Source organism: Streptomyces sp. CRCS-T-1, assembly GCF_024442335.1.
GTDB classification, from domain to species: domain Bacteria; phylum Actinomycetota; class Actinomycetes; order Streptomycetales; family Streptomycetaceae; genus Streptomyces; species Streptomyces koelreuteriae.
In genome coordinates this window covers 7662977-7720647 of record NZ_CP101651.1, presented here as the reverse complement: position 1 = coordinate 7720647, position 57671 = coordinate 7662977, and the positions used below count along the sequence as shown (strand labels likewise).

General features: G+C 70.9%; 47 protein-coding genes and 1 pseudogene (2 of these 48 running past the window's edge). 23 read left to right on the top strand and 25 right to left on the bottom strand.

The annotated features are described in order from the left end of the window. From NNW99_RS34955 to NNW99_RS34920, 8 genes are all read right to left on the bottom strand, one after another. A protein-coding gene (locus NNW99_RS34955) for a DUF4157 domain-containing protein (protein ID WP_215123167.1) crosses the window boundary here: on the bottom strand, positions 1–3501 show its 5' portion. The gene continues 3366 nt to the left of window position 1, outside the view; only the first 3501 of its 6867 coding nucleotides appear in the window; the start codon lies at positions 3499–3501; its stop codon lies off the left edge, out of view. After that, complete coding sequence (locus NNW99_RS34950; RefSeq protein WP_251058011.1) at positions 3498–3881, bottom strand: hypothetical protein; 384 nt, start codon at positions 3879–3881, stop codon at positions 3498–3500. The genes NNW99_RS34955 and NNW99_RS34950 overlap by 4 nt, the downstream gene beginning before the upstream one ends. Beyond that, a complete protein-coding gene (locus tag NNW99_RS34945; RefSeq protein WP_215123166.1) occupies positions 3872–5848 on the bottom strand; it encodes an ATP-binding protein in 1977 nt (658 codons plus the stop codon). The genes NNW99_RS34950 and NNW99_RS34945 overlap by 10 nt, the downstream gene beginning before the upstream one ends. 32 nt (positions 5849–5880) lie before the next feature. Then, positions 5881–6777 (bottom strand): DUF4255 domain-containing protein, encoded by an 897-nt coding sequence (locus NNW99_RS34940; RefSeq protein WP_215123165.1) that lies wholly within the window; start codon positions 6775–6777, stop codon positions 5881–5883. Positions 6778–6850: 73 nt separating this feature from the next. Beyond that, positions 6851–7606, bottom strand: coding sequence for a hypothetical protein (locus tag NNW99_RS34935; RefSeq protein ID WP_215123164.1), 756 nt, complete (start codon positions 7604–7606; stop codon positions 6851–6853). Beyond that, positions 7599–8330 carry a hypothetical protein gene (locus NNW99_RS34930; protein WP_215123163.1) on the bottom strand — a complete coding sequence of 244 codons (732 nt, stop codon included), beginning with the start codon at positions 8328–8330 and terminating at the stop codon, positions 7599–7601. Before NNW99_RS34930 ends, NNW99_RS34935 begins: the two co-directional genes overlap by 8 nt. A gap of 150 nt (positions 8331–8480) precedes the next feature. Beyond that, complete coding sequence (locus NNW99_RS34925; RefSeq protein WP_184562456.1) at positions 8481–9005, bottom strand: phage tail protein; 525 nt, start codon at positions 9003–9005, stop codon at positions 8481–8483. 33 nt (positions 9006–9038) lie between these two features. Beyond that, a complete protein-coding gene (locus NNW99_RS34920; RefSeq protein ID WP_215123162.1) occupies positions 9039–10904 on the bottom strand; it encodes a phage tail sheath subtilisin-like domain-containing protein in 1866 nt (621 codons plus the stop codon). Between the two features lie 708 nt (positions 10905–11612). On the opposite strand from NNW99_RS34920, the gene NNW99_RS34915 reads away from it, so the two are divergent. Then, the gene (locus NNW99_RS34915; RefSeq protein ID WP_215124556.1) at positions 11613–12101 is read left to right on the top strand and encodes a hypothetical protein; all 489 of its coding nucleotides are present in this window, start codon (positions 11613–11615) and stop codon (positions 12099–12101) included. On the opposite strand, the gene NNW99_RS34910 is transcribed toward NNW99_RS34915, so the two are convergent. After that, on the bottom strand, positions 12067–12492 hold the full coding sequence (locus NNW99_RS34910) for a hypothetical protein (protein ID WP_251058010.1): 426 nt from the start codon (positions 12490–12492) through the stop codon (positions 12067–12069). The genes NNW99_RS34915 and NNW99_RS34910 overlap by 35 nt on opposite strands. A gap of 267 nt (positions 12493–12759) precedes the next feature. Here NNW99_RS34910 and NNW99_RS34905 point away from each other — a divergent pair, with 267 nt between their 5' ends. Both NNW99_RS34905 and adh read left to right on the top strand, forming a co-directional pair. Further along, the gene (locus NNW99_RS34905) at positions 12760–14001 is read left to right on the top strand and encodes a transcriptional regulator (protein WP_215123161.1); all 1242 of its coding nucleotides are present in this window, start codon (positions 12760–12762) and stop codon (positions 13999–14001) included. Between the two features lie 105 nt (positions 14002–14106). Continuing rightward, positions 14107–15624: an aldehyde dehydrogenase gene (gene adh, locus NNW99_RS34900; RefSeq protein WP_215123160.1), complete on the top strand. Its 1518-nt coding sequence runs from the start codon at positions 14107–14109 to the stop codon at positions 15622–15624. 583 nt (positions 15625–16207) lie between these two features. On the opposite strand, the gene NNW99_RS34895 is transcribed toward adh, so the two are convergent. From NNW99_RS34895 to NNW99_RS34865, 7 genes are all read right to left on the bottom strand, one after another. Next, a complete protein-coding gene (locus NNW99_RS34895) occupies positions 16208–18229 on the bottom strand; it encodes a serine protease (RefSeq protein ID WP_215123159.1) in 2022 nt (673 codons plus the stop codon). Positions 18230–18309: 80 nt separating this feature from the next. Further along, a complete protein-coding gene (locus NNW99_RS34890) occupies positions 18310–18699 on the bottom strand; it encodes a hypothetical protein (protein ID WP_215123158.1) in 390 nt (129 codons plus the stop codon). Between the two features lie 65 nt (positions 18700–18764). After that, the gene (locus NNW99_RS34885) at positions 18765–18965 is read right to left on the bottom strand and encodes a hypothetical protein (RefSeq protein WP_215123157.1); all 201 of its coding nucleotides are present in this window, start codon (positions 18963–18965) and stop codon (positions 18765–18767) included. Positions 18966–19006: 41 nt separating this feature from the next. After that, a complete protein-coding gene (locus tag NNW99_RS34880) occupies positions 19007–19219 on the bottom strand; it encodes a hypothetical protein (RefSeq protein WP_215123156.1) in 213 nt (70 codons plus the stop codon). Between the two features lie 83 nt (positions 19220–19302). Further along, positions 19303–19494 (bottom strand): hypothetical protein, encoded by a 192-nt coding sequence (locus NNW99_RS34875; RefSeq protein ID WP_215123155.1) that lies wholly within the window; start codon positions 19492–19494, stop codon positions 19303–19305. A gap of 62 nt (positions 19495–19556) precedes the next feature. Beyond that, a complete protein-coding gene (locus NNW99_RS34870) occupies positions 19557–19739 on the bottom strand; it encodes a hypothetical protein (protein ID WP_215123154.1) in 183 nt (60 codons plus the stop codon). Between the two features lie 33 nt (positions 19740–19772). Then, the gene (locus tag NNW99_RS34865) at positions 19773–22253 is read right to left on the bottom strand and encodes a S8 family serine peptidase (protein ID WP_251058009.1); all 2481 of its coding nucleotides are present in this window, start codon (positions 22251–22253) and stop codon (positions 19773–19775) included. A gap of 287 nt (positions 22254–22540) precedes the next feature. Between NNW99_RS34865 and NNW99_RS34860 the strand changes: the two genes are divergently transcribed. From NNW99_RS34860 to NNW99_RS34850, 3 genes and pseudogenes are all read left to right on the top strand, one after another. Next, positions 22541–23248, top strand: coding sequence for a BTAD domain-containing putative transcriptional regulator (locus tag NNW99_RS34860; RefSeq protein ID WP_215123152.1), 708 nt, complete (start codon positions 22541–22543; stop codon positions 23246–23248). A 386-nt stretch (positions 23249–23634) separates the two neighbouring features. Further along, positions 23635–23757: pseudogene (locus NNW99_RS34855) on the top strand (helix-turn-helix domain-containing protein); the annotation flags it as partial. 160 nt (positions 23758–23917) lie between these two features. Then, positions 23918–24913, top strand: coding sequence for an immunity 49 family protein (locus NNW99_RS34850; RefSeq protein ID WP_215123151.1), 996 nt, complete (start codon positions 23918–23920; stop codon positions 24911–24913). Between the two features lie 126 nt (positions 24914–25039). Here NNW99_RS34850 and NNW99_RS34845 read toward each other — a convergent pair whose 3' ends face one another. Continuing rightward, positions 25040–25948 (bottom strand): hypothetical protein, encoded by a 909-nt coding sequence (locus NNW99_RS34845; RefSeq protein ID WP_215123150.1) that lies wholly within the window; start codon positions 25946–25948, stop codon positions 25040–25042. 325 nt (positions 25949–26273) lie between these two features. On the opposite strand from NNW99_RS34845, the gene NNW99_RS34840 reads away from it, so the two are divergent. Continuing rightward, on the top strand, positions 26274–26765 hold the full coding sequence (locus NNW99_RS34840; protein WP_215123149.1) for a DUF2975 domain-containing protein: 492 nt from the start codon (positions 26274–26276) through the stop codon (positions 26763–26765). A gap of 259 nt (positions 26766–27024) precedes the next feature. Here the strand turns inward: NNW99_RS34840 and NNW99_RS34835 are convergent, their stop codons facing one another. The 3 genes from NNW99_RS34835 to NNW99_RS34825 form a co-directional block, all read right to left on the bottom strand. Continuing rightward, the gene (locus tag NNW99_RS34835) at positions 27025–28743 is read right to left on the bottom strand and encodes an acyl-CoA dehydrogenase family protein (RefSeq protein ID WP_215123148.1); all 1719 of its coding nucleotides are present in this window, start codon (positions 28741–28743) and stop codon (positions 27025–27027) included. A gap of 80 nt (positions 28744–28823) precedes the next feature. After that, complete coding sequence (locus NNW99_RS34830; RefSeq protein WP_215123147.1) at positions 28824–29390, bottom strand: PadR family transcriptional regulator; 567 nt, start codon at positions 29388–29390, stop codon at positions 28824–28826. A gap of 135 nt (positions 29391–29525) precedes the next feature. Beyond that, positions 29526–30110 carry a DinB family protein gene (locus NNW99_RS34825; protein WP_215123146.1) on the bottom strand — a complete coding sequence of 195 codons (585 nt, stop codon included), beginning with the start codon at positions 30108–30110 and terminating at the stop codon, positions 29526–29528. 112 nt (positions 30111–30222) lie between these two features. Here NNW99_RS34825 and NNW99_RS34820 point away from each other — a divergent pair, with 112 nt between their 5' ends. The 3 genes from NNW99_RS34820 to NNW99_RS34810 all read left to right on the top strand — a co-directional run bounded on the left by NNW99_RS34820 (position 30223) and on the right by NNW99_RS34810 (position 33289). Beyond that, a complete protein-coding gene (locus tag NNW99_RS34820; protein ID WP_215123145.1) occupies positions 30223–30576 on the top strand; it encodes a hypothetical protein in 354 nt (117 codons plus the stop codon). 147 nt (positions 30577–30723) lie between these two features. After that, on the top strand, positions 30724–31944 hold the full coding sequence (locus NNW99_RS34815; RefSeq protein WP_215123144.1) for a metallophosphoesterase: 1221 nt from the start codon (positions 30724–30726) through the stop codon (positions 31942–31944). Between the two features lie 319 nt (positions 31945–32263). After that, positions 32264–33289, top strand: a complete 1026-nt coding sequence (locus tag NNW99_RS34810; protein WP_215123143.1) for a hypothetical protein — start codon at positions 32264–32266, stop codon at positions 33287–33289. Between the two features lie 842 nt (positions 33290–34131). On the opposite strand, the gene NNW99_RS34805 is transcribed toward NNW99_RS34810, so the two are convergent. Continuing rightward, on the bottom strand, positions 34132–39369 hold the full coding sequence (locus NNW99_RS34805; RefSeq protein ID WP_215123142.1) for a family 43 glycosylhydrolase: 5238 nt from the start codon (positions 39367–39369) through the stop codon (positions 34132–34134). 227 nt (positions 39370–39596) lie between these two features. Continuing rightward, on the bottom strand, positions 39597–40175 hold the full coding sequence (locus NNW99_RS34800; protein WP_215123141.1) for a TetR/AcrR family transcriptional regulator: 579 nt from the start codon (positions 40173–40175) through the stop codon (positions 39597–39599). Between the two features lie 70 nt (positions 40176–40245). Between NNW99_RS34800 and NNW99_RS34795 the strand changes: the two genes are divergently transcribed. Further along, positions 40246–40836, top strand: coding sequence for a dihydrofolate reductase family protein (locus NNW99_RS34795; RefSeq protein ID WP_215123140.1), 591 nt, complete (start codon positions 40246–40248; stop codon positions 40834–40836). A 51-nt stretch (positions 40837–40887) separates the two neighbouring features. Then, positions 40888–41451 (top strand): hypothetical protein, encoded by a 564-nt coding sequence (locus NNW99_RS34790; RefSeq protein WP_215123139.1) that lies wholly within the window; start codon positions 40888–40890, stop codon positions 41449–41451. Between the two features lie 96 nt (positions 41452–41547). On the opposite strand, the gene NNW99_RS34785 is transcribed toward NNW99_RS34790, so the two are convergent. The 3 genes from NNW99_RS34785 to NNW99_RS34775 are packed head-to-tail and all read right to left on the bottom strand — an operon-like array spanning position 41548 to position 45540. Continuing rightward, the gene (locus NNW99_RS34785; RefSeq protein WP_215123138.1) at positions 41548–42651 is read right to left on the bottom strand and encodes a hypothetical protein; all 1104 of its coding nucleotides are present in this window, start codon (positions 42649–42651) and stop codon (positions 41548–41550) included. Continuing rightward, entirely contained in the window at positions 42648–43949 is a 1302-nt protein-coding gene (locus NNW99_RS34780) for a hypothetical protein (RefSeq protein WP_255986545.1), read from the bottom strand. Before NNW99_RS34780 ends, NNW99_RS34785 begins: the two co-directional genes overlap by 4 nt. A gap of 4 nt (positions 43950–43953) precedes the next feature. Further along, positions 43954–45540, bottom strand: a complete 1587-nt coding sequence (locus NNW99_RS34775) for a protein kinase (RefSeq protein ID WP_215123136.1) — start codon at positions 45538–45540, stop codon at positions 43954–43956. A gap of 198 nt (positions 45541–45738) precedes the next feature. Between NNW99_RS34775 and NNW99_RS34770 the strand changes: the two genes are divergently transcribed. The 11 genes from NNW99_RS34770 to NNW99_RS34725 form a co-directional block, all read left to right on the top strand. Next, a complete protein-coding gene (locus NNW99_RS34770; protein WP_215123135.1) occupies positions 45739–46920 on the top strand; it encodes a hypothetical protein in 1182 nt (393 codons plus the stop codon). Between the two features lie 98 nt (positions 46921–47018). Next, on the top strand, positions 47019–48758 hold the full coding sequence (locus NNW99_RS34765) for a DapH/DapD/GlmU-related protein (protein ID WP_215123134.1): 1740 nt from the start codon (positions 47019–47021) through the stop codon (positions 48756–48758). Between the two features lie 47 nt (positions 48759–48805). Next, on the top strand, positions 48806–48901 hold the full coding sequence (locus NNW99_RS39235) for a putative leader peptide (RefSeq protein WP_370869179.1): 96 nt from the start codon (positions 48806–48808) through the stop codon (positions 48899–48901). A gap of 187 nt (positions 48902–49088) precedes the next feature. After that, positions 49089–50285 carry an acyl-CoA dehydrogenase family protein gene (locus NNW99_RS34760; protein WP_215123133.1) on the top strand — a complete coding sequence of 399 codons (1197 nt, stop codon included), beginning with the start codon at positions 49089–49091 and terminating at the stop codon, positions 50283–50285. Between the two features lie 47 nt (positions 50286–50332). Further along, the gene (locus NNW99_RS34755; RefSeq protein ID WP_215123132.1) at positions 50333–51964 is read left to right on the top strand and encodes an ABC transporter substrate-binding protein; all 1632 of its coding nucleotides are present in this window, start codon (positions 50333–50335) and stop codon (positions 51962–51964) included. After that, on the top strand, positions 51961–52914 hold the full coding sequence (locus NNW99_RS34750; RefSeq protein WP_215123131.1) for an ABC transporter permease: 954 nt from the start codon (positions 51961–51963) through the stop codon (positions 52912–52914). Before NNW99_RS34755 ends, NNW99_RS34750 begins: the two co-directional genes overlap by 4 nt. 2 nt (positions 52915–52916) lie before the next feature. Further along, positions 52917–53765: an ABC transporter permease gene (locus tag NNW99_RS34745; RefSeq protein WP_215123130.1), complete on the top strand. Its 849-nt coding sequence runs from the start codon at positions 52917–52919 to the stop codon at positions 53763–53765. Continuing rightward, a complete protein-coding gene (locus tag NNW99_RS34740) occupies positions 53765–55414 on the top strand; it encodes an ABC transporter ATP-binding protein (protein WP_215123129.1) in 1650 nt (549 codons plus the stop codon). Before NNW99_RS34745 ends, NNW99_RS34740 begins: the two co-directional genes overlap by 1 nt. Then, positions 55411–56781: an LLM class flavin-dependent oxidoreductase gene (locus tag NNW99_RS34735; protein WP_215123128.1), complete on the top strand. Its 1371-nt coding sequence runs from the start codon at positions 55411–55413 to the stop codon at positions 56779–56781. The genes NNW99_RS34740 and NNW99_RS34735 overlap by 4 nt, the downstream gene beginning before the upstream one ends. 57 nt (positions 56782–56838) lie before the next feature. Beyond that, positions 56839–57456 carry a TetR family transcriptional regulator gene (locus NNW99_RS34730; RefSeq protein ID WP_215123127.1) on the top strand — a complete coding sequence of 206 codons (618 nt, stop codon included), beginning with the start codon at positions 56839–56841 and terminating at the stop codon, positions 57454–57456. 41 nt (positions 57457–57497) lie between these two features. Beyond that, a protein-coding gene (locus NNW99_RS34725; RefSeq protein WP_215123126.1) for a zinc-binding dehydrogenase crosses the window boundary here: on the top strand, positions 57498–57671 show its 5' end (the start). 807 nt of this gene lie beyond the right edge of the window; 174 of the gene's 981 nt are visible here — the first part of the coding sequence; the start codon lies at positions 57498–57500; its stop codon lies beyond the right edge, outside the window.

The following is a 57671-nucleotide window of genomic DNA, read 5'->3' as shown; positions in this document are numbered from 1 at the left end:
GTCCTTGGCCTGCCGCTCCTGGCCCATCTTGTCCCGGCCCCGGGAGAAGCCCGCCTGGATCTGCGGGCCCCGGTCGTGCTCGGCGACCGCGGAGGCGGACTCGATCGGCACACCGCCGCCGGACACCGACCGCCCGCCGCCGCCCTTCGCGGACTTCTTCCCACCGGCCACCTTGCCGGTCAGGGTCTCCTTGGGCACATCGGGATAGATCTGGTCCTCGCCCATCGGGCGGGCCGCGTCGTCACGTCCCGACTGGTGCAGTTCGTTCTTCCGCTCGTCGAGCTTTCGGCCCTGGTCGTCGGTGCGCTGCGGGTCCGAGTCGTTCTCCAGCGGAAGCCTCGGGGCGTCGCCCACGCGGGCGTTCTTCAGCCCCTCGTCCTGGGTCGGCAGCCCGAGGATGGAGTCGATCAGGTCGTCGAGCGGGAGGATCTCCTTCAGCAGCTTGCCGAAGAGCTGGGCTCCGATGGTGACGGCGATGTCCCACCAGCTCGGCTCCGGCACGTTCGCGCCCGGGACGTCGCCTTCCGGCTTCTGCTCGCCCTTGATCTCGGGCGTCTTGCCCTGCGCCGCGTCCGTACGCGCGACCTTGGCGTTCGTGTACGTGCCCGGGGCCGCCGCACGGGGGCCGCCGGGGACCGTGCGCGGGGAGCCGGAGGGGCGCTGCATCTTCGGCGGCGCCTTGCGCAGGGAGGTGCGTTCCTTGTCCACCGAGCGGCCGACGGCACTGCCGACGCCCTTGAGCGTCTCCAGGGCCTGGTGCGGCTTGAGCCCCGCGGCCGTCGACAGACCGGACTCGGGGGTCGCGTTGGAGACGTCCGGGGGCGGGGTCTCCTTCTTGGCCTTGGCGCTGGCCTTGGACCCGCCGGATGCGGTGGGGCGGCCGCCGGAGCGGACGGGCGCGGGGGCCGGGGACTTGCGACCGCCGCCTCCGCTTCCACCGCCGCCCCGGCGGGACGCGGTCTTCGCGGCCTTTCGTGCCGCCTGGCGCTTGCTGCCCGTCGGGCGGGAGCGCGAGCCCGTGGAGCCGCCGGACGATCCGGCGGAGGTGGCCGCGGACTCCGCGGCCTTGGAGGTATTGGTCTTGGGCTGCGGCCCCGCGGCCATGGGCGACGGGCCGTTGCCCGGCGCCAGTTTCGGCGCACTCGCGGGTCCCGGTGTGGAGACCTTGTCCGGGCCGCCGGCCGGGCCGGGTGTGGTGGCCGGACCCGTGCCTTCGGAGGTCTCCTGCCCACCGGGGGACGTGTCGGGTGCGGGGGCCGTGGTCCCCTGGTCCCCGGCGGTGTCGCGTCCGCCGGTCGGCGTGCGCTCCTCGGCCTTGTCGGCCTGCTTGTCCTTGCCCTTGTCCGCTCCGGAGTCCGCCTCCTTCCCGCCACTGCGGTCCGGGGCACCGGCTTCCGGCTTCCGGGCGCTCTGGGCGGCCTCGCCCGCGCCGTCCTTCTCCGCCCCGGTACCCGACGGTGCGGCGGCACCCTGTGTACGAGCGTCCTCGCCCGACTTGGCCAACTGGTCGGGCGCGGCGGTCTCACCGGGCCCAGCAGCCGCACCGGTCGCCGCGGCGTCCGAGGCCCTGGCCTCCTCGTCACGCCGTGCGGCCTCGGCGTCCTCCTTGCGTTGGTCCGACTGCTTCCGGTCCCGGTCCGTCCCGGCGGTGTCGGCCGTCGAGGCCGCAGCGGGAGACGCCGTACCGAGGGCGCCGCCGGCTCCGGACGCATCGGGCTGCCGCGCGTCAGCCGTACCGCTCAGGAGGTCCTCGAAGGACCCGCTGCCTTCGTCGTCCTCGGAGCGCGCCGCGGTGTCCTGGGAGGTGGTGCCGGGCGTGGCCTCCTGGGGTGCCGCGTCCGGCGCCGGGGCTGCGGAGGCGGACGAGAGGCTGGGCAGCGGGGCCGTGCCCTTCCGCCGCTCCTCGACGAGGTTCGGGTTCTTCGCCGCGTCCGTGTATCCGACGAGGTCGGCATCGGGCACGGGCTGTGCGCCGGCCGCCCCGGCCGTGTCGTCGCCCGCCTCCCGATCCGTGTCGTCCTGCGCGGGTTCCGCGTCCAGGCCCAACGGCTCGTCGTCGCCGTCCTGTTCGTTCTCGGGGTCGCCCACCGCACGGGCCGCTGCGGTGTCCCCGCCGGTCCGGGACTTCTCGCCGGGCTCGGCGCCGCTGCGGTCGACGGTGCCCGGGGCGGGGGCCTGGCGGCGGGTCGCCTCGGACGTGCCCTCGTCCTCGCGCCGCTCCTGCTCGCCGGCCTGCTTCTCGGGCTCCTGGGCGGCCTCGTCCTCGGGTCCGCCCTCGTCCTGCTCGGCGTCGCGCTCGTCCTGCTTGTCCTGGTCCTGCTGGTCGCGTTCGGTGTCCGAGGCGTCCTTGCGTTCGTCGGCGGCGTCCTTCTCGGCGTCCCGGCCGGAGGCGTCCTTCTCCTCCTGCTGTTCCTGCGTGCGCTCCTGCTCGTCCTCGGAGCCCTCCTGCTGCCGCCCGGCCGCGCCCGCGCCGCCCTGGGCGTTCTCCCGGTCGGCGTCTTCGGAGGCGGATCCTCCGTCCCCCTTCTCGGCATCCTCTTCCCGGCCGTCCTCCGGTTGCCCACCGGGCTTGCCGGGCTTGCCGGGTTCGTTCGGCCGTACGTCCTGCTCGGGGGCGGGATCGGCCTCGGAGTCCTCGCGAGCCTGCCGCTCCTCCTCGACCTCATCCCCCGCACCGGGGACAGCCTCCGGAGCCGTCGCCGCGTCCATCGGCAGCGGCCCTGACCGTTCCGTCTCCTCCACGCCCTCCAGCAGCCGGTCGACGACGGGCACCGGCAGCCGCAGTTCCAGCCGGTCCAGGACGCTGTCCTGCACCTCGGGCGCCATCCGGGCCAGCTGGATCCGGACGCGGCCCGACCGGTCCTCCGGGTCGCCGCGCAGCGAACGCAGGAGGCCGTTGGCGATGCGGTCGACGAGGGTCGCGGGGTCGAGCTGCTCCGTGCGGCGGCGGTCGGCGTCGACGGTCGCGTAGCGGAGCCAGCCGGGGGTGGCCTGCGCCTGGTCGAGGTCGGGGGCTGTGTCCGGGCCTTGTTCCGGGTCCCGTACCAGGTCCTGTGCCGCCGACTCGGCCTCCCGTTCGATGGCCTGCTGGGGCAGGCTCACCGCGCCCAGGTCGCGGCCGGCGCGCAGGGTGCCGAGGCCGTGCGGGTTCTGGACGGTGTGCAGGAGTTCGTGGGCGAGCAGACGGCGGCCCTCGTCCGTGCCCGGCCGGTACGCACCCTCGCCGAAGAAGATGTCCTGGCCGACGGCGACCGCGTCCGCGCCGAGCAGGTCCGCGAGCTGCCCGGCGTCCCGGCCGGTGTGCAGGCGTACGCGACCGAGGTCGTGCCCGAGGCGCTCCTCCAGGTCCCGTCGTACGCCGGGGTCGAGCGGCTGACCGGCGCCGCTGACGATGTCCTTCGGCTCGGGGGCGCGGGACCTGGCCGCGCGCTCCTTGCGCTTGCGGCGGCGCTGCTCGGCTGACTGCTCGGAACGGCTGTCCTGGGTCGGGGAGTTGCTCATGACGTCACCTCGCCCCGGCCGCACAGGCCTTCGTGCACCGCGCGGGCCAGTTCCTGCCCGAGGCGCCGGGCGGACAGGCCGGCGGGCAGCGGGGGCAGGCCGGACAGGACGTCGGCCGTCCACGGACCGTCGGCGGGCATACCGCGCTCGCGGACCAGCCGGGTCAGCTCGTCCTCGAAGGCGGCCGAGACCCGGCCGGGGTCCGCGCGGAAGCCGTCGAGCACCAGCTCGCCTATCTCCAGGCGGATCTCGCGCGGCGCGGGTGCCCCACCGTCCCGCGAACCACCGGCCCGCGAAACGCCAGCCCACGAAGCACCGTCCCGCGAACCACTGGACGGCGTCGTACCCGTCTGCGACCCACCCGTCTGCCTCACACCCATCCGCGGACCTCCGTCGGCGTCAAGGAGCGTTCCAGCTTGAGGTATTCGGTGCGGGCCCCGGCGAGCATGTGCCGCATCTGGAGCGGCTCGCCCTCCTCCGCGGCGAGGAACGCGCCGGACAGGGCGATGTTGCGGATCGAGCCGCCCGCCACGGTCAGCTGCGCGAGCAGCCGCGGGTCGATGTCCTTCACCGGCGCCTGCGGCGGCAGCACGCGGCGCCAGATCTCGGCGCGTTCGTGCTCGGCGGGGAAGGGGAAGTCGACGACGAAGCGGATACGCCGCAGGAAGGCGTTGTCCAGGGCCTTCTTCATGTTGGTGGTGAGGATGGCGAGGCCGCGGTAGGCCTCCATCCGCATCAGCAGATAGCTGACCTCGAGGTTGGCGTACCGGTCGTGGCTGTCCTTGACCTCGCTGCGCTTGCCGAACAGGGCGTCGGCCTCGTCGAAGAGCAGGAGCGCGCCGCCGCGTTCGGCGGCGTCGAAGACGCGGCGGAGGTTCTTCTCGGTCTCGCCGATGTACTTGCTGACGACCTGCGAGAGGTCGATGACGAACAGGTCGAGGCCGAGTTCCCTCGCCATCACCTCGGCGGCCAGGGTCTTGCCCGTCCCGGAGCCGCCCGCGAAGAGCGCGGTGACACCCAGGCCCCGGCGCAGGGTCGCCGCGAAACCCCACTCCTGGTGGACCATGGCACGCTGCCGCACATGGGCGACGATCTCCCGCAGCACGCCGGTCTGCCGCTCGTGCAGCACGAGGTCTCTCCAGCCGGCCTGCGGTTCGATACGGCGGCCGAGTTCGTCCATGCCGACCCGGGCCTCGTCCATACCGGCGCGCCAGGCCAGACCGGCGGCGTCGAGCTCGTCCTCGTAGGGCAGTTCACGGCGTACGGTGGCGGCGGCGGACCGTACGACGTGCGGCGGAAGCTGGAACTGGGCGATCAGGGACCGCAGTTCGGTCCTCTCCAGGTCGGCGACGTCGCTGAACGCGTCCGTCCACAGGGCGAGTTGTTCCTCGTCGTCGAGGTGCGGCACGCCGACCCGGGTGCCGTGCGGGCGGTCCGTGCGGCGCGGGTCGGTGCTCGACACGACGACCGGCACGGCGGCCCCGGCCAGGAACGCCTCCGTGGCCGCCTGCTGCTCCCGGTCCGGCTCGCCGAACTCCAGGAGCAGCGCGGCGGGCAGCAGGATCGCCTCGCGCTGCCACAGCCGGGCGAACCGGTCGCGCTCGGCGGGGTCGACGGGGATGTCCTCCGCGCTCAGCGCGTACAGCCCGAGCCCGGCGCGCGCGGCGGCCGCGGCGGCGATGTCGGCGCGGCTGCGCAGGTCGCCGCCGACCAGTTCGACGAGCAGCGGCGCGTCGGGCCGGGCGCCGTCCGTCCAGCCGGCCGCGACCCGGCTCGCGGCGAGGTCGTACGACGGGGGCAGCCGGTCGGGCACCGGGGTGCGGCGCAGCCGGCCGTGCAGCCGGGCGTCCAGGTAGGGCGAGCCGAGCAGGAAGTGCAGGATGCGTTCGTCGAGCCGGAGCCGGGAGGTCGTCAGGCGCGAGGCGTCGTCCGGCTCCACGATCTGCCAGCGGCGCAGCGGCGACACGGGCGGCAGCGCGCTCCAGTGCGGTTCGTCGAGGGCGGCGAGGGCGAGCGAGAAGGTCGGGTACGCCCGCTCGGGATCACCACTCGCGGCGGCGCACCGGGCGCCGGTGGTGGGCTCCAGCTCCTGCGCGGCCGTGAGGAGGACGAGGTCCCGCTCGAACGCGGTGAGCTCGAAGCAGGCGACCAGGGCGTCGAGGGGGGCGGTGCCGGGGCCCTCGGCGGGCTCGGGCAGGGGTGCCCGGGCCTCCCGCCCCTCGGCCGTCCCGTCCGCGCCGCGCAGGGCATGGGCGTCGACTCGGGCCAGGACACGCCGGATCTCCGCCGTCAGTGTCGTGCCGTCGCCCGTCGCGGCGGCGACCGCGGCCGTTGCCCGCGTTCCCATGTCCTCACCCGCCCTCGTCGCTCCCATGTGCCTCAGTTCTCCGTGTCCTCACTGCCGTCGGCGTTCTTGGCCGGCGGCTGTGACCGTGCGGACTTCGCGGGCCTGGCGGCCGGCTTCTTCGCCGTCCTGGCCGGTTGGGCCGGCTTGCGGCCCCGGGCCGACTTGGCGGGCGGCTTCGTCTCGGCCCTCGCCACGGCCCCCGCCACGGCCTGCGTCGGCTCGTCGGCGGGTTCCGCGGCCTTCCCCGAGGGCCCGACCGGCTCATCCGCCTCCACCGCCACCGCCTCCTGGGACGTCACACCCGGAGCCGGAGCCCCCGCCGCCCCGAGCGGCAGCACCCGCACCTCCGGCCGCTCCACCGGCTTCGCCGGCACCGGCGTCTCACGCCCGTCGATGAGGACGAGGACCGCCTGGTAGACGACGGACAGCGTGTACGGCGTCTGGTGGAGCATCCCCCACAGCTTGGACGTCTCGTCGACGTCCATCGCCGTCGGCGTGAACCGCACCCGCTGCACCGCCTCGGCCAGGTCGCTCCCGTTCAAGTGCGGTCGCTGACCGGCGAGTTCGATGATGTCCCTGGGCAGTACGGGTATCTCGTGCAGCGTGCGCACCACCGAGCCGATCAGGCGCTGCCCGACCAGTTCCGCCTCCTCGCCGTACGCGCTGATCAGGTAGTGCAGGTCGAGCGCGGCGGCCGGACGCCGGACCAGGGTCCCGTCGGACGCCCGGGTCGGCAGGTCGTGGTTGCGCTGCGAGGTGTTGGGCGTGACCTGGTACAGGAACACGGTGATGGTCGGTTCGAGGGGCGGGTCGGCCGGCGGCTTGCGCGGCTCGACCTTCACCGCGATGTCGATGTCCGGCGGCAGGTTGGCCTCGATCAGCAGGGCGAGGGCCTGGGTGACGTGGGCGAGGGCAAGTGCGTTGCTCATGGCGTCGGTTCCTCGGTCCCTCTCCTGGTCCTGGTCCTTCTCGTCGTACGGCTGCCGTGCCGTCGCGGCTCACTCACTCGCGTCCCCTGGCCAGGTAGTCCGCCAGGCTGACCGCGGCCCGGGGCCGCTCGGCGTCCCGCGGCCGGGGCCTGCCGGCACCGTCCTGCGGCGTACCACCCGCGGTGACCTCCAGCCGCCCGATCCGCACCTGCACCACCTGCTCGGGCGGGCGCCCGGGGCGGCGGGCCGCCGCCTGCCGGACGGCGTCGCGTGCGGCCGCCGTGTCCGCCGCGCTGGGGAGCAGCGGGGCGGACACGGCGGCTGGGGAAGCGGCGTCCGCGCCAGGGGGGGTCGGGACGGACGCCGCGTTCGTGGGGGCCGCCCGCTCGGTACGGCCCCGGCCCGCCGCGCGGCGGGCGGTGTCGGGGACCGGCCGCAGCACGGGGCCCGTGGAGGTGACGGGCCGCAGCAGCGGCCCTTCGGACTCGGCCGGCCGTGCGGCCGGACGCGGTGCGGGCTCGTCGTGCGCCGGGGCCTGCTCGGTCCGTACGACCGTCCGCTCGCGTTCCGTACGGACGACCTCGCGGGCCGCCGGGCGCGTCCCGTCCGGCCGGGCGACGGCGGCCGGGGCGGCGACGGGCCACAGCGGCTCGGTGCCGTCCGGGTCGGGTGCGGCGGCCCGTACGGCCTCGACGCGTTCGAAGGGGCCGGCCAGCCGCGGCCGTACCCGCACCACGCCGGTGCGCCGCTCGGCGGGCGCCGCGTGCCGGGCGAGCAGCCGGTCGAGGAAGTCGGGCTCCGGCCGCCCTTGCGAGGTGGAGTCAGACATCCGCACACAGCTCCAGGTAGTAGCGGCGCCGCAGCGGGCTGAGCGCCAGGATCTCCGGCTCGCTCCAGCCGTAGGCGGTGGCGAGCAGATGGACGTCGAGCAGCAGGTCCCGGGCCCAGGCGTCCAGTTCGGTCCACAGGTAGGAGGCGATGTCCAGCTCGGCCCGGGTGGGCTCCTCGCATTCGGGGCAGGCGATGGCGAGCGTGACGTCGGCCCCCGGGTCGGCGGACTGCGCCGCCTCGGCGATCCGCCGCTGTACGGCGACGGGCAGTGTGTCCGCGGACACGGGCCGCCCGTCGTGTACGGCGGTGACCACACAGCGGGCGAGCAGCGCCCGGCGCGGGTCGGCATCCCGGGCCGCCGCCGTCAGGTCGGCGACGCCGGGCACCCGGAACTCGACCTCCCAGCCGTCCTCGGCGACCCGCACCAGCGGATCACCGCGGTCGGCCAGGGTGCGGGCGAACTCCCCGGCGTCCAGCTCGAACTCCATGTCCGCGCCACACGCCCGGCACTCCAGCCGCACCTGCATCCGCTCGCCGAACAAGGCCCGGCGCAGCGCGAACAGATCCGCCTCCCGCTCCCCGACCGGCAGCGAGAGCAGCGCCTGCTGATCCCCGCCCAGATCCGGCCGGGCAGCCCGGTGCAACAGCACCGCACGCCCGGCCGACGCCTGCCCGAGCCCGGACTCCCAGGTGGCCAGGACGTCGTCCGCCCGCGTGATCACCTTCTGTCCCCCCTTGCCAGTGTCCGAACAGTTCCCATGCACCCACGCGGCTCAGCAGCGCGCCCCAAAGGGGCGCGGGGAACTGCGCGACCAGCCCAGACGAACCCGCAGACGAACAACAACCCCATCGCGGCTCTCCCAGCGGAGCGCCTACGCCGGGTTGAGGAACGACGGCTCTTCCGGCTCCGCCACCTCGTAATCCCGCTCCCACCCCTCGCACTCCAGCTTCAGCGACTGGATGGCCACCGCGTTGGCGTTGGCGTCCAGTTCGCCGAGGACCTGGTACTCGCTGGGCCAGGTCCGGTACAGCTTGTGCGAGACGGCGACCTGGCCGGCCTCGTTGAGGACCTGGATGACGATGTCCTTGCGGAAGTCCGCGAGGGACACCTCCGAGCCGAGGCCCGCGCCGACCTGCCAGACCTTGTTGGCCCAGCGGTCGAACTCGGGGTCGTGCGTGACGCCGCGCTCCAGGGTGATGCCCTCGAACTCGGAGCGGCCCGGCGACTTGCGCGGGGACGAGGGGTCGCCGCCGTGGCGGTGCTTGACGACCTCGGTGGTCCGCTTCAGCGGACTGATCTTGCTGATGCCCGCGACCGTCCGACCGTCCCACAGGACCAGGAACTTGAAGTTCTTGTAGGGGTCGAAACGATGGGCGTTGACGGTGAACTCTGCCATCGAAATGTCCTCAGGGGTTCCTTGGAGCGTTCCTCAGAGCGCGAACTGGCCGGACGTCTGCTGGATCTTGACGATCACGAACTCGGCCGGGCGGACCGGCGCGATGCCGACCAGGACGTTGACGATGCCGTTCTCGATGTCCTCGTCGGTCGTGGTGTCGCTGTCGCACTTGACGAAGTAGGCCTCGCGCGGCGTGCCGCCCTTGAAGGCGCCCTGGCGGAAGAGCGTGTGCAGGTAGGAGGAGGCGTTGAGGCGGATCTGCTGCCACAGGTTCTCGTCGTTGGGCTCGAACACCACCCATTGCAGGCCCCGCTGGAGGCTCTCCTCGACATGCAGGGCGAGCCGCCGTACCGGCACGTACTTCCACTCGCTGTCGAGGGCGTCGGAGCCCTCCAGCGTGCGGGCGCCCCAGACGACCGGGCCGGTCACCGGGAAGGTCCGCAGGACGTTGACGCCGAGCGGGTTGAGCAGGCCGGTCTCGCGGTCGGTGAGGTTCACCGTGAGGGAGTGCACGCCCGCGAGGCGCGCCTCGGTGCCGGCCGGGGCCTTCCACACACCGCGCTCGGAGTCCGTACGGGCGATGACGCCCGCGACCGCGCCGGACGGCGGGAAGGAGCGCAGCCGGCCGGTGAGCGGGTCGGTGAGCTGGAGGTGCGGGAAGTACAGGCCCGCGTGGTTGCCGCGGACGGCGTCGAACGCGGCGAGCCCGGCTCGGGCGGTGTCCACGCTGACCCAGGTGCTCGGCGCGTCGACGAGCAGGAAGATCCGCCGCTCCTGGCAGAGCCGCTGGGCGGCCGAGACGACGGTGAGGGCGTCCTCGGCCTTCTCGTACGCCGCGAGTTCGGGCAGCACGAGGAGGTTGACGTCGGGGACGCCGCGCAGCGACTGGATGCCGGACTTGTCGGCCTCGGAGCCGATGAGGTCGCGCGGGCCGGGCGCCTCGCCGTCCTCGCCGCCCTCCAGCGGGAAGACGGGCGGGTTGACCGAGGCCTCCAGGCCGAGGTCGTTGGCGCACTCGCCGACGAAGCGGACGACGTCCTCGGGGTCGGTGGAGCCCGCGACGACCTGGACACGCCGGCCGAAGGCGGTGACCTCGGCACCGGCGAAGGCGTGCTTGCCCGGCGCGTCGGGCAGGGCGCGCAGCTTGCGCTCCAGCAGCAGCGCCAGCTCGGCCACGCCGGAGGGGGCCTCGCCGTCGCAGTCGGGGTCGTAGAGCGTGAACTCCCGCTCGACGTCGCCGATCTTGACGGTGAGGTCCACGGCGAGGTCGGGCAGTTCGTGCCCGAACGGCTTGGAGACGGTGCCGGACGGGTCGGGACGGCCCTCGCCGACGACCTCGACGCGGATCAGCCGGGAGCCGGCGTTGACGACGGTCTGCACATACCGGCCGTTGGAGGGGTCGGCGGACAGACCGGTGAAGCTCTCGCGGGCCTCGCCCTTGGCGTCGTGGACGCGCAGGTTGAAGGTCTCGTCGGGGCAGGGCGTGTCGTAGTCGACGGCGACGCGCAGGCCGTTGCCCCACACGCCGGGTTCCCTGGCGTGCACCTTGAGGACGTCGCACTCGCTGTGGCCCTCGGTGGACTCCAGCGCGACGCAGGCGGCCTGGCCGCTGCCGGCCTTGGCGACCCGGACGATCACGGCGACGGTGCCGCCGTTGCCGAAGAACTGGTGAACGGCGTAGCCGACGGCGCTCTGCGCGCTCAGCCCCCCGAAGCGGCGCTCGAACTCCGTGAAGCTGGTGACGCGCACCGGCTCGTTCAGCGGACCGCGGCGGGTGTGGCCCACGAAGGCGGTCACCGAAGTGGTCAGGGTCGAGATGGTGCGGGTGCTGCTGGGAAGCTCTTCGACGTAGACACCGGGATACGTCGGCTTGGCGGCGTTCACCGCGCTCATCGGCATTCCCCCTCCTATCTCTGTCTCGGGCACCGGATGACGGCACCAAGAGACGGTGAGGGAGGGACGTTCCGGCCGTGCGCGAGGAACTGCCCGCCGAGCGTCATCGGTGGGCACGCGCACCTCATCAGTTCCCCCGTCAGTACCCGCGCGGTTCGGTCGCACAGGTCAAGCAGCGCGCTTGTGACTCCTGATGCTCAAGTGCTCAATCCACCTTGGTGCGTTCGGAGTTGACCGAACAAGACGGGTTCTGGCCAGCACACTGGAAGGTTTTGTGAAGGCAAACTTCCCTGATTCGCACATCCCGCCCGCGCGCCCTCGTGGACTGGTCCACACCTCGCGCACAGCGGCCGCGAACACGGGGTGACGGGTGCGCCTGGGGACCGCGCATTTCCGGCGACGACGGCCCATCCGTCCGGCACGCTCCTCGAGTTCTCCCCGAGTCGTTCATCGGCCAGTGGCCGGTTTCGTATGGGCACCATGGACGCGCTCGGAGTTGATCGCGGTCTTACGTGACGCGTCGTCGAGTGCCCGCTTTCGACCGGGACATGCCCGACCCAAACGCCAGGCCACGCCACCCCTTCCGGCGCCTAGAAATATCTACGAGCATGACTGGGGCCGGATCGGCACCGCGGATCTCCCGGATTCCCGCGGGCCACCGGCCCGTGTCCCGTGTGCGTCCTGCGGGGCGCGCCGACTGTGCCTGGGGTGGCCATGCAGAGCGTCATGTGGAAGCAAGCCGTCGAGTGGCTCGCCGCGGCCGCCACGGACCCCCAGGAATGCAAGCGGGAGTGGGACTACGGCGCGGGCACGGTCCTCGTGGAGGCCGGGCGGTACTGGGACGTGCTGAGCGTTCCCGACCGGCTCGGGCTGCTCGCCCTGGACTACCTGTGGCGCGATCCGCTGAAGGTGCCCGGCCCCACCCTGGTGGACTGCACGGCCCGCAGAGTCGGCTTCTTCCTGCCGCCCGACCCCGTCAGCGAGTGGGTCGGGTTCGGGGTCCGGCACGTCGGCCGCGGTTCCTGGGTCGCGGTACCGCCGCCGTACCGGCCCGCCGGCCGCCTGGAGTGGCTCGTCCCACCGGACGGCACCGGCGCCCTGCACTCCCCCGGCACCCTCGAGTCCGCCCTCCACGAGGCCACGGGCACCCTCGCGGTCCTGGCACCGGTCAGCGCGGAGCCGGTGGCGCTTGAGGGTTGGTGAGGCGGGCGGTGGTGGGAGCGGCCGGGCGCAGACCGGATGAGGCGACCAGGCCTGTGTACCGGCCGGGGGTCGGATGTACCCCGGGAGGGACCACCGACCCGGTGGGCATGCCGACAACCGGATGCGCACCCGCCGGGACGACGACCGGACCCAGATGCGAGCCGGTGTTCCACGCGGGTACGGCGGTCCAGGTCTCGCTCTCCGTCGGCGCGGCGAAGGAGACCCACTGGCCGTCGCGGTGCTCCGGGGCCGTATGGCCCCTGGCCTCCCATTCGGCGACGAGGGCCGCGTAGATCGGCGGATGGCCCGAGTATCCGCTGGTGAGTTCGGCGTACGGCCGGGGCGCGGCGTCGTTCCCGAGCAGGCGCCGCGCCGTCGCAGTGCTGTCCATGCCAGGGCAACGCGACGCCGCGCGCCGGTGGTACGCGGCCGGGACCCCGTCCGTCGGGTCGAGTGAACCCGTCACCCGTACGGCGGCACCCGGGGTCCGGACAAACATCCAGTCAGGCGGTCGCCCGTTCAGAGCTGGGCACTTCCCGGCCAGTCGTACGCAACCCCGGCCCCGGTCCGCCGGTTTCCTCGACCGGGCCCGGCGCGTCCGGTAACACTGACCTCACGCCGAGAACCGGTACGACGGCTACGACGGCAGGGAGAGGCCATGTCACAGCGCCCTGACCTCCGGCAGCGCAGGACCGCGCTGGAGCACGAGTGGTCCCATTGGATACCGCGGCTGAGCGTCCCGGGCACGCGGCCGGGCGGCAGCGCGCAGTTGCGTCACGAGGTGACCGAGTCCTGGGCGCGTTCGCTCGGCAGTGTGGACCCCGGCCGGGACAGCGCCCCGGTCACCGAGGGCGGTCCGGTGCACCAGCGCTGGACGTCCTCCCCGCTGTACCGGCCGGTCTCCGGCCTCGCCGGCGAACTGCACAGCATCGCCGAGGACGCCGGTTTCGTCACGGCGGTCACCGACGAGTCCGGCACGATCCTGTGGACCTGCGGCGGCCCGACCATGCGCCGCAAGGCCGAGCGGGTCAACTTCGCGCCGGGCGGCCGGTGGGACGAGCAGGCCATGGGTACCAACGCCCTGTCCCTCGCGCTGCGCACCGGCCGCCCCAGCTCGGTCTTCTCGGCCGAGCACCTGGTGTCGGCCCTGCACGGCTGGGTCTGCTACTGCGCCCCCGTGCACGGCCCGGACGGCCGGGTCCTCGGCGTCCTGGACCTGTCCACCACCTGGGACCGCTCGCACCCCCTGGCCATGTCCACCGTACGGACACTGGTGTCCACCATCGAGGCCCGCCTCACAACGACGGAACACAACCGCCCCCAGGCGGCTCGGCTCCGGCTCACCTGCCTGGGCCCCGAACAGGCCCTCCAGGCCGTACCGGACGGTAGCCACCTCCCCCTTCGCCCGCGCCAATTGGAGATCCTCACCCTGCTCGCGCTCGAACCGGACGGCTTCTCCCCGGAGCGGCTGCGCGCCGCCCTGTACGGCGACCGGCCGGTCACCGCGTCCACCTTCAAGGCGGAGATCTCCCACCTGCGCCGCGCCCTCGGCGGCGGCATCGCCCCGCGCCGCTACGCCCTGACGATCCCGGTGTCCTGCGACGCCGCCGACGTCCTGCGCGCGCTGGAGCGGGGCGACACGGACACGGCCCTGAGCCGCTACGGCGGTCCCCTCCTGCCCCGTTCCCAGGCGCCCGGCATCGAGGAGTGGCGCACCCGCCTCGAAGTGGCCGTGCGCGAGGCCGTCCTGGCGAGCACCCGCCCGGACCATGCCCTGCGCTACGGCGAACGGGCCCCGTACGACGCGGAGATCCACGAGCACGCGCTGGGGCTGCTCGGCCCCAGGGACACGCGCCGGGCGATCGCGGCGGGCCGGCTGACCACGGCCCTGCGCGACTGACGCCGCCGCGCGAGGCCCGGCCCCTCGGCGCCAACCTCGCGCCAACCTCCCGAGAGCACCATGAAGGGCGTCATCTGTCACCGCCCTTCACCGAGGAGAGCCGCCATGGTGTACGCGCAGCCAGGAACGGACGGCAGCATCGTCAGCTTCGCCCGGCGCTACGACAACTTCATCGGCGGTGACTTCGTCGCCCCGGTCGAGGGCCGCTACTTCGAGAACCCGAGCCCGGTGACCGGCAAGGTCTTCTGCGAGGTGGCCCGCTCCTCCGCCGCCGACGTCGACCTCGCCCTGGACGCCGCGCACCGGGCGGCCGACAAATGGGGCCGCACGTCCACCGCGGAACGCGCGGGCATCCTCAACAGGTTCGCGGACCGCCTGGAAGAGCACCTGGAGAAGATCGCGGTCGCCGAGACCTGGGAGAACGGCAAGCCGGTCCGCGAGACCCTGGCCGCCGACATCCCGCTGGCCGTCGACCACTTCCGGTACTTCGCCGGTGTCGTCCGCGCCCAGGAGGGCAGCATCGCGGAGATCGACGCCGACACGGTCGCGTACCACTTCCACGAGCCGCTGGGCGTGGTCGGCCAGATCATCCCGTGGAACTTCCCGATCCTGATGGCCACATGGAAGCTGGCCCCCGCGCTGGCCGCGGGCAACTGCGTCGTCATCAAACCGGCCGAGCAGACCCCGGTCAGCCTGCTCTACGTCATGGAACTGATCGCCGACCTGCTGCCCCCGGGTGTGGTCAACGTCGTGAACGGCTTCGGTGTCGAGGCGGGCAAGCCGCTGGCCTCCAGCCCCCGCGTGGCGAAGGTGGCCTTCACCGGGGAGACGACGACCGGCCGTCTGATCATGCAGTACGCGAGCGAGAACATCATCCCTGTCACGCTGGAACTGGGCGGCAAGAGCCCGAACATCTTCCTGCCCGACGTCACGGCAGCGGACGACGACTTCCTGGACAAGGCCGTCGAGGGCTTCGTGATGTTCGCCCTCAACCAGGGCGAGGTCTGCACCTGTCCGTCCCGTGCCCTGATCCACTCCTCCATCTACGACGATTTCATGGCCCGTTGCGTCGAACGCACCCAGGCCATCGTCGGCGGCGACCCCCTGGACCCGGCCACCATGATCGGCGCGCAGGCCAGCAACGACCAGTACGAGAAGATCCTCTCCTACCTCGACATCGGCAGGAAGGAGGGCGCCGAGGTCGTCACGGGCGGCAACCCCCGCGCCGTCCCCGGCCTCGAGGGCGGCTACTACATCGAGCCGACCATCTTCCGCGGCACCAACGACATGCGCATCTTCCAGGAGGAGATCTTCGGCCCGGTCGTCTCGGTCACCACCTACGACTCCGTCGACGAGGCCCTCAAACTGGCCAACGACACCCTCTACGGCCTAGGCGCCGGCGTCTGGACCCGCGACGGCAACACGGCCTACCGCCTGGGCCGCGAGATCAAAGCGGGCCGCGTCTGGACCAACTGCTACCACGCGTACCCGGCCCACGCGGCGTTCGGCGGCTACAAGAAGTCGGGGATCGGCCGCGAGACCCACAAGATGATGCTGGACCACTACCAGCAGACCAAAAACCTGTTGGTGTCGTACTCGGCGAAGAAGCTGGGGTTCTTCTAAACACATGCGAAAAGGCGCCTGACCTGGGTCTTCACCCGCCAGGCGCCCTTCACTCAACCCGCTCTCGATCGAGCCCGACTTGCGCGCTAACTCCCATCCTTCGCCTGCCGGGTGTTGGCGATCCGACCGGCCGCACGGTGGCCCTCGTCCTCAGGACGGCGTGGCACCGGCCTGGCGCGCGGGCCCGATGCTCCAGGCGCTGCGGAGGTGAGCGGACCACGGCCCGACAGCCATTCTCCAGACCCTCCCCGAGAACGTGTGGGCACAGACAGCGCTGAAACGCGTCGCAGGACCAGTCGAGCGCTAATTTCGCGCCACGATCCGAGTCCTCGCGGGGCGTCATTTGCCCGCCTGGGAGGGGGCTCGTGACGCTGGCTGTGAGGTGCTCCGCGATCTCCAAGCCCGTTCTTGCGGTCGGTGCTCCTGGCGCAATGCCCAGTCCCCGGTGTGGTGTCGGGAGGGTGCGACGTCGGGGACGGTGGGTGGAGTGGGCTTGATCCGCCGACTGCGCCCCGCCATCCAGATCGGCACCGACCGACCGGAGCCCTGCCCGGTAATGACGTGCGCGTCGACCGGCCACCGGTCAGTGCAGGGCACGGCCGATGGGTCCCGCCACGCTCGCGTGGGCGAGGTACTCGGCGATGTTGTGCGCCTTGTCCTTGCCGTTGGCCACCTCCGGCTGCTCGACCCTGCCCCAGCGGCCGTCGCGCAGCGGACAGCCGATGGCGACCGCGTCCGCCGGGCACCAGGCGTTGAGCCACGTGCGTACGTTCCCCGGCCGGTGCGGACCGGCGGTAAGAAGCCGGTCGTTCACGGCGTCCATGCCCAGCGGGCTCCCCAGGGTCACCAGTACGGCCCGGTCGATCCCGGACGGCAGCCGGCTCATCAGATCGACGCCTACGACGGTGCCCAGGCTGTGCGTGACGAAGACCAGTTCGCCGCGGTCGGGCATGGTCGCGGACACGATGTCCAGCACTGCCTCCCGCACACGCGGCTCGCTGAGATACCTGGCCACGTCCCGGAAGACCGCGTCGATGGTCCGTTCGTCGAGATCCGATCTGGCCGCCACCCAGCCCAGCGCGCGCCGGAACGTACGGACCGCGCCGTCGAGGCCCTCCTCGGCCGCCATGGCGTCCTTCCTCTCGTAGTCGCCCTCGGGCATGCCGACCCTGGCCGCCGCGTCAAGGAGCATCTGCTCGTACGCCTTCGTCTCGGATCCCACGGAGTCCGGGGGCGACGGGACACCGCCGAGGGATTCCCTCGCGCCCATCAACTCGGCCATCAGATCGCCGTAGAACGGGCACCAGGCGTCGACCGGGTCGACCGAGCGCAGGCCCGCAGCCGCGAGGCCCTTGTTGAGGCCGCCGGTCCATTCTTGGCGGAGCGCCTCGGGGTCCTTGCCGTGCTGGCTCCTGCCGTGCAGGTACACCAGGTGACGGTGGCCGCCGAAGGCCCCGTCCCTGGCGCGCAAGCCGGTCGCGGCTCTGCGTTCGGCCGCGGTGAGGCCGGTGGGCCGTACGCTTTCGGGCTCCGCGGCCCCCTGTGGTTCGTGGCTGCCGAGCCCCGCCTCGGGACCCATCTCGGCGAGCAGAGCGCACTGCGTGGGCGTCGGTCGCGACGCCGCCACGTGCCGCAGGACGGAGCTGATGCGCACGCCCTCGTTGGCCACCCAGGAAAGGGCGGCCTCGCCGTCGCTGGGCTGCCACACCGCGCCGTCCTTGCGCAGCGGACGTCCGCTCGCGTCCGTATCCGGGACGCCCATGTGATGGAGGGCGACCACTTCCCACTGGTCGTTGAAGACCGGGGAGCCCGAGTTGCCCGGCTCCGTGTCCGTTCGGTAGTGCAGGAAGTCGTCCAGCCGTGTGATCAGCCTGTTGTCGCGCAGTGCGATCTCTTTCAGGCGGCCGTTGGGGTGGCCGATGACGTTCACCAGTTCGCCGACGACCAGCTTTCCGGTGCGGCCGCTGAGGCGGTTCCAGCCGAACACCTCACCGGGCGGTACGTCCCCGCCGACCGGGGTGAGCGCGACCAGGGCGTAGTCCAACGACTCGTGGGCGATGAACAGTTCGTCGGGAATGAGCTCCACCCGGACGATGTCGTCGGGGGCGTTGTCGATGCCGACTTGCGCGTCGAACTCGGCGAGGCAGGTCCGAGCGAAGTCGGCGCCCGGCAGCACATGGTGATTGGTCATCAGGAGCCGTGGGGACACCAGAAAACCCGTACCGAGCGGTAGTTCGCGACTGTCACGGCGCAGGGTGATCCGCGCGACCGTACGGGCCGCGCGGGCACCGCGGGGCAGGAAGTTCGCTGCCTGGAGGTCGTGGGCCAGGCCGATGATGCGCTCATGGGCCTGCGGGAGATCCAGGGGCTCGGCGTGGATGTGGGCGACGACAGCGGTGGTCGGAACGCCGCCACGGCTGAGGATGCGCTCGGCCCGGGCGGCCAGGGCCTGGGGAGTGTCGGGGAAGGGAACGCCCTTCGCCGTCCGCGCCTCGGCCTGCTCGCGTGCCTGCGCCGAATCGTGGTAGCGCCGGGCCGCGTCGGCGACTTGGCGGCGCTGTTCGACGCGGGACTGCTCGACTTCTGGCGTGTCTATCGTGGGCATGTCTTCCCACCTTCGTAAGGGGCGTTGGCAACGGCGCCGGGACTCCGGCGCCGTGCCTGCCGCCTGGATCACTTGGCCGCCTAGACCATGCCGACCCACGTGCAGGGGCCGTTGGGCGGGCAGCTCCAGCCGCGTGCGTCGCGGCCGGGCGAGGGGGCGGGGTCCGCCACGACGTGACCGGTCATGGACCTCGGCCCCGGCTCCTCCAGGAACTGGCCTGTGGTTCCTTCGGGTTGGTCAACGGGCTGATACGTCCCCGTCACCTGCAGATAGGGCTGATAGAGGTCCCACCTGCGCTCGATGGTCGCGCCCTGGATGGGCAGGTCGAGCCGAATGCCCGCAGCACCTGCGGCCTCGGCCCGGGTACGGGAGCGCTCGGCACGCTCCATGCCCTGAGCGGCACGTGGGGGTGCCGCTCCGCGTGGCGGCGGCGACTTCTTCCGGTTCTTCGGGTTGGGTTCCTTGTTCATCCTGATGTCCTTTCAGCCGCCGTCCCGGCGGTGGGCCGCCAGGCCGCGCCGCCGGGACACGGAACTCAGTCGAACAGGGAGCCGATCGCCGAGCCGGCCAGGCCGAGCAGGGGCAGGATGGGCAGGTTGGGCTCGACGCCGTCGGTGCCGTCCCGCCGCCCGTGGTCACCGGCGGAAGTCCGGTCGACAGCGGGCGTCTGGAATGGCGTCCGGAGGGCGGTGACCGGCCCGGGGCCAGGGCGCCGCAGTGTGATCTCTTCGTTCATGGCACTGTCCTTTCAGTGTTGTCCTGCCGGGTGGTCCTCGCCTACAGCACGGCGTCCAGGGCACCCCGAGCAGCCTTGCCGATGGAGTGCCACGGGATGTCGGAGAGGCTCCAGTCGGCCTCGACACCGTCGGCGTCGCTGCCGCGGCCGGCCGTGCCGACGGGGGTCCGGTCGATCGCGGGCGTCTGGTACGGCGTCCGCGGGGCGGTGGCCGGTGAGGGGGAGACCTCACGCCACTTGTCAGTCGCAGTCATGATGCTGTCCTTTTCGATCCGGATGCCGGTGAGTGGGGCGCGCGGCCCCGCTCACCGACGCGCAATGGCCCCTGTGTGAGGCCTCAGAGCAGGAAGTTTGCCGCCGTCTTCAGCAGGCCGCCGAAGTCGAAGTTGGCCTCGACTCCGCCCGAGTCGTCGCCGTCGGCGCCCCGGGTGACGGTGGGGTTGCGGTCGATCGCGGGAGTCTGGAACGGCGTCCGGAGTGCCGCGGGCCGGGTGGGCCTCTCCTCGCGGGTGAACGGCGTGTCGTTCATCGTTTTCTCCTCTCACCTGTGGGGTGGGCCGACGACAGATAGCCGCCGGTGGTCTGTCGTCGCTAGTCGCGTTGCAGGGCCCGGCACAGCTCGCGGCCGGAGCCGGTCAGGTCCCCACACATCGACTTGGCTGCTTCCGCGCCCCGGTCCTCGGCTCTGTCGGCCGGCGCCTCCCAGGGGTTGCGGTGAACCGCCGGGGTCTGGAGGGGAGCGTTGAGTTCGGGGCGAGTCGGGGTCTCGTACATGAGGTCTCCCTGGTCCGGTGTGTCGTAGAGCGGTCAGTAGCCGCCGATGAAGATGTGAGGCGGTGCGAGGCTGACCGGGAGCTCGTCGCTCACGTCGTAGGTGAACAGGACGGAGCGCTTCGCCCTTCGGTCGTTCTCCGGGTCGAAGAAGGTCATGACGACGTCTTGGCAGTCGGAACCGGGGCGGCAGAACGGGCTCTTGGAGACCTTGATGGTGTCCAGGGCGTACAGCGGTTCCTCTTCGGACCTGCCACGGCCCGGTACGTCCTTGGCCGCCATTCCTTCGGCCATTTCCCTACCGACGTCGAAGGCGTTGGTGCCGGCGAAGTTCAGCGCCCGGTCGGCGGAGCTCTGCCCGAGGTTGCGGAACTCCCAGTAGACCTTGTCGAGGAAGGTGCGGACCGACTTCTCCAGGTTTGCCGATTCCCCTTCGACCGACGGGGTGAGCTGCAGAGCCTGCATGACCGACTGGACGAAGACGTGCTCGTTCCAGGTGTAGAGACCGCGGCTCTTCACCTCGACCACAGGGACCACCTGGCCGGAGAACAGGCGTACTGTTCGCTCAGTCAGGACGCCCGGGATCGACACTCGCGAGACGTACGTTTCGCTCTTCCGGTCCTGGACCTGTCCGACGATGGCGTCCCGGAAGGTTCGGTAGACAGTGGACACCGGTGGGTACGACAGGGTGTCCACGATGTCCGCCAGTTGGTCCCTCTTGTCACTCGCGGCCGCGTTGGCGCTGTCTCGCACCGCGTCCGGCGTTGCACCGCGGTCCGTGATGATGGGCCGCGTCCAGTCCATCCCCACCGGCATCTCCGCCTCAAGCGCGTAGAGCGGTGTGGCGTCCATGTTCAGCGTCCAGGTGAGCTTGTCGCATGCCCACGGGTTCTTGGACAGGTAGGCGTGGAGCTGCCTGGGGTCGTAGACGTTCGGCTGGACCTCTTGCTCCGGGTGCTCGTCGGTGGCCGGCCTGAACTCGACCGGCATCTGCTGCCGGAAGCTGTCCCGGCGGGCCTCGGTCCGGTAGTCGAAGCCAATCGTGCCGATTGCGAAGATGAGCTGGCGTCCCTGACCACTCACGGGACCGCTCATGGTTGCCGCTGTCGCTCCCCTCGTACTCCCTCCGCAGGTGCCGCCGCAGTCGGAGCAGGAGGGACGTACGCCCTGCTCGACCGGGACGGGCGCAGGTGAGGCGGGCTGCGTCACCGGTGGTGCCGGAGGGACGTCGGCCGCGGGGACTGGCGGTGTCATCGGCTGGACGGCGGGCTGAACTCCGACCTGCGGCACCGCCTGCTGAAATGCCGGCGCCCCGACTTGTTGGGGCGCCTGCGGCATGGCCTGCTGAGATGCCGGCGCGGCCTGGGGGATGGCTGGGGCCGTCTGGGGAACCGACGGAGGAAGCGTGGGCGCCGGAGGCGGCTCGGCAGGCGGTGTGACCGTGGTGGCGGGAGGCGGGGCCGCGGCCGCGGACAGGCCCTCGGGCGTCTCCCCGGCGTGCGCGTGTACGGCGTTCGTGTCCATGGCGATGGCTCTTCCTTTCGGTTCGGCGTAGGTCGTCCGAGGCGTCGAGGGGCCGACGGTGATGCTGACGGGGTCGCCCCGCACCTCTTGGGGGACGACCGGGCCCCTCTCCCTGATGAGGTCGAAGGCGCGCGCGGCGGCGAGGTGGCCGCCGAGGAGTCGACGGCACTTGGGCGCGTCGTCCGGGGCGCACGGCGGGCGGCTCGCGGAGGTGAGAATGGCCCGGCCGGCGGCGAGCGGGTCCGGTTCACGCCCCTCGGCGATCTGCTGGGCCACGAGCAGTGCCGCGACCCCGGTGACCGCCGGGGTGGCGAAACTGCTGCCGGTCAGCGCGGCGACTCGGCCACCGGGAACCGCGCCCTCGATGTCCCGGCCGGGGGCGAGGACGCCGTTCGTCCGATAGGCGGGCCCCCAGTTGTTGATGTCCAGCGGCTCGCCGGCGGCGTCGGTCGCCCCGACGGCGAGCACGGACGGCGTGGCGGCAGGAGCCTGGAGGCAGTCGCAGCCGTCGTTGCCGACCGCCGCGACCACCAGCACCCCGTTCTCCGCGCACCGTCGAAGCGCCCGCTCCAGCATGGCCTCCGCCTTGCCGTCCGCACTGCGCTCGCCGCCGCTGATGTTGATGACGTGGGCCCCCGCCTCCACGGCCTGTTCGACCGCCCGGGCGAGGTCGAGCTGGGGCACCCGGGCCACACCGCCGTCCGGGGACTCCCGGAACACCGGGAGGACGAAACCGCGGCACCGCGGCAGAAGGCCTGCCACCGGAGATCCGGGCTGCCCGAACAGAAGGCTGGCCACGTGGGTGCCGTGCAACGACATAGGTCCGGAACCGGCGGCATCCGGCACCAGCGTGGCCAGCTGGGTGAGATCCGCTCCCGAGAAACACGGATGCGCAAAGTCGACGGGCCCGTCCAGCACGGCGACGCGGACCTCGGGCGTGCCCAGAAGCCCGGCTTGACCGGGAACCGCGCTGAGTACCGACCGGACGTCCATCCGCTCCTCCGTTCCGAGCGCTCGTGGTTCCTTGGGTTGCGAGTCAGGTTTCCCACAAAGATGTTCCGGGGATATTCGATGAAATATGCAAGATTTACAGATGAGGCATTTCTGGAGCGTTCACGGAGCGTTCATAATGCATTTCGGGTGCGCCGAGGAAATGTTTTTCGGGCGTTGGATCGGTGATTCTCGAAGCACCCTGTGCGGCGGGCACGCCTGGTCCGACGGGGTTACAGCGGTTGCAGCGGAAAAACGCGTCGAGCACAGTGTTAGCTGTGATGAACGCAATGCGTCTTCAAATCCTGGGCCCATTTGAATTAATCTGCGGCGGGCGTCCGGTCGCCGTCCCGGCGGGGGCTCAGCGTCTGCTCGCCCTGTTCGCCGTGCGCGGCGAAGGGATTCACAGACGCGCTGCCGCGGAGCAGCTCTGGCCGGAGTGCACCCCGCTGCGGGCCGCGGCCAACCTCAGGTCGGCCTTGTGCCAGAGCCGCAAGCTCGGCCCGAAGACCGTCGTGGTCAGCGAAGGCCACCGTCTTGCGCTGTCGCCGTGCATCTCCGTGGACCACTGGGAAGTCTGCGGGGCCGCCCGCCAGCTCCTGGAGCCCGAGGAAGGGCTGCAGGCCACGCCTGCCGATCTCGACCGGCTCGTCGAGGAACTCAGCCGGCCGCTGCTGCTCGGGTGGGACGACGAGTGGCTGATACTCGAACGCGAACGATGGGACCATATGCGTCTGTACGCGCTGGAGGCCCTGGCACAGCAATTCCTCGCCCTCGACAGGTTCCTGGCGGCGCACCAGGCGGCCCTCGCCGCCACGTCCGTCGACCCCTACCGCGAGACCGCCCACCGTATCGCCATCGAAGTGCACGCGGCAGAGGGCAATGTCGCCTGTGCGGTCAAGCACTACCTGGAATACCGCAGACTTCTGCAACGGGAACTGAGGGTCTCGCCGTCCCAGCGGATGGCCGAGCTGATCCGGGAACTGACGACCGCCTAGCGATGGAATGGGTCGCGGCCTGGGACCCACCACCGCGCACGACCGGCGAGTTGCTGGTACGCATGCCCGGACGCGACGGGCTGTCGGCCGACAGCGCTTCTCGGATTCTCGTATGCGCCTTCCCCGAAGTCCGCCAAGAGGTCAGGAGCAGGCGCGCGCGACCGCACTGCCGAACGGTTAACCCGAACCCTCGCCGAGCAGTTGGGCATCGGGTCCGCTATACATCTTCCGCCATGTCCGTGTCACGAGCTCCAGGGACACTCGCGCGCCACAGGGCTCCGACTTGGGCCTGCGGGCCCGCCCTGGACCAGCTGGGCGCCCAGACGGCTTCTACGACACGTGCCCTGGTATCGCGGCCCACTCGCTAGCTGTATTGATCACGAGCGTTGTTGACCGTTCACGGCAGGCGACTGCTGATCGAGCGGGTCCGCTCCGGTCCGGCTGTAGCACATGTCGCCGCGGAGATGGGCATCTCCCGTCCCACGGCCCACAAGTGGCTACGCCGCTGGTAAAAGGGCGCCTGAACAGGTCTTTCACCCAGTCGGGCGCCTCGCGCCAAGCCCCTTCGACCGTTCCGGAATGGACGGCCGTCCGGCGCGCTCCAGTGCTGTCAGTGCCCGTTGATAGCGTGCTTCGTCCAGTCGTGGAGTTCATGAAGGGGCGGGGTACGTGCGCAATGTGACATGCCATCAGGTCGGTGAGCAGCGGTTGGCCGAGGCTCTCGACGACATCGACGGGCGGGCCTTCACGCGGTGGCACTCGCTGCGGTACGGCAGCATCTCGCCGTCGCTGATCCGGGCCATGGCTGACGAACTGCTCGACCATGTCGCCGCGCGAACGGTGACGGAGCCGGGGCTCGACGCTGCGGCCGGCACGGTCGCCGTCACCGCCGCGGAGTGCGTGCACGGAGTGCTGAGCATCATGTGCTTCCCCGAGGGGGATCAGGAACTCCGCTTCCCCCTCGTCGGGGAGCGGATCAGCACGGACCCGGACGACGACGAGTTCGGGGACGGGCCCATCACCTTCCGGGACGTGGTCAAGGAGGCGCCCACCGCGCGGACGTGGCTCGACATGTTCGAGATGTGTGTCGTCAGCGGGCATGTGTGGGACTGGGAGCGGGTCACCGGGCTGCTGCTGCGCGAGGACTACGCGCCCGCCATCCGTGACGGCGTGCCCTACAACCGGTACACCTCCGTCTCCGACCCCGCCGACCTCGCCGCCATGGACGCCCTGTGCCTCTATCTCACCGAGGCGGCCGGGCATCTGCCCCGCGACTGGCCTACGGTTCCGCTGCGCAAGCCGGACGCCGGGGAGCGCACGGAGGCCGCCCGGCGGCTCGACGAGGTCGGCGACGGGCTGAGCGCGGACCAGCGGCTGCTCCGCGTACTCCTCGACGACGACCAGCACGCCTTCGAGGACGCCCTCGTCGCCCGGCTGGTCGCGTACCGGGAGGGCGTCGAGGCCGATGCCGGTGATCCCGCACCCCGGTCCCTCCTCCCCCTCGGCACCCTGGCCCTGGCCTGCCTCGCCGTCCAGGTCCATGGGTGGGAACTCGGTGTCCGGTCCGGGTATCTGCCGTACGGTCTGCTGGGATCGCCGGACGCGCCGCGCCGGGCGGCGGAGGGGAACCGGAACAATTTGGGCTGCTGGGCAGCCGCCGAGTAGGCCACCCGGGATCCGAAAGACACGGCCTGGCTCGGCGTTGGCGTCGGGGCCGACCCGGCGGTCACATCTCCCTGTACGCCGGGGCGCCAGGCCATATCCCGCGCACAGCGGCAGGAGGCCGTTTCATCAGCCGAAGCCGCGGAGCGAGGTGAGGACGTACCCCAGCAGGACGAGGCAAGAACTGCCGACGGCGACGATCACCTGTGGAACGCTCGGCTGCATCCCCAGCATCATGGGGCTCCAACCCCAGAACACCAGCGTGGCCAGAGCGGTGCGCACGGTCTGGAAGGGCGCCGACCAGGCCACCTCCTGGAGGTCGTCGGCGTCGGGCAACAGGGTGAACAGCGAGGTCAGAGCCACACCGATGAGCGCGACGACGATGAAGGCGATCAGCGAGCCCGCGCCCGACTCGTCGTCCTGAAAGGCGTTCCAGCGGTTCTCGGCGAGCGTGGCCAAGTCCTTGCTCTCGTTGATGTAGCCGCCGAGACCGGGGTCCGACCGAGCCCACAGAACATCGACCTCGGCGCCTTCGCCGGGCTTCTCGTACGTGTAAGCCCCTCGCACGGCCAGCCGCTGCGCACCGCCGGGCACGGAGACCAGGAGACGGGACACGTATCCCTTCACGACCCCGTCGCTCAACTCCTGTCGTGTCGACTGCCGTTCCACGACCGTCGCGGTGCTCACCGTCGCGCCGGCATCACGCAGGTCGTCGAGTTCGCCGCCCGCGTTGGAGGAGGTCAGGAGGACGACGGCGAACAAGGCGGAGGAGAACGCGGCGATGGCCCAGAGAGCGCCGGTGCGAAGCTTGACCCAGAGCTCGTCCGTGAACTCGTCGGCCTTGGGCGCGCCGCGCAGCACCCACAGCGCCACCACCCGCACCACCGCACACCCCATCGCGACGGCACCCCACACGAAGGGTTCGCGCCAGGGCCGGGCCATGGCTGTGGCGCCCAGCAGCCACATGCAGGCGACAGCGGCCGCGACCCACGCCGCGAGCGAGCACAGCCGTACGAGCCATATGAGCGTCGAACGCACAGATCCTCCCGATGACACGTGAAGCGACCTGACTACAGCGCGCGCATCGGCGTGCCCAGGTACACGACCAAGTGAGCAGCCCCCTGCGGACCCCCAGATCATCATCTGATCGGACCAGGGCCGGTGTCCGGTACACCAGGCGCGCCACATCGCTCGGATCTGGTGCGAGTGCTCCTCGTCGGCGAGGGCCCAGCCCCCCCCAGGCCGAGGGGCCCTCAGCTACGCAGCAGCCCGTCTTCTTCCCCGGGTCCCCCGCCGCCCCAGCCCTTGCTTCATCTATCGAAATTCGATAGATTCCCATCGTGACTCGATGGGAGGTTCGGCCGTGGGAAAGCTGACAGTGAGTGCGCTGCGCGCCGTGCTCGCGGTGGTGCTCGCCGGTACCGTGTTCGTACAGGCATTGATGGTGTGGGCATTGGTCAGCGGGAACGACCCGGAGGACGGGTCGCTCCCCCTGACCCCTCTGCGCGTGATCACCATCCTGGGCATGGTGTCGGTCCAGGTCGCCCTGGTCTGCGTATGGCGGCTGGTGACGATGGTGCGGCGCCGAACCGTGTTCTCCCACGCCGCCTTCCGGTACGTGGACCTCGTGATCGGCGCGATCGTGACGGCTGCCCTCGTGTGGTTCGCGGTCACGATCCTCAATGCGCCGGGCCAGCGTGACGACCCGGGCGTCACCGTCATCATGGGCGGGGTGGGCGTGGCCATCCTCGGGGTCGCGCTCATCGTGCTCGTGCTGCGGATGCTGCTCGCCCAGGCCGTCGCGCGCGACGCCGAAGCGGCGCAGATGCGGGACGAGCTGGACGAGGTGATCTGACGTCGATCGGGATCGCCAATCGGCAGGAGTTCCCGGGAAAGACTCAGCTCCGTGTGCTCCGGCGATGCCCTTGTCAGCTCCCGAACGCTTCACCATGGCCCCGTACTCGGCGAAGAAGCTGGGCGTCTTCCAGGGCCTGAAGTCGGGTTGCCTTGAGGCATGTGCGCCCCAGGCAACCCGACGCAGCCACGGTACGAGCGTTACCGCTCGCGGGGCCCCTGGCCGTCACATGTCGACGGCGAGCCCTGTGGGCGGGCTGTCACGGCGCCATCTCGTACGCCCCGGACAGTGCCTCCACACGCTCCCAGACCCGCCCCGAACGCGCTTCGTCGACGACGGGACGCCGGACCGCACCGAGTGCCCAGCGCTGCTGATCCACCGTGGCGGAGTCCTTGCCGTGCAGTTCGACGGCGAAGGAGGAGAAGTCGCGGACGAGGACGGAGAACAGCTCGTCGAGCACATCCTCGTCCAGGTCCGTCAGGCGGGCCTGCTCCAGGATGAGCTGGCCGTGCACCACCAGGGCGAACAGTTGGCCGACGGCGAGCAGAAGGTCGAGGTCGCGGCTCTGCTCCTCGTCGGGGGCCGCGGTGGTGACGAACTCGCACAGGGCGTCGGCCTGCTCGCGGAAGCGGGCGACGTTCGGCACCTCGGCGTATGCGTCGTAGGCGGGGCGCCAGTCGTGGAAGCGTACGGAGCCGAGGCCGCGGGCGGGACCCTGTTCGAAGAGGAAGGTGTCGTCGGCCGCGTCGAGGCGGGTCGGTACGGGCGCGAACTCGGCGGGGTTCAGGAGGTGGTTGCGCATGAACTTGAGGATCAGCGCGAGGTTGACGTGGACCGTGCCCTCGAGCTTGGGCAGTCCCCGGATCTCGACGGCGGCCTGGGCGAAGTAGGTGTCCTTCTCGAAGCCCTTGGCGGCGATCACGTCCCACATCAGGTCGATGACCTTCTCGCCCTCCGTGGTCACCTTCATCTTCGTCATCGGGTTGAAGAGCAGGTAGCGGCGGTCGTCCGGCGAGGCGGAGCGGAAGTAGTCGACGGCGCGGTCGCTGAAGAGCTTCATGCCGACGAGGCGGACGTACGCGTCGGCCAACTCGCGGCGCACGTGCGGGAAGGCGGTGACGGGGCGGCCGTACAGGATGCGGTTCTGCGCGTGGGTGACCGCCTCGTACATCGCGTGCTCGCAGATGCCGATCGAGGCGGTGCAGAGGTTGAACTTGCCGACGTTGACGGTGTTGAGGGCGGCGTCGAAGGCGGCGCGGCCCGTGTGCAGGACGTCGTCCGGGCCCACCGGGTAGTCCTCGAGGCGGAATTCGCTGACGTACTTCGAGGAGTCGACGACGTTCTTCACGAGGTGGTACGCCGAGTGGCGGCTGTCGGCGGCGAAGAAGACGTAGCCGTCGGGGCCCTCGATGTCGGTGCGACGGCCGAAGACCGAGACGAGCCCGGCGGCGTTGCCGTTGCCGATGTAGTACTTGGAGCCCGTCGCCGTGAAGCCGCCGTTGCCGTCCGGCGTCAGCAGCATGTCGGTGGAGTAGATGTCGGCGCCATGGGTCTTCTCGGAGAGACCGAAGGCGAACACCTCGCCCTGGGTGAGGAGTTCCGCGGCGCGGGTGCGAGCCGCCGCGTTGTCGCTCTGCCAGACCGGTCCGAGACCGAGGATGGTCACCTGCCACGCGTACCAGTAGTCGAGACCGTAGAAGCCGAAGATCTCGTTGAGGGCGGCGATCCGGGCCGTGTCCCAGCGCTGGTCCTTGTCGCCGGCGGCGGACGCCGGGATGAGGAAGGTGGCGAACAGCCCTTCCTTGGCGGCGAACGCGAGGAAGTCGGCCAGCCAGGCGCGGGAACGGTAGTCCTCGATCAGCCGGCGCTTGCCGCGGTCCTCGAACCAGTCGACGGTGGCACGCAGCAACCTGCGGGTCTCGGCGTCGAACTGCGCCGGGTCGTACGTACGGGGGTTGAAGAGGAGGGGGTCGGCCATGAAGGTCCGCCTTCCGAGGGTTGAGGGTTGAGCGTGCGGGTCTGAAGGGCGCGGGGTCCGGGCGGCGTTGGCCGACCCGGTCAGGCGGGCGCGTGTGGCATGCCGAGCCGGCCGAGGGTGGCGAGTACGTCGTCGAGCCAGGCGATCGTCATCCGCTCGTACGCGATGCCGCCGCGCAGCACGACATGCTGCAGTTCCTGACCGGCGTCGAGCGGGGTGGGGGCTTCCGGGCCGGTGAAGTCGCGCAGTTCCCCGGTCACATAGTGCGCGAGCCGGTCGCTGTGCACCTGGCGGTGTCGTTCGACCTCACGGATCAGCACGGACGGGTCGTCGAAGGCCGCGCCTCGGATCTTCACTGCGAGTTCGTGCCGGATGCTCTCGGGTTCGATCGGTTCGTGCAGCCATTGAGAGAGGGCGGCGCGGCCGGGGCCTACGACGGAGTACTCCTTCTTGTCCGGTCGGCTCTGCTGCGACAGCGCACGGACGGCGAGCAGGCCCTCGCCCTCCATGCGCTTGAGAACGCGGTAGATCTGCTGGTGCGTGGCGGTCCAGAAGTATCCGATGGACCGCTCGAACCGCCGGGCCAGCTCATAGCCGGAGCCCGGCTTCTCCAGCAGGGAGACGAGGATCGCGTGCTCGAGAGCCATGCCCAGATCCTTCTATGCAACTCGTTGCATAGCCAAGGGGCGCTGCCCAGGTGAGACAGGGCTCACGCGGGGCGGCGGTGGATAGCTCTCACCCTGCCGTTTCCGCCTCTTGCCCACCCCCGACCGAGACGACCTCTAAGCCTTGGCCGGTGCGGCCGACCTGGCGGCCTGCTCGATCTTCGCGCAGTAGGCCGCACGGGCTTGTTCGTCGATCCCCGTCTCGTATTCGGCGCGCATCCCGGTCCGGCCGTCGAGGCCCTCGCGCAGGATGTCGGCGTGCCCGGTATGCCGGATGGACTCGCCGAGGACATGGACCAGGACGGCGAACAGGTTCGTGTTGAGATAAGGCTCCGGCCACCAGGGCACGTGGCCGGGGGCGTCGAGGGGAAGCGCGTTGATCGTCGCGTCCGAGTGCTCCCAGGTGCGCCGGTAGAACCCGATGATCTGATCGCGGGTCTCGCCCTCGGTCGCCCACAGGTCGCTGCCGTCGTGGTCCTGCCACCGGGGCAGCGGTTCCGGGGAAGGGCGGTCGAAGACCTCGCCGAAGTACCTGGCCTCGACGGTGGCCACGTGTTTGACCAGGCCGAGGAGGTTGGTCCCGGTCGCTGTCAAAGGCCGGCGGGCGTCGTATTCGGACAAGCCGTCGAGTTTCCAGAGCAGCGCCTCGCGGTCCCGCCGTAATCTCCCGTGCAGGTTGTCCTTCGCGAATTCATCGATCATGCGGCATGAGCCTGCCATGGGCCGCTCGTGGCCTCAAGATCCCGTACGTGGTACGCAGCGACCGGCGGAGCCGAGCTGTGGCTGACCGACAATGGCGTCGAGGGGAATGAGCATGGGCAACTGGGTCGTGATCGCGGAGTACTACAGCGACACGTACAGGACCGAGTTCATCTGTCGCGGGCAGGAAACGAAGGACCAGGCGCTGAACGCACTCCGTGCCGCACTCCACACGTATCTGCCGAGCAAGAACATCGTCGAGAAGCGGCGCCGCGTGTATCGCTTCGCCGACCAGGAGTCATACCTGGTGGTGATCAAAGGCAGGCTGACAGAGTGGGAGTGCACCCTGCGCATCGCGGAGCTGATCTCGGACTCGAACGACCCGGCCGTGGCCGAGCGGGCACAACCGGACGACGACGCGGCGGAGCCGGCCGACGGGCGGCAGGACCGGATCCCGCCCGGCTACTGAGCGGCGAACCCTGACGCTGTCCAGCGGTCTGGTTGCCCTGTGGACGCCTTCCTGCGGCGTGCCGCCGGACAGGGAACCGAGGTCCGGCCGGGCCGAGGGCGAACGGATACAGTTCGCGCGACGGCAGCTTGGTCAGAGAGGGAGAGCGTGGCCGACACCAGCAACACCCGACCCGCCGACAGCGAAGCGCGAGCACCGCGGCGGAGCCGACTGCAGCGCCTGATGCGCTACCTCCCCCTGATCGCCCCCGTCCTGCTGTGGGCCGTGCCCTGCGGGGTGCTCCTGTACGCAGGCCAGCACTGGCCGCTGCCCGTCACGCTGGTCGGCACCGCCCTGTTCGCCCTCGGCCTGGTCGGTATGCCGCTCGCGATGGCGCGTGGCCACGGCCGGCGCCAGCAGGACCGGGCGGCGATCGTCGGTGACACCCTGCTGGGCACGAGCTGGGTTCTGTTCACCTGGTCCGTTCTGCTCGGCGTCTTCCTGCGGCTCGCCTTGGCCGTGGCCGGCGTCGGCGAGGGTCAGGACCGGGCCCGCATCGTCACTTGGGCCGTCCTCGGCGTCACCGCTGTACTGCTCGCCTGGGGGTACGCCGAGGCCCGCCGCGTGCCACGCGTGCGCCGACTCGACGTGCAACTGCCACGGCTGGGTGCCGGGTTGGACGGCACCCGCGTCGTCCTCATCACCGACACGCACTACGGCCCACTCGATCGCGCCCGCTGGTCGGCCCGGGTGTGCGAGACCGTGAACACCCTGGAAGCCGACCTGGTCTGCCACACCGGCGACATCGCGGACGGCACGGCCGAACGCCGCCGCGCCCAGGCCGCCCCGCTCGGCACCGTGCGGGCCACCCGGGCCCGCGTCTACGTCACCGGCAACCACGAGTACTACAGCGAGGCCCAGGGCTGGGTCGACCTGATGGACGAGCTGGGCTGGGAGCCGCTGCGCAACCGCCATCTGCTGCTCGAACGCGGAGGCGACACCCTCGTGGTCGCGGGCGTGGACGACGTCACCGCCGAGTCCTCCGGCCTGGCAGGCCACGGCGCCCACCTCGACGGAGCCCTGAACGGCGCCGACCCCGACCACCCCGTCCTGCTCCTGGCCCACCAGCCCAAGTTCATCGACCGGGCAGCGGCCGTCGGTATCGACCTCCAGCTCTCCGGCCACACCCACGGCGGCCAGATCTGGCCCTTCCACCACCTGGTCCGCATCGACCAGCCCGCCCTCGCCGGCCTCAGCCACCACGGCCCCCGCACCCTCCTCTACACCAGCCGCGGCACCGGCTTCTGGGGCCCGCCCTTCCGCGTCTTCGCCCCCAGCGAGATCACCCTGCTCGTGCTCCGCTCCCCGCAGCTGCCCACCTCGTCGTAGCGCTGGGCGGGCCGACATATCCGCTGGGAGCAGTCCACAAGCCGAGGGGTGCGACGTCGACAGCTGACCAGGCCCGCACTCGACGACTTGGGCCACGGACCGCGACATGATCAAAATCGAATGCCGCATTCGTGCACGTGAGCGGCTCCGGTGAATGTCGAACTACCTAGAGCGGCAATAGATTCGCATAGCAACACCATTCGGACCATACTGGACTATGGGCTTCCGTTGGTGACACGCTCGCGCTTCGAGCCGAGCGGCCCATTCATCGGCATAGCGGTCGGGGGACTCTTTCGAATGTGATGCGAAAGGACCTGCCATGGAACTCGAATCTCTCCCGGATGACGTCGTCGCGGCGATCGAAGTACGGGATCATTGGAGGCGTGCCTCGGCCGGCGGTGGCCTGGAGTTCCTTGTCACCGACATCGCGCGATGGACGCCCGGCTCGACCGTGCGAGTCGCGTTTCTCGACGGAGACGAACAACTGCACGCGGATATCGCAGGAGCGACGTCACAGATCACCGACGCCTGCAACCTTGAACTCGACTTCGGCCATGACGAGGCGACAGGAACGTTCCGGCGATGGACCACGGCCGACACCGCCTTCGCCGCCGAGATCCGAGTCAGCTTCGACATGGGCGGCTACTTCTCCCTGGTCGGCACGGACAGCACTGATCGCACCATCGGCTCGACAGGTGGCCCAGTGGGGGGCAATCCCGGCCAGCGCAGCCTGAACCTCGGGCGCTACGCGGTGAACAGGCCGGCCCAGTGGGAGGGCACCGTGCGCCATGAGTTCCTGCACGCACTGGGATTCCACCACTCCCACCAGAACATGCGTGGCACCTGCGAGGACGAGTTCCGTTGGGACGATGAGGCCGGATATGTTCCCACACAGGATGGAGACGGTGTTTTCGTGGCGGACGCTCAAGGCCGACGCCCCGGCATCTACACCTACCTCGCGGGGGAGCCGAACCGATGGCCTCGTGCGAAGGTGGATCACAACCTTCGCACCGAGGACGACCCGGATGTCGTCGCCGGGCCTTTCGACTCACAGTCCGTGATGCTGTACCGGTTCCCGGCGTTCTTCTACAAGTCCAACCCGAGCAGTTGCGCGCCGGCCGGTACTGGACAGAACCTGTCGGACGGCGACAAGCGCGGGCTCAACCTGTTGTACCCGCACACCGCAGCGGAGTTGGCGGACCTCCAGTCCCGGGCCGACGCGGTCCTGCAGTCGATCGGGACCGGCACGGACGGGCTTCCCGGTACGGACGGGGACAACCTGGTGGGGGCGTATCGCAGCCGGGTCGATGCGCTGGTCACCGCACAGGCTGCGGGCGCCGACTGAACCGAGCAGGGAACGCCTCTCCAGTGCCACCACATACTCAACCGCCCGACGAAATCAGCGGGCTTGAGACCCGCCCCAAGCCCGCCGACCCGGCCCCATGGGAGCGACTGGGCACAAGATACTGCGGGTCGGGGGCGTCGCCTTCTGCCCCGACGGCCACAGCCACGCGTCGGCACCGCACTTCGACCGCTCTTCCGGGTCACGGCAAGAGTTTGCGTCCATCCACCGCCGTAGCGCGGATGAGTCGCTGGTCAATCGGCTGCCAATCGCCCGTGAGCGTGTCTGCGAGCAGCGGGTGTGACGGCACAGGCCCCGGGCCTCCGAAGAGATCCGGGGCCTTGCCACGGCAGTGTCCGCCGAGGAAATCTCTGCTGCTCCCTCACCGCGCTCATCGAGCGGCGTCATCTCGATGAGCCCCAACGCGGCCCGCACTCCGCTGTGGAAACGCAGGCTCTCCCACACTCCCTTGTCTGCCGGTAGACGAACTCAACACCCTCACCAAGCGGCCCCGCGGGCTCCACTCGGAGCGACGTGCCCGAGCCCAGCAGCACGTACAGGGCATGTCTGATCGTCCAGGCTCCCTCGTAGCGGTTCCCGAACTTGTCCGTCTCGCCACCCGGTCGCGGTGCCCCCCCCTGCCCGTCCGGCCCCGCCGAAGGGGCCGGGCGTACGCGGACGCTACCTCGTGTATGCCGGGCGCACCGAGGAACGCTGAGCCAGCCTCATTGAGCGGGGAGGGCTCGCTACACCCTCGAGCGCCCGTCGCACATCTTCTTGCCCGGGATCCCAGAACCGTTCTTCCAGCACCACAAGTCAGGCGCCGGAGCAGGCCCCGGCCCGACCTAGTGGCGTTGGTTTCCGATGGTGATGGTGCCCTTCGTCCTGGTGCCGGTCTGGTTGTCGTAGAGGACATCGCCCGTGGACTTCTTCCAGATCTTGATGTGGAAGGTGTCCGGGCCGTCGGTGGCGGTGAGGCGGAAGGTGTAGCCGGGCTTGCCACCCACTGTGCCGGTGCCCTGGTAGACGGCCTGGGAGTTGTTGACCACGAGCCAGTCGGAGCCGGTCGAGTGGAGGGTGAGTCGGGCGGGGCCGAAGGTGAAGGTGGCCTTGCCGGTGGGGGTGGCGGCGCCCTTGCGGTACTGGGCGCGCAGGGTGAAGGCGGCCTTTCCGGTCAGCCCCGGCTTGGCCGGGTAGGCGCCGGCCGGGGAGGTGAGCGTTCCGGTGCCGGTGGCGGGGCCGGCGGCGCGGTCGTGGACGATCAGCTCCGGAAGGGTGGTCGTGGCCGTGCCCTTGTCGTCGTCGGTGACGGTGATCACCGGGCGGTGGATGCCCGCGTCGTCGTAGACGTGGGTGGCGCGGCAGCCGGAGTCGGTGATCCTGCCGGTCGTCGGGCGGCTGCCGTCCTTCCAGTCGACGGTGCAGGTGTGGCGGTCGGCCGTGCCCGGGTCGTCGAAGGAGGCGGTGACGACGGCGGTCCTGCCGACCGGGAGGGGCGAGCCGGGGCCCTTGGCGGAGGTGAGGGTCGGGGCGGCGTTGGCGACCTTGACGGTCGCGGTGTCGGTGCCGCGTCCGCCGGTCAGGGTGACCCGGAAGGTGCCGTCGTCGGTGCAGGTGAGGGTCGTGCGGGCCGCCGTGGGGGTCTTGACGGTGCAGGGGGCGCCGTCCTGGACGGTCCACTCGGGGGTGCCCGCCCCGGTGACGGAGCCGGTGAGGGTGATCGGCTCTCCCTCGGTGCCGGTGGCGTCCGGCCCGGCGTGGACGACGGTGACCGGGTCGATGCCGCCGAGGGTCGGGACGACCTTCTCGATCAGGCCGTCGGAGTCGAACTCCAGCCTGTCGATGGTGGTTTCACGGTGGGTGCCGTCGCCGCCGGGGATGGCGAAGCGGTGGTAGGCGATGTACCAGTCGTCGGTGTTCGGGACATGGACGACGGAGTGGTGGCCCGGGCCCTTGATGCCGAGGGAGAGATCCTTCTCCAGGATCACGCCCTGCTTGGTCCACGGGCCGGTGGGCGAGGGGCCGGTCGCGTAGGCGACGCGGTAGTTCTCGTCCCGGGTGTCGTTCTCCGACCACATGAAGTAGTAGGTGCTCTTGCGCTTGATGACGAAGGTGCCCTCGTTGTAGCCGCTCGGGGTGATGTCCGTGACCTTCGAGGTGTCGAGGGAGGTCATGTCGTCGCCGAGCGGGACGACGTAGGCGCGGCCGTTGCCCCAGTAGAGGTACTTCTTGCCGTCGTCGTCGGTGAAGACCGCCGGGTCGATCATCTGGCCGCGGAAGTCACCGGCCTTCAGCAGCGGCTTGCCCAGGGCGTCCTTGAACGGTCCGGTGGGTGAGTCGGACACGGCGACGCCGATGTTGGCGTCGGCGCAGAAGTAGAAGTAGTACTTGCCGTCCTTCTCGGTCATCGTGGGCGCCCAGGCCCGGCTGTCCGCCCAGCTGACGTCCGGTCCCAGGTCGAGGATGACACCGTGGTCCTTCCAGTGGACCAGGTCCGTGGAGGAGTAGGCCTTGAACTGTGTGCCGCTCCAGCCCTCGAAGCCGTCGGTCGTCGGGTAGATGTAGAAGGTGTCGCCGAAGCGCTCGATGTCCGGGTCGGCGTTCAGACCCGGCAGGACCGGGGTCTTCATGATGAGCGCCGAGACCTTCCAGGTGCGCTTCTTGCCGTCCGCCCCGGTGACTTCGTACGTCACCGGCTTGGTGAAGTCACGCACGCTGCCGGAGGCGGGGCTGATCGTCGCGCCCTCGGCGAGTGTGAACTCCGGTGCCAGGGCGGTGAGATCGGTGCCCTTCTTCATCGGCAGGGTGATGGTGCCGCCCGCGTTGTCGACCATCGCGTCGACCTTGAGTTGCGGGTGCGTCACCTTGGCGATGCCCGCCGTGTTGCCGCTGAGCTTCATGACCTCGGTGCCGGTGAGGGCGCGGTCGTAGACGCGGAAGTCGTCGACCTCGCCGCCGAAGTAGGGGTCGGCCGCGTACAGGGAGCGGCCGATGTAGCCGCTGTAGTCCTTGGCCGCGCTGTACAGCTCGGAGGGCTTGATGGTGGTCGTCGTGCGGGCCGCTTCGATGCCGTCGGCGTAGAGGACCATCGCGCCGGTGGCGCCGTTCAGCGTAACCGTGACGTGCCGCCACTGGCCGGGCGTGAGCTGGGAGCCGGCCGTCAGCTTCGACTCCGCCGACCAACTCGCCTTGGTGATGGCCGAGTAGAGGCTGGAGCCGCCGTTGGACGGGGTGGCGAACAGGTACTTGTCGCTGTCGGGGCCGAGCCCGAACAGCCACTGGAAGCTGCTGCCGCCCTTCCACTTGGCGTACGTCGACACCGTCACGCTGTCGGCGTCCTTCAGCACCCCGCCCGGGATCTTCACGTACGGCGAGCTCGACGCGTCGCCGGACATCTTGAACGAGCCGCCCTCGACGCCGGTGCCGAAGTCGGGGGTGCGGACGTAGGTGCCGTGGTGGCCGTGCCCGCTGGAGTCGCGGGCGATGCTGCCGCCCGTCTCGTCGAAGTCGTAGTGCAGGAGCAGGTCGGCCGGGATGTCCGGTCCCTCCTCGGACACGGTGACGGCGGCCCGGACGGGGATCGCGGTGCCGTCGGGCAGGCTGCCCGTCACGGTGAAGGTGCCGGCCTGGGCGTACTTCGACGCCGGTACGTCCTCCCAGGTGACCGCGACCGGACGCTTGACGCCGTCGGCGTACTCGGCGATCACCGTGGCCGGCAGGACCGGGGCGTCGCCGACCCGGGTCTTGACCGACACGTCCTCGACGCTCTTCACGATCTGGTCGGGCTGGTAGGCGCGCAGCAGCCGGTCGTACTCGGCCTGGGTGACCGGCAGCACGGTGCCGTGGCGGGGCTTGGCGGGCAGGTCGTAGCCGGTGGAGGGGGTCCAGGTGCCGGAGTCGAGGTCGGTGGTCTCGAAGGGGATGTAGCCGCGGCCGCCGAACTCGTCGAGGAAGGCGTACCACTTCTCCTCGGTGTTGGACTTGAACACCAGCGGTCCCTCGGCGGCGTTCATGGCGCCCTTGCCGATGCCCTCGGCGACCGGGGTCCAGGACGGGTTCAGGATCGAGTCGCTCTTCTCCTGGAAGATGAACTTGCTGTTGGGGGTGGAGGAGGAGTTGTTCCGCTCGTCCTTGGACAGGCGGTAGTACGTGCCGTCGTGCCGGATCATCGTGGAGTCGATGACCGAGTAGCCGCGGTCGATCCAGACCTTGGGTTCGCTGAAGGTGTGGAAATCGCGGGTGGTGGCGTACATCATGCGGTTGTACGTGTCACCTGAGTGGTCGGCGTTGTCGTACAGCTTCGACGCCCAGAAGACGACGTACTCGCCGCGCTCGGCGTCGTAGAACGCCTCCGGCGCCCAGGTGTTGCCCGCGCTGTCGGGTGAGACCTTGACCAGGCGCTGGTTCGTCCAGTGCACCAGGTCGGTGGACTCCCAGACCATGATGGACTTGCTGCCGGTGCGCTGGGAGGCGTCCCAGTCGCCGTTGCCGTAGATCCTGAGGTCGGTGGCGATCTGGTAGAACTTGTCACCCTCCGGGGAGCGGATGATGAAGGGGTCGCGCAGGCCCTTCTCGCCGAGCGTGGAGGTGAGGACCGGCTTGCCGTCGTTCAGTTCACGCCAGTGCAGCGGGTCGTCGCCCTTGCTGAGGGCGGCGTAGAGCTGTTCGCCGTCCGAGGTGCCCTCGCCGGTGAAGTAGCTGAACATGTAGCCCTTGAGGGCCGCGTCCGCGGGCAGTTCGGGCACCTTGGCCGTCATGACGCGGGACGCCTTGGCGTCGCCCTTGGCGACGGTGGCGGTCAGTTCGACGGTGGTGGCGCCGTCGCCGTGCGCGGGGCGGTGGACCCCGCCGTCGGCGGAGACGACGTCCGGCTTCGCGGAGGACCAGGTGACGGACGTGCCGTACATGCCGCTCTTGGGCAGGGTGAGGTTGCCGCGTGCGTCGTCGAGATTGTGGACCGTGAGCGCCTCGGCGGCCTCGCGGGTGGCGGCGGCGTCGTCGAGCGCCGGCCGGACCGTGACGTCGAAGGGCTTGGTGCCGGTCACGGCGCCCTTCTTCAGGGTCGCCGTGAGCGTGGCCCGGCCGTCCGGTGAACCGGCCTCGGGGCGGGTCACCTTGCCGGTGCCGGACACCACGGACGGGTTGTCGCTGTCCCAGCTGATGACGGAGCCGCCGGCCGGGCCGGTCTTCGGCAGGTCCAGGTCGGAGGTGACGCCGCTGGTGTCGCCGAGGCTGAGGGCGTCCTTGTCGTCGGCGACGCCCTGGGTGGCGACGGGGAGGGAGAGCTGCTCGACCTCCGAGCCGTCCAGTGCCCGGTCGTACACACGGAAGTCGCGTATCCGGCCCTTGAAGAGCTTGTCGCCGTCGTAGACGGACTTGCCGATGTAGTTGGCCTTGGTGGTGCCGGAGCCGATGGCGCCGGGCGTGGTGGTGACCGAGGTGTTGCGGCCGACCTCGACGCCGTCCTCGTAGAGCACGCCCGTGGAGCCGGTCTGGGCGTAGGTGATGTGCTTCCACACTCCGCGGGTCAGGTTGTGGGAGTCGGAGGGCTTGGTGGTCTGCTCGGTCGACCAGTTGCCCGTGGCGAGGGAGGTGCGGAAGGAGTTGCCGGTGGTGAACAGGTAGCCGTTGCCGCTGCCCGCGCTGGTGTTGCCGAAGCCGTAGAGGAAGTAGGGCGTGCTCTGGGCGGTGTCGATCCGTACGTCCATGGAGACGGTGATCGCGTCCATGCCCTTCATGACGTCGTCCGGCACCTTGATGTAGGTGTCGGACCCGTTGAAGGCGAGCCCCTGACCGGACGCCGACCAGTCGGCGGTGCCGTTGACCGTGCCGTTCCGGCCGTTGCCGGAGGCGTCGGTCACGGTGCCGCCGGAGCCCGCGTCGAGCTTGTACCACAGGGCCAGGCCGTCGGTGATGTCCGCGGCTTCGGCCGCCGGGGCCGCGGGGGCCTCCGGTGTCGCCTGTGCGGAAGCGGTGGGTCCGGCGAGGGTGAGCAGCATCGACGCGGCGGTCAGTCCGGCGAGTTGGCCCGCCCGGCGTCTCGCGCGGCTGCGAAGTCGTACGAATCGTGCGACGTGCGTCATGTCGGGGTTCCCTGCTGAGGCATGGCTGATGACGGACAAGGCGGAACGCGGAGCCGACGGGGCGACGGCAAGCTCTTGCCGTGGGCCTGCCGTGTTACACGCAGGTGACGTGTGTGGCGAGAGTCTCAGGCGACGCCCAGGGCAGCGTCAATAGGTTTCGAACAATGTCCGACCAGCCGAACAAGCTGGCCGGCTCACCGCGCTCGGCCCGTCTGTCCCCCAGTCCCCTACTCCGCCGCCACGATGCGCTCCACCGCGGCCGCGACCAACTGCTCGCGCTCCGCCTCCGTGAAGACGTCCGGCAGGGTGAGCTGCTCGACGATCAGCCAGTTCAGCGTCAGCATGAGCAGCTTGACGGCGACGGCGTCGCCGGGGAGGCCGGACGCCTCGTGGTAGGCGATGTTGGCGTCGACGTCGGCGCGGACGCGCTCGGTGAGGACCTTGCGCAGTTCGGGGCGGCGGGTGGCCTCGAGGCGAAGCTCCAGCAGGGCGAGGTAGCCGGTGCGGAACGAGGCGATGCGGCCGACGAGTTCGCGCATCAGCTGGGCATAAGTCTCCCGGTCGCGGCCGGCCGCCCGCTGGCGGGCGATCGTGGCCTCGTCGGGCTGGAGCCGCTCGTACACGCGGGCGCCGGCCTGAGTGAACAGGTCGTCGCGGCTGGCGAAGTAGTTGGACGCCGTGCCGACGGGAACGGCGGCCTCGGCGTCCACGGCCCGGAAGGTCATACCGCGTGCGCCTTCCCGTGCCAGCACCTCGATCGCCGCGTCGACGAGGGCCGCGCGCCGTTGGTCGTTCCGTCTCACCATTGACACCACTCCATATGTAGTACTACGTTCACACCACTTCAATCAGAGTACTACGCATGGCGGGGGCTTTATGCGCAAGCTCGTGTATTACATCGCCGTCTCGCTCGACGGCCGTATCGCCGGCCCCGGCGGCGAGTTCGACTTCTTCCCGCAGGGGGACGAGCGGCAGGCAACCGCCTACTCGACCTGGGTCAACGCGCTGTACCCGGAGACCGTCCCGACCGCCTTTCGAGCCGCCGCCGGCGTCGCCGACGCGCCCCACCGGCGTTTCGACACCGTCGTCATGGGCCTCGGCACCTACCGGGTCTCCCTCGACAACGGGATCACCAGCCCGTACGCGCATCTGCGCCAGTACGTGGTGTCCAGCACCCTCGGGCCGCACACCGACCCGGCCGTCACCGTCGTGCCGGGCGACCCACTCGCCCTCGTCCGGGACCTCAAGGGCGAAGCGGGCACCGGACTGGACATCTGGCTCTGCGGGGGCGGCCGGCTCGCGGGCGCCCTGTTGCCCGAGATCGACGAGCTGCTCATCAAGACCTATCCGGTCGTCGCCGGTGCCGGAATCCCGGTGTTCGACGGCCCCTTCGACCCCACCGTCTTCGACACCGCCGAGCGCACCGCCTTCCCGAACGGGGTCACTCTGACCCGCCTCACGCGTTGAGGGGTCGGGGGCCCGCCGTCCCCAAGTCCGGGCGTCGATAAGCTGATCAGCATGGAGATCGAGGCGGCCGGAGGGCCAGTCAGGGTGGTGTGTCCGGGGTGCGGCGGTGCCGAGGTGCGGACGGTCGAGCAGGCGCGCGGCGGCAAGGGCGCGTTGCGTGACGACCTGCACGGACGGCTGGCGCCCGGACCGGACAAGACCGGCGACGGATGCATGCACTTCGCGGAGGGCATGGTGCTGACCGGTATCGGCATCGCCCTCGTCTTCATGGGCCTCCAGCAGGACAAGCCGCTGTACACGATCGGCGGTGCGCTGCTCGCCCTGGTCTGCTTCTTCGGGACCTTCGTGGTCGTGCGCGACGACAGGCGCGAGAAGGACGCCGCCGAGGCCGGAAACCCCCGTGCGGAGCGCCTGTGGCGGCCGGCGTACCACTGCTCCGACTGCTCCTCGGTGTTCTGCCCGGGCGGCACGCCGTGGCAGGGGGTCCTCACCCCGGAGCAGTTCAAGAAACTGGTGTGGACCGAGGCCGGGTACGCCGACCAGCTGCCGGCCGGGGACAAGGCGAAGGACGCGGAGCTACCGGCGGACGTCCGGGTGCCGCCGACGCCCGCGTGAGACACGCCCGACGGCAGCGGACCCAGGCCCTGGGCGATTCCGTCGCCCCCGCCCCACCCCCACGCTCTGGCCATGCGACCACTCCCTGCTGAGCGCCTACGACTTGGCGCTCCGCGGCGCGAGGGGCTCGGCAGCCGGTTCCGGGCGGGACAGGTCGGCCAGACTGAGCAGCAGATGAGCGGACTCCGGGTGGAAATAGTTGGAGTGCGCGCCCACGGGGTTGAGACGGCTGCTCCGGAAGAGCCAGCCGGCGTCGACGTTGACGAAGACGTGGTCCAGGGAGAGGCGAGGGTAGGGCGTGTCGGCCGGCAGCAGCCGCGTCCGCCACACATCGCTCGAAGCGATCCCGGGAGTTTCGCCGGTCAGCCGCATCCCCGAGTGCCCGATGCCGGGTGCGCCCTCTTTGCGCAGGTGCCAGTACCCGGTGGCCCTGTCATGGCGTGAGTGCGTGAAGACCAAGGGACCGCCGACGGGCGAGACATGGCCGAGCGGGCCGGGTCGCAACTGCTCGAACAACGCGTCGAAGGCCGATACGGGCGCCGCCATCTGGAAGACGGTCAGGGAGTCGACGGTGAACGGACGCGCGGGGTGCGTGGGGACGCTCCATCCCAGCTTTCCGCCGTCCGCGTTTCCCGCCGCCCAGGTGACCGCCTCACACAGAAAGCGGCCGCCGAAGGAGTGGCCGACCAGATGCAGGTACTGACCGTCCGCGGTCCGCAGGGTGGCGGACCGCGGATCGCCGCGGCGGCCGTCGAGATAGCCCAGGAGGTGCCCCAGCACATGGGAGGCGTATCCGCCGCCGACGCTCATCGCGTGGGCCCGGTCGCGGATCCTGTTGTAGCCGCTGCGCGACAGTGGCGAGGAAGAGGGCCAGCGCACTACGACGGTCCACGGCGCGTAGTCGTCACCGAGTCGGGGATAGAGCCTTCTCCGCACGGCACGCTGCTGGTGCATCAGGTGCAGCAGTCGCTGAGCGTTCCGCAGCGAGTTGGCCGGACTGGTCTGCCAGCCGTGGGCGTAGACGATGATGTCGGTGGCCCAATCGGGCGGCTTGAGCCGGTCGGCGAAATGATCGTGGAGCCCGTCGGCCCGTACGGGGTCGCCCTCGGGGGAAAGCAGCCATCCGTCCTTGTCGAGGTCGACGGTGACGAAGGCCGCCTCCGTGGCGGGATGCCCGAGCCGAGCGAAACGTCTTCTCATGCGGTGCTGGCCTCTTCCGTGGTCGCGGGCAGCCGGGTGTCGAGTCCGCAGCACAGGCTGTACGCCAGGGCGAGCGGGTTGCGGTAGGTCTTGGCGAACCAGTGGACGCAGTTCTGCGCCGCTTCACCGGCCCGTCGCCGTTCCACGACGTAGTGTTCGAGGAACTTCAGGGCGAATTCGGCGCCGAAATTCTGAGGCATGCTGATGTGCGGGGCCAGGACTCCTACCGCTCCGTGTTTGACGAAGACGGAAGCGAAGCGCAGGCTGCCGTCATTTCCCGGCGCACCGGACGAGCAGACGTTGAGCAGCACGAGAGGGTGGAAGATCACCGGGGAGTCCTGTGCGCTCTCGGTGAATTGCGATCGGTAGCCGTCGATATGGTCGGGATCGAGGGGTGCGGGGTCACTCAGTCGCAGGCTGTGCCAGGAGTGACCGCCCTGGAATTCGTAACCGCCGTGGCAGAAGAAGTACATGATGTCCTCGTCGAGGACCGGCTTCCTCAAGTCCTTCAACAACTGTGCGCGCGTGAAGCGCTCCGTGACCCGGGTCCGCCGCGCGAGGAGGTCCGCGAGGTCCTTGGCTTTGGGGACCTTTTCCATCAGGCTCTCGTTCGCATTGATGCTGCTCACATGCTCGGAACGAATTCCCTCGTACCAGTAGGCCATGTCGTAGGTGTCGGGTGATGTCGTCTCGATCTGATGGCGGTGTCCCAAGAACCTGTGGAACGCGTCGCCTTCACGGGGCGGATCCGCTGTCTCGGGACCGCTGGGCAGGGCGAGCATCTGCCAGGGTATGGCCACGTCCGAGTCGAAGCGGATGCGGAGGTCTTGGTGACGGAGGAGGGCCAGGAGCTGGTCCCGGAAGGACGCCACTCGCCCATGGCCTTCGAGGAGCCGGGTGAGAAAGCGAGCACCGTGCCAGGCCAGCTCAGCGACGTTTTCCTCCACTTCCCCGTCCGGCCGGCCGCTGAGGTCGGCCACATGCGTGTAGGGCGCCTCCCTCGTTCGTCGTTCCGTCGTGCTGGGCTCGTAGTCCACGAAGCGCTGCCACTCCGCGATCAACTGGGCGCACTGCGCCGTGAGGTCCGCCCGTCCCTTGGCCAGCTCCACCGTGTGCATTCCGGTGCGCGGCTCTTGGAGCTTCTTGCCCCACATGATGATCGTGGTCCGCTGCGCTCCGGGCGGGCAGCGCAGCACGACGACGAGGTCCTTGTGTTCGCTGACGGGCGGTTCGGGAAGGCGCCGATAGCCCTGGGACGCGTTCCGTCTCGCGGTGAGGGGGATGCGGTCGTCGTCCAAGGACTCACGGCTCCAGCGTGCGGGGGGTGACGGAACCGAGTGATCCGGACGCGTCGACCTCCATCGTCGCGTCCAGCTCTTGCAGCACCAGACCGTGGTGCCGGTCGTACACCGTCAGGCGCAGATGATGGTGCCCCGGTTCGTGGGCGGTGAAGCGGAAGGTCGCCCGCTCCACGGGCGCCACCCGGTATCCGACGGCGGGTGGCGTCACGGTCGCCGCCGTGTGGGCCTGCGCGAGGAGCACGAGTTCGGCGGGCCTGCCGACGGGCAGGTGCCAGGGGTGGCCCTCGGGTACGTCGAGGGTGAAGTCCAACCGCACGGGCCGTCCCACGGTGACTCCTCGCCGGTCGCGCACCGTCAGGCGCGGGGTGCACTCCGGAACCTGCGGCGGCGATGCCGCGAGCGCCGCCGGGGGTGACGGCGGAGAGGGGGCGGGGGGCAACGGACTTGGTGTGCCGCGGCGTCGGCGGCGCCACTCGACGTAGTAGGCCCAGACGTGTGTGGCGCCCTGTGCCCCGAGCGTCACGAGGGCGTAGGCGACGCCGATGACCACGCCCTGGAGCACGAAGCCCCACCAGCCGTGGGCCTGCGACTTCCCCGCGAGGTGGATGCCGAGCATGGTGGCCAGTACGGCGACGAGAACGGCTGCCACCAGCCGTGAGGTGACCCGGGCCCCCAGTTTGAGCAGGGCGTCCCGCACGCGCTGGCCGAACGGGCGGCGGAATCGGCTGGGTACGGCCCAGTGTCCGCTGGGCGGCGGTGCGTGGCTCTGTGCCAGGCGGCGCAGGGACACCACGGCGGGATCGGCGGAGCTGCGGGCGCCGGGGTGCGGTGCCAGCAGCATGCGGAGCAGGAGGGTGAGCTCACGTTCACCGCGGACGCGAGGCGGCCGGGAGTCCGGCAGCGCCCGCAGCGGGCTCGCGGCCAGAACGCGGCGGCCCACCGCGGGGCCGTGTGCCAGCTCGTACAGCGTCATCCCCAGAGCCCAGAGGTCCCCCGCCCGACTGGGGCGTGGCGGGACGTCGCGGCTCTTGGCCTGCTCTGGCGCCGTGTAGGGGGATCCTGGGCGCCAAGGGCGTACCCATGGGCCGCCGTCGCCGAGCGGATCGGTGGTCAGACCGTATCCCGCGAGCGCCGCGGTCTGGTCCGGGCGGAAGAAGACGTTACGCGGATCGAATTGGCCGTGGACAAGGCCGGAGCTGTGTAACTCCGCGAGGGATTCCGCCAGTTCGGCGCAGATGTGTACCGCTCCCGCCGGGCCGAATCTGCCCTGCTGGCGCAGGAGATGATGCAAGGAGAGGGGCTGCACGGGATCCATCACGATCCACAGGGACCCCGCGTGTTCCACGACGTCGTGCACGTTCAGCAGGTGCTGCCGCTCGGCCGTCGGCAGGACACGGACCTGGCGCTTGAGCTCTCCCGGCAGGCCGAACGACTCCTTGGTGGGCCTGCGGTCCCGCGCCGGGGCGGCGCGAGGCCGCAGCTCCTGCACGAACACCTCCGAGTCGGTTTCCTCGTCGAAGGCCCGCCAGTACCTGGTGTTGTCGTACTCCTCCCAGACTTCCTGGAGTTGGTATCGCTCCAGCAGCATGCACGTCCTCCGCCCCCCCTGGTGAACGGGCCGGCTCCATGAGACGGCCCGTTCAATGCGACAAAGAGTAGTCGCGCATCACTGTCTGTCGGGGCGCATTTACCAGACCGCCCGGCGCCTGGGTTCGGAAGGGCGAAACGACGTCGTGCAGGCCTGTGGCACGGCCATGCTGCTCCGAGCGATGAGAGCGGGGGGACCGTGCAGGGGATTCTGGTGGGGGCCGTACTGCTGGTGTGTCTGAGTACGCCGCTGATGGGAGGGACGCAGCAGCCACGGCTGAGGTCGAAGCGGCAGACGTCCGAGTACGCGGGCGGGGCGCCGCTGGCGGTGGGGGTCGGCTCCTGGGTGATGTGGGTGCTGATGTTTCCGGTGCTCCGCGTCGGCTTCACCAGCGACAGGAACACCTGGATATGTGTCGCGTTGCTAGTGCTGTGCGTACTGGTGGCCCGGCCGATGGTGCGGATGGTGGCGCCCGCGCGGCTCAAAGGGAGCAGGATCCTGATCGCGGCACGCGCGGTCGGCCTCTGCTGCGTGGTGGCGGGTGTCATGGCACCGCTGGAGACCCAGGTCGACAAGCAGGTCGTGGCCGGAGTGACCGTGGTCTACGCGACGACCGCAGCGGTACTGGGTCTGCTGCGGGCCGTGGACCACGGCTACTTCCCGCTGGTCCTGCTGCGGACGGCCATGTGGAGGGCGCTCCTGGCCGTCGTCACCGGGTACTGGATCCACCACACCGGCGGCACCCTCGCGCCCGACCCGGACGACGCCACCGCCGGGACGCTGCTGCTCGCGGTCCTGTGGTGGTCGCTGGTGGCGCTGTCCGCCGGCTGCGCGGTGGCCGCGGCCGTCCGTCTGGTGCGCTGGCTGAGGGCCGGGCCGCCGGCCCGGCCCGCGCCGCCCGGAGTGACGTCCTGGCCACCGGCCGTCGGCGATGTGTGGACGGCCGAGCTCACCCACGACGACAACACCTACAAGGAGCGTCCGGTGGTCGTGCTGGAGCGCACCCCGGGCTTCGTCCGCGTGCTCGGCATCACCAGCGTGAACAAGTCCGACCGGCCGCGCGGCTATCTGAAGCTCCGCCCGTCCGAGTGGGAGGGCGTACTGAAGAAGGACGGCTGGCTGAACCTGGAGATCGCGCACATCCCGTACTGCGACTTCCTCTGGCGGCGCGGGGAGTGCCCGGACCGGGTGTGGGACGTGCTGTGCAAGAAGGCCGACGTACGGGAGCGGTCCGCGAAGGCGGGACCGGCCCCGGGGTTCACCTTCCGGCACCGGCTGCGGTCGGCGATGAACGCCCATGTCGGCCGTGACGCGCGCACGGTCCGTGTCGACGCCGCCGGGAGCCGGGGGCGTCGGGTGTGGACGCGGGAGAGGGTCTGACCCGAACCGCCGCCGGGCGCCCTCTGCGCACAGCGGGGTTTTCGTCATCGGCGGGTCGGAGAACATGACCTTGCAGGACCCGAAGGGACACGAACCCCATGACGGACTCGAACGACCCCGCCGCACCCGCCCTGTTCGACTACTCGCCCTGGCACTACTGGAAACAGGCCACCGCCGACGACCGCGCCCGGCAGCACCGCTTCCAGCGGACGCTGTGCGAGGCGGGCGACGAGTACGGCATCGGCGAGGACTGCTACATCTCCCCGCTGGCCGCGGTCCAGAACGAGGGGCTCCGGCTCGGACCCCGCAGCTACATCGCGGCCGGCGCCTACCTGACCGGCACGCTGCGCACCGGACGTGACTGCACCGTCAACCCCTACGCCGTGGTCCGCGGCACCGTCGAACTCGGCGACGGTGTCCGCATCGGCGCCCACACCTCCCTGCTCGCCTTCAACCACGGCTACGAGGACCCCGACACCGAGGTGTTCCGGCAGCCGATGTCCTCCGAGGGCATCCGGATCGGCGACGACGTATGGATCGGCTCCCACGTCGTGGTGCTCGACGGGATCACCGTCGCCGACGGTGCCGTGATCGGAGCGGGCAGTGTGGTGACCAAGGACGTCCCGGCCAGGGCCGTCGTCGCCGGCAACCCCGCCCGTGTCCTGCGCTGGCGCGGAGCACCTCCCGCAGGACGCCAGGGGACACCGACGGACCTGGCCGGCCGGCTCACCGCGTTCGCGGACACCGCCCGCGCCCAGGCCGACGATGTCATCGCCCGTTGCTTCGTGCCCGGCCCCGACGGCGGCGGGCTCTTCGTCGACGCTCCCGGCGGTCCGCCCACCGTGCGCGCCCAGTGCGATGCCGTGGAGATCGCCGACCTGCTTCTCGGACGCGCCCCGCTCCCCCTGTCCGCGGACGAGCAGATCGCACGACTGCGGTCCTGGCAGGACCCCCACAGCGGCATCGTCGGCGCACTCGACGAGGACGGACGCCAACGCCCCGTAGGCGCGCTCCCCTTCAGCGAGGAGACCGGCTACCACTTCCTGTGCGTCGGCTACGCCCTCGACCTGCTGGGCAGCGAGTTCGCGCATCCCCTGCACAGCGTCGCCGCGCTGACCGCCGGTGACGTCGTCGAGCATCTGGAGGCCCTGCCCTGGGAGGAGAACCCCTGGTACTGCGGCGACTGGGCCGACACCCTGGGCACCGCCCTCATGTGGAACCGCCGTAGGGAAGTCCGCGAACAGCCCGGCGCGCTCGACGCCCTGTTCGGATGGCTGCTCACCCACGCCGACCCGCACACCGGCCTGTGGGGCACGCCCAGTGCCGCGGACGGCCTGATGCCGGTCGTCAACGGCTTCTACCGCGCGAGCCGCGGCACGTTCGCCCAGTACGGTCTGCCCGTGCCCTACCCCGAGCAGACCGTCGACTCCGTGCTCCGGCACGCCCGCGACGCGCGCTACACCCGCCGGGACAGGCAGACCGCCTGCAACATCCTGGACATCGCCCATCCCCTGTGGCTGACCCGCACCACCGGCTACCGCGCCGACGAAATCGTCACCCTGGCACGGCAACTGCTCGCCGACGCGCTGAAGCACTGGGTGGACGGTGAAGGGTTCGCCTTCCGCGCCCCGCACCCCACCACCACGGGCGAGCGGCAGAACCGACCCGGCTTGCAGGGCACCGAGATGTGGCTCGCCATCATCTGGTACCTCGCCGACCTGGCCGGTGTCTCCGACGCCCTCGGCTACCGGCCACGCGGCATCCACCGGCCCGAACCAGCGCTGATCGGCACCAACAGGCACACCCGTGCCGTGTCCCGTGGAAGGGAATCCCGATAGCCGCTTCGTCAAAGCCGTCTCGACCGCGAGAACAGCCGTCTGGTTCAATGTCGATCATGTTTGACCGGCAGATGCTCACACAGCGACGTCATGTCGATCTGTCGCGTGTCTCGAGTGCCGTCTGTCGCAGCGCCGCCGCGTAGGTCGCGCGTCACCTTCCTGATACTCCGGAACGCCCCCGACGACGCTTCGTCGGGGCCCGGCCGCGCACGCCTCCGCGCGTTCTCTCCCTCCCTTTTCGCCGCGGCTGTACGCCGTGCCGTCTTCCGCCCCGCCGCCGCGCGTCCGCCGACACGCGCGCCGCCCCGCCCCGCTCTCGGAGGCCTCTCCATGCCCTCTCGCGTCCCTCCGCACGCCCTCTCCGCGGCGCCGCCCGAGCTTCTCGACCGCATCCGCGCCGACGCCGCGTCACTGGAGGCAGCCCGCGAACTCCCCTACAAAAGCGTCGACTTGGTGCGCGACAGCGGACTCGGCGCGTTGCGCGTGCCTCGGGAGCACGGTGGTGCGGGCGGTACGGTCGTCGACCTCTTCCGGCTCGTCATCGATCTGGCCGAGGCCGACTCGAATGTGGCGCAGGCGTTGCGCCCGCACTTCGGTTTCGTGGAACTGCTCATCAGCCAGGGCACCGCGGACGAGCGTGCCCGCTGGTATCCGGTGGTCGTCGCCGGTGAGCTGTTCGGCAACGCCGCGTCGGAGCGCGGCACCGCGCACCCCGGCGAGATACGGACCCGTATCACCCGGGACGGCGGGGCGTTCCGAGTGGACGGCACGAAGTTCTACTCGACCGGGGCGCTCTTCGCCGACCACGTCGTCGTGATCGCGCTCGACGACGAGGACCGCCGTGTACGGGTCGTGCTGCCGCGCTCGCGCGAGGGCGTCGAGCTGGTCGACGACTGGGACGCGCTCGGCCAGCGCACCACCGCCTCCGGTACGACGCACCTGCGGCGCGTGGTCGCGTACGACGACGAGGTCGCGGTCGACGCGACCGGACGGCAGCGCCGGACCCATCTGGGCCCGTACTACCAGCTGTTCCTGGCCGCGGTGCACACCGGGATCGCCAAGGCGGCCCTGGCGGACGCGGTGACGTACGGCCGGGAGAAGGCCCGCGCCGTGCAACACGCGGGAGTCGAAGCGGCGGTTGACGATCCGCTGGTGCAGCTCGCCGTCGGCGACATCGCGGCCGGGGCGCTGGCGGCCGAGGCCGTGGTGCTGCACGCCGCCGCCGTGATCGACGCGGCGCTCGCGGTCCCCGCCGACGACGGCGTCACCGGCGCTCCGGACGCCCTGCACGCGGCGGCCGCCACGGTGGCACAGGCTCAGGTGACCGCCGCCCGCGCCGCGCTGAGCGCGGGTGAGCGCCTCTACGACGTCGGCGGCGCGTCGGCCACGCTGCGCGAGCACCATCTGGACCGGCACTGGCGCAACGCCCGCACCGTCGCCTCCCACAACCCGATCGCGCACAAGGCGCGGGTGTCGGGCGACTGGCTGCTCAACGGCACCCCTCCCCCGCTCAACGGCTTCTTCTGAACCCTCGGAGTCCCCCATGAGCTCCTTCTGACCCCCGGAGTCCCCTCGTGAAACCGCCCTCCCGTCTCCTCCTCGCCCTCCCGCTTCTGCTCCTGGCCACCGCCTGCGGCACCGGCGAAGCCACCACGTCCGTCACGGCGCGGCCCGCCCAGGGCGGCACCCTCACCTATGCCACGGACCGCGAACCCACCTGCCTGGACCCGCATGTGGCCGGCGACATGCCGCAGGCGTACGTCGCCCAGCAGGTCCTGGACTCGCTCGTCGCACTCGACGCCAAGGGCAGGGCCCGGCCGTGGCTGGCCACGTCCTGGGACATCGCGAAGGACGGCCGGACCTACACCTTCCACCTGCGCCGTGACGTCCGGTTCACCGACGGCACCCGTTTCGACGCGGCGGCCGTCAAAGCCAACTTCGACCACATGGTCGACCCCGACACCCAGTCCGGTACGGCGGGCGGCTATCTCGCTCCCTACCAGCGGACCGACGTGCTCGACGCGTTCACGGCACGCGTCCATCTGGACCGCCCGTACTCGCCGTTCCTGAACATGCTCGCGCAGGCGTTCCTCGGCATCCAGTCGCCGAAGGCCCTCGCCCGGAGCAAGGAGGCGAACTGCGCGGCGCCCGTCGGCACCGGCCCGTTCATCGTGCGGAAGTGGAACCGGCAGTCGGACGTCGTCCTGGTCCGCAATCCGCGCTACAACTCGCCGCCGCCGTACGCGAAGCATCGTGGACCGGCCTACGCGGACAAGGTGATCTGGCGGTTCATTCCGGAACCCGCGACACGGTTCGCGGCCGTGCAGTCGGGTCAGGTCGATGTGATCGACGCGCTGCCGCCGGAGGACCAGCGGACCGCCGAGCACGACGACCGGCTGAAGGTCGTCGTGCGCGACCGCCCGGGCAATCCGACGAATCTCGCCCTGAACACCTCCCGCGCGCCCTTCGACGACCTACGCGTCCGCAAGGCGTTCCTGTACTCGGCGGATGTCGCCGACGGCCTCAAGAGCGTGTTCTTCGGCCAGTACCGGCGGGCGGGCGGCCCGCTCAGCTATGTGACGCCGCACTACTCGGACGCGCACGAGAACGCCTGGCCCTACGACCCGCAGAAGGCCGACTCCCTGTTGGACCGGGCGGGTTGGCGCGAGCGCGACGGCGACGGCTACCGCGTCAAGAACGGCGTACGCCTCACCGCCGAGGTCCTCCTCAAGTCGGACATCACCCCGAACCAGCTGGCCCTGATGGAGCAGGTCCAGGCCACCGCCAAGGACGTCGGCTTCCAGCTCAAGCTGCTGCGCCTGGACGCCGCGAGCGTCAACACCCGTTACCAGGCGGGGAAGTACGACCTGCGCGACGGCTACTGGAACACCAACACACCCGACGTGCTGCACACCGTCTTCGGCAGCGAGTACGCCGCGAGGAACGGGATCCACTCCAACGCGACGTACGCGAAGGACCCCGCCCTCGACAAGCTGTTCCGCGCCGCTCAGGCGACCACGGACCCGGACGAGCAGCAGAGGCTCTACGGCGAGGCACAGCGGCTGATCTCCGCGGGCGCCTACCAGCTGACCCTGTACCCGCAGACGACCCGCCTCGCCGCGCATCACGGCTCGGTGCGCGGCGCCGCCCTCGAACCGGCCCTGTCCCTGCCCTACCTCTACGACGCCTGGGTGAGCTCCCGATGACGACACCTCCCTTGTACCGCCGGATCCTGGTCCGCGTGGCGGGCGCCGCGCTCGTCCTGTGGGCGGCGGCCACGGTCACGTTCCTCGCGCTGCATCTGGTGCCGGGCGACCCGGTGCTCGTGCTGCTCGGCGGCGGTTCCGGAGCCAATCCGACGCCGGAGACGATCGCCGCGACGCGTCACGCGTACGGCCTCGACCAGCCGCTGTACGTCCAGTACGCGCAGCACCTCGGGCGGCTGCTCACCGGAGACCTGGGCGTGTCCACCTCCTTGAAGGAGTCGGTGGGCACGGTCATCACCGAGCAACTGCCCTCGACGCTCCAACTCACCGCGCTGGCCCTGCTGTTCGCCTGGGCGATCGGCGCCGCGGTGGTCCTCCTGTCGACCGGCAAGGGGACCGTCGGGCGGGCCCTCGGCTCCGGGCTGGAGACGGTCGCCGCTGGCCTTCCGCACTTCTGGCTCGGGGTGGTGCTGCTGTACGTGTTCGCGTTCCGCCTGGGCTGGTTCCCCGTCGCGGGCGGCACCGGGTTCGTCGGCCTGATCCTGCCCGCGCTGACCCTGGCCGTGCCGCTCGCCGGATATCTCGGGCAGGTGACGCGCGTCGCGCTCCTCACCGCCCTCGACCAGCCGTTCGTCACGTCGGCGCGGCTGCGCGGCATGAGCGCGGGGGCCGTGCGCGCCCGGCGTGCGCTGCGCCATGCGCTGCTGCCGCCGCTCACCCTGTCCGGCTGGGCGGTCGGCGCGCTGTTCTCCAGCGAGGTCGTCGTGGAGGCCGTGTTCGCGCGCCAGGGTGTCGGCCGGGCGCTGCTGAACGCGGTGATCGCCCGTGACCTGCCGCTCGTCACCGGGATCGTGCTGCTCATCGCCACGGTGTACGTCCTCGTCAACCTCGCCGTCGACCTGCTGTACGCGGTGGTCGACCCGCGCGTCCGCACCCCCCGGGAGATCTGACCGTGACCGCCCTGACCACATCTCTGGCCCCGGCCCGTACCCGTACGCGGCTGCGGCCCGGTCTGTTCGCCGCCGGCCTCTTCCTGACCCTGGTGGTCGTCGCCGCGCTCGTCCCCGGCCTGCTCACCTCGTACGCCCCGGACGGCATCAAGCCCGCGGAGTTCTTCCGGTCCCCCTCCGCCGAGCACTGGTTCGGCACGGACCAGAACGGCCGCGACGTGTACACGCGCGTCGTGTACGGCGCCGGGCAGTCCCTCCTCATCGGCCTGGGCGCCACCGCGATCTCCCTGAGCCTCGGCATCGCGCTGGGTCTGGGCGCGGCGCTCGGCGGGCGCCGGGTGGACTTCGCCGTCGGCCGGGTCCTCGAAGTCCTCTTCGCCTTCCCGGGGCTGCTGCTCGCGCTGCTCTTCATCGCCGTGTTCGGCACGGGTGCGGTGACGGCGGCGATCGCGGTCGGGATCGGCGAGGCCGCGGGGTACGCGCGGCTCATCCGCTCCCAGGCGACCACCGTCGTACGCTCCGGCTACGTCGAGGCGGCGCGTGGCCTCGGGCACTCCCCCGCGCGCGTCGTGCGGCGGACCGTCCTGCCCAATGTGCTGCGGCCGCTGGCCGCCCTCGCGACTCTCGGCATCGGCCAGTCCGTGGTGTGGGCGTCGTCGCTGTCGTTCCTGGGCCTCGGCGCGCAGCCGCCGGCGGCGGAGTGGGGCGCGATGCTCGCGGACGGCCGGACCTTCCTCCAGTACGCCTGGTGGACGTCGTTCTTCCCGGGCCTGTTCATCGTCCTGACCACCTTGTCCACGACCGTTCTCGGCCGCCGTCTGCAGGCGTGGCTCGACGTGAGGAGCAGCTAATGACTTCCAACGCCCCTGACACCCATGACGCGTTGATATCCGCGCGGAATCTGACCGTCGGCTTCGGCGACCGCGAGGTCGTGCGCGGTGTCTCCCTCACCGTGCGGCGCGGCGAGACCGTCGCCCTGGTCGGCGAGTCCGGCTCCGGCAAGAGCGTCACGGCCCGCACGCTGGTCGGCCTGACCGGTGCCGGTGCGCGGGTGGCGGCGGACGGGCTGACCTGGCAGGGCGAGGACGTACGCGGATGGGGCGAGCGGCGGTGGCGCCGGGTGCGCGGCCGGGGCATCGGGTTCGTGCTCCAGGACGCGCTCGTCTCACTCGACCCGCTCCGTCCGGTCGGCAGGGAGATCGAGGACGCCCTGCGCCTGCACGGCTACGGCGACCGGGCCACCCGGCGGGCCCGCGTCCTCGAGGTGATGACGCAGGTCGGCATCCCGGACCCCGAACTGCGCGCCGGCCAGCGTCCGCACGAGCTGTCCGGCGGGCTGCGCCAGCGTGCGCTGATCGCCTCCGCCCTGGCGCTCGACCCGCCGCTGCTGATCGCGGACGAGCCGACGACGGCCCTGGACGCCACGATCCAGGCCCAGATCCTCGACCTGCTGGCCGCGGCCCGCAGCCGGGAGCGCGGTCTGCTGTTCATCACCCACGACCTGGGAGTCGTACGACGGCTCGCGGACCGGGTGGCGGTGATGCGCGGCGGCGAGATCGTCGAGGAGGGCGAGGCGGCCGCCGTACTGGAGGATCCGCGGCACCCGTACACGAGGACCCTGCTCGCCGCGGACCCCGCCCGCCACCCCAAGGGCACGCGCCTGACGCCGGGGCCCGCCCCCGCCCCACGCCGGACCGGCGAGCGCCCCGAGGGGACCGTGCTCGCGGCCGACGGGATCCACAAGGCCTTCGGCGGCCGGGACGCCGTGCACGACGTGTCGTTCGCGCTCGCGGCGGGCCGCACCCTGGGCATCGTGGGCGAGTCGGGTTCGGGCAAGTCGACGACGGCCCGGATCGCGCTCGGCCTGACCCGCCCCGACACGGGCACGGTCACCCTGCACGGCGAACCGTGGAGCGAGCTGCCCGAGCGGGAGCGGCGCCCGCGCCGGCACGGCATCCAGCTCGTGCACCAGGACGCGCTCTCCGCGTTCGACCCGCGCTGGACCGTGCGCCGCTCGCTGATCGACGCCGTACGGCTAAAGCGCCCCGGACACCCGGTGCCGACGCCCGACGAGGCCGCGCGCCGGGTGACCGAACTCGCCGCACAGGTCGGCCTCCCGGAGGACACCCTCGACCGGCATCCGCTGTCCCTCTCCGGAGGCCAGCGCCAACGTGCCGCGCTGGCACGGGCATTGGCACCACGCCCGGCCGTCCTGATCCTCGACGAACCGGTGTCCGCGCTCGACGTCTCCGTACAGGCCCAGGTCCTCGACCTGCTCGCCGAGCTGCAGGACTCCCTCGGCCTGGCCTATCTGTTCATCTCGCACGATCTCGGCGTCGTACGCCATGTCAGCGACGACGTCCTCGTGATGAAGGACGGCCGGGTCGTGGAGTCGGGCCCCGCCGAGGACCTGTTCTCCGCCCCTCAGCACCCCTACACCCGAGCCCTGCTGGACGCCGTGCACCCGCACCCCACCACCACCGCCGGAGCCACCCGATGACCGACGCCTCCGCGCCCCGCCGCCCGCTGCGCTTCAACGCCTTCGCCATGAACTGCGTCTCGCACATCAACCACGGCCAGTGGGTGCGCGACGACACGAGCCAGACCTCGTACACCGACCTGGAGACCTGGACGGAGCTCGCGCGGACCCTGGAGCGCGGGTACTTCGACGCGCTCTTCCTCGCCGATGTCATCGGGACGTACGACACCTACCGCGGCTCCCGCGACACGGCGGTGCGCGAAGGGCTCCAGATCCCGGTCAACGACCCGTCGCTCCTGGTCGCCGCCCTCGCCCACGCCACCGAGCACCTCGGTCTCGCCTTCACCCAGTCGGTCCTCCAGGAACCCCCGTACAACTTCGCGCGCCGCCTCTCCACCCTCGACCACCTCACCAAGGGCCGCGTCGCGTGGAACGTCGTCACGTCGTATCTGGAGTCGGCGGCGAGGGGACTCGGCCTCGACGGACTTCCCCTCCACGACGAGCGGTACGAGCGGGCCGAGGAGTACACGGACGTGCTCTACCAGCTTCTGGAGGGGAGCTGGGAGGAGAACGCCGTCCTGCGGGACCGTGAGCGACGTGTCTACGCGGATCCGGCCCGCATCCACGACGTCCACCACGAGGGCCGCTTCTACCGTGTGAACGGCCCGCACCTCTCGGAGCCGTCACCGCAGCGCACACCGATCCTCTTCCAGGCCGGATCGTCCGAGCGGGGTCGGGAGTTCGCCGCCCGGAACGCGGAGGCCGTGTTCCTCGGGGCCGTGTCCCCGGAGGGCGCGCGCACCCAGGTGGAGGACGTCCGGGCGCGGGCGGTGGCGTACGGCAGGCAGGGCGGCGACATCCTCTTCTTCCAGGGGCTGACGCTGATCGTGGGCAGCACCGAGGAGGAGGCGGAGCGCAAGCTCGCCGACTACCGGGAGCACACGAGCCTGGAGGGCTTCGCCGCGCACATGTCGGGCTCCCTCCAACTCGATCTGTCTCAGGTCGATTTCGACGCCCCGGTGGGTGAGATCGACACGAACGGCGTGCAGGGCTTCGTGCGGTCGCTGGTGGAGGGGGCGCCGGACAAGACCTGGACGTTCGGCGAGGTGCTGCGGGCGCGCGCCTGGACGCGGCCGGTCGCCGGGGTGCCGGAGCGGATCGCCGACGAGCTGGAGCGCTGGCGGGACGCCGGCGTCGACGGCATCAACCTCGCGTACGTCACCAGCCCCGGCACCTTCACGGACTTCGCCGACCAGCTCGCGCCGGTGCTGCAGAAGCGGGGCCTGCTGAAGACGGCGTACGAGGAGGGCACGCTGCGCCAGAAGCTGTTCGGCCGGGGCGACCGCCTGCCCGCCTCCCACCCGGCGGCCCGCCACCGGCGCGGGTGATCCACACCCATCCCGGTGTCAGTCACTGACAACTAGGCATCTGCTAACGTAATGTCTGTGACTGACAAGATTGACCTCCGTGAACGCCGTCGGCTGGCCACGGAGTCGGAGATCGAGGACGCCGCGCTCGACCTGTTCGAGCGGCATGGGTTCGAGGGCACGACCGTGGACGGCATCGCCGCCCGGGTCGGCATGTCGCAGCGCACCTTCTTCCGGTACTTCGCGACGAAGGAGGACGCCGCGCTGGGGCCGAACCGTGCCTTCGAGGCGCTGCTCACCGCCCGGCTCGACGGGCGCGTGGCGGGCACGTCGACACTGCGGGACGTGGAGGACGCCGTGGCCGGCGTCCTCGGCGAACTCGGCTCCGGCCGGCCCGACGTCGTGCGGCGCATGGTGCGCGTACGCCGGCTGGTCATCAAGGACGAGGCGTTGCGCGGCGCGGCCCTGCGGCGGGAGGCCGAACAGTGCGAGCGGTTCCTGCGGCTGCTGGCCACTGCCACGGGTGACGAGGCGGCGGCTCCGCGGGCCCGGCTGCTGGCCGAGACGGTGAGCGTCACGCTGCGGGTGGCGTTCGACGAGTGGGCGGCGGGCTACGAACCGGGCCGGGAGTCCGCCCTCGCCGAGACGTACCGCGCGACCTGCACGAGCCTGCGCGAACTCGTCGCGGACCACTGAGCACGCACCGCACCGCACCGCACCAGGAGGAGAGTCTTTCCATGCACGCCCTTGTCCTCGACCGGCCCGGCACCTGTGACACGTTGCGCCCGGCCGACCTGCCGACCCCGGAGCCCGGACCCGGGCAGGTGAGAGTCGAGGTCGAGGCCTGTGGTCTGAACCCCTCGGACTACCAGCGTGCCGCGTACGGCATCCCGGAGTGGGAGTGGCCGGCG

Excerpts from the sequence above, each read along its gene's own strand:
- adh (WP_215123160.1), top strand. The coding sequence starts at position 14,107 with ATGGTGTACGCGCAGCCAGGAACGGACGGCAGCATCGTCAGCTTCGCC.
- NNW99_RS34880 (WP_215123156.1), bottom strand. The coding sequence starts at position 19,219 with ATGACTGCGACTGACAAGTGGCGTGAGGTCTCCCCCTCACCGGCCACC.
- NNW99_RS34935 (WP_215123164.1), bottom strand. The coding sequence starts at position 7,606 with ATGTCTGACTCCACCTCGCAAGGGCGGCCGGAGCCCGACTTCCTCGAC.
- NNW99_RS39235 (WP_370869179.1), top strand. The coding sequence starts at position 48,806 with ATGTCGATCATGTTTGACCGGCAGATGCTCACACAGCGACGTCATGTC.
- NNW99_RS34910 (WP_251058010.1), bottom strand. The coding sequence starts at position 12,492 with ATGGACAGCACTGCGACGGCGCGGCGCCTGCTCGGGAACGACGCCGCG.
- NNW99_RS34915 (WP_215124556.1), top strand. The coding sequence starts at position 11,613 with ATGCAGAGCGTCATGTGGAAGCAAGCCGTCGAGTGGCTCGCCGCGGCC.
- NNW99_RS34795 (WP_215123140.1), top strand. The coding sequence starts at position 40,246 with ATGCGCAAGCTCGTGTATTACATCGCCGTCTCGCTCGACGGCCGTATC.
- NNW99_RS34860 (WP_215123152.1), top strand. The coding sequence starts at position 22,541 with ATGCGTCTTCAAATCCTGGGCCCATTTGAATTAATCTGCGGCGGGCGT.
- NNW99_RS34885 (WP_215123157.1), bottom strand. The coding sequence starts at position 18,965 with ATGAACGAAGAGATCACACTGCGGCGCCCTGGCCCCGGGCCGGTCACC.
- NNW99_RS34785 (WP_215123138.1), bottom strand. The coding sequence starts at position 42,651 with ATGAGAAGACGTTTCGCTCGGCTCGGGCATCCCGCCACGGAGGCGGCC.
- NNW99_RS34835 (WP_215123148.1), bottom strand. The coding sequence starts at position 28,743 with ATGGCCGACCCCCTCCTCTTCAACCCCCGTACGTACGACCCGGCGCAG.
- NNW99_RS34905 (WP_215123161.1), top strand. The coding sequence starts at position 12,760 with ATGTCACAGCGCCCTGACCTCCGGCAGCGCAGGACCGCGCTGGAGCAC.
- NNW99_RS34875 (WP_215123155.1), bottom strand. The coding sequence starts at position 19,494 with ATGAACGACACGCCGTTCACCCGCGAGGAGAGGCCCACCCGGCCCGCG.
- NNW99_RS34925 (WP_184562456.1), bottom strand. The coding sequence starts at position 9,005 with ATGGCAGAGTTCACCGTCAACGCCCATCGTTTCGACCCCTACAAGAAC.
- NNW99_RS34920 (WP_215123162.1), bottom strand. The coding sequence starts at position 10,904 with ATGCCGATGAGCGCGGTGAACGCCGCCAAGCCGACGTATCCCGGTGTC.
- NNW99_RS34750 (WP_215123131.1), top strand. The coding sequence starts at position 51,961 with ATGACGACACCTCCCTTGTACCGCCGGATCCTGGTCCGCGTGGCGGGC.
- NNW99_RS34940 (WP_215123165.1), bottom strand. The coding sequence starts at position 6,777 with ATGAGCAACGCACTTGCCCTCGCCCACGTCACCCAGGCCCTCGCCCTG.
- NNW99_RS34790 (WP_215123139.1), top strand. The coding sequence starts at position 40,888 with ATGGAGATCGAGGCGGCCGGAGGGCCAGTCAGGGTGGTGTGTCCGGGG.
- NNW99_RS34805 (WP_215123142.1), bottom strand. The coding sequence starts at position 39,369 with ATGACGCACGTCGCACGATTCGTACGACTTCGCAGCCGCGCGAGACGC.
- NNW99_RS34895 (WP_215123159.1), bottom strand. The coding sequence starts at position 18,229 with ATGCCCACGATAGACACGCCAGAAGTCGAGCAGTCCCGCGTCGAACAG.
- NNW99_RS34870 (WP_215123154.1), bottom strand. The coding sequence starts at position 19,739 with ATGTACGAGACCCCGACTCGCCCCGAACTCAACGCTCCCCTCCAGACC.
- NNW99_RS34735 (WP_215123128.1), top strand. The coding sequence starts at position 55,411 with ATGACCGACGCCTCCGCGCCCCGCCGCCCGCTGCGCTTCAACGCCTTC.
- NNW99_RS34825 (WP_215123146.1), bottom strand. The coding sequence starts at position 30,110 with ATGATCGATGAATTCGCGAAGGACAACCTGCACGGGAGATTACGGCGG.
- NNW99_RS34830 (WP_215123147.1), bottom strand. The coding sequence starts at position 29,390 with ATGGCTCTCGAGCACGCGATCCTCGTCTCCCTGCTGGAGAAGCCGGGC.
- NNW99_RS34810 (WP_215123143.1), top strand. The coding sequence starts at position 32,264 with ATGGAACTCGAATCTCTCCCGGATGACGTCGTCGCGGCGATCGAAGTA.
- NNW99_RS34740 (WP_215123129.1), top strand. The coding sequence starts at position 53,765 with ATGACTTCCAACGCCCCTGACACCCATGACGCGTTGATATCCGCGCGG.
- NNW99_RS34865 (WP_251058009.1), bottom strand. The coding sequence starts at position 22,253 with ATGGACGTCCGGTCGGTACTCAGCGCGGTTCCCGGTCAAGCCGGGCTT.
- NNW99_RS34820 (WP_215123145.1), top strand. The coding sequence starts at position 30,223 with ATGGGCAACTGGGTCGTGATCGCGGAGTACTACAGCGACACGTACAGG.
- NNW99_RS34950 (WP_251058011.1), bottom strand. The coding sequence starts at position 3,881 with ATGGGTGTGAGGCAGACGGGTGGGTCGCAGACGGGTACGACGCCGTCC.
- NNW99_RS34775 (WP_215123136.1), bottom strand. The coding sequence starts at position 45,540 with ATGCTGCTGGAGCGATACCAACTCCAGGAAGTCTGGGAGGAGTACGAC.
- NNW99_RS34800 (WP_215123141.1), bottom strand. The coding sequence starts at position 40,175 with ATGGTGAGACGGAACGACCAACGGCGCGCGGCCCTCGTCGACGCGGCG.
- NNW99_RS34760 (WP_215123133.1), top strand. The coding sequence starts at position 49,089 with ATGCCCTCTCGCGTCCCTCCGCACGCCCTCTCCGCGGCGCCGCCCGAG.
- NNW99_RS34945 (WP_215123166.1), bottom strand. The coding sequence starts at position 5,848 with ATGGGAACGCGGGCAACGGCCGCGGTCGCCGCCGCGACGGGCGACGGC.
- NNW99_RS34765 (WP_215123134.1), top strand. The coding sequence starts at position 47,019 with ATGACGGACTCGAACGACCCCGCCGCACCCGCCCTGTTCGACTACTCG.
- NNW99_RS34890 (WP_215123158.1), bottom strand. The coding sequence starts at position 18,699 with ATGAACAAGGAACCCAACCCGAAGAACCGGAAGAAGTCGCCGCCGCCA.